This is a genomic window from Ruminococcus sp. (assembly GCF_024691275.1).
Classification (GTDB): Bacteria; Bacillota; Clostridia; order Oscillospirales; family Ruminococcaceae; genus Ruminococcus.
The window spans coordinates 1-44,362 of record NZ_JAILNU010000063.1; the positions used below are offsets into that span (position 1 = coordinate 1).

At 44.3% G+C, this 44,362-nt stretch carries 33 protein-coding genes, 1 tRNA gene and 1 CRISPR repeat array; of the genes, 23 read left to right on the forward strand and 11 right to left on the reverse strand.

Going from position 1 to position 44,362, the window contains the following annotated elements:
* Positions 1-509: 509 nt before the first annotated feature.
* Both K6G33_RS07530 and K6G33_RS07535 read right to left on the reverse strand, forming a co-directional pair.
* Positions 510-4,808, reverse strand: a complete 4,299-nt coding sequence (locus K6G33_RS07530; RefSeq protein ID WP_296777914.1) for a glycoside hydrolase family 2 TIM barrel-domain containing protein — start codon at positions 4,806-4,808, stop codon at positions 510-512.
* Positions 4,809-5,049: 241 nt separating this feature from the next.
* Positions 5,050-5,745, reverse strand: coding sequence for a GTP pyrophosphokinase family protein (locus K6G33_RS07535; protein ID WP_173450135.1), 696 nt, complete (start codon positions 5,743-5,745; stop codon positions 5,050-5,052).
* Positions 5,746-5,899: 154 nt separating this feature from the next.
* Between K6G33_RS07535 and K6G33_RS07540 the strand changes: the two genes are divergently transcribed.
* From K6G33_RS07540 to K6G33_RS07570, 7 genes are all read left to right on the forward strand, one after another.
* Complete coding sequence (locus K6G33_RS07540) at positions 5,900-6,535, forward strand: GyrI-like domain-containing protein (protein ID WP_296777916.1); 636 nt, start codon at positions 5,900-5,902, stop codon at positions 6,533-6,535.
* Between the two features lie 77 nt (positions 6,536-6,612).
* Positions 6,613-7,479 carry an AraC family transcriptional regulator gene (locus K6G33_RS07545; protein WP_296777919.1) on the forward strand — a complete coding sequence of 289 codons (867 nt, stop codon included), beginning with the start codon at positions 6,613-6,615 and terminating at the stop codon, positions 7,477-7,479.
* Positions 7,480-7,647: 168 nt separating this feature from the next.
* Positions 7,648-8,538 (forward strand): leucine-rich repeat domain-containing protein, encoded by an 891-nt coding sequence (locus K6G33_RS07550; RefSeq protein WP_296777920.1) that lies wholly within the window; start codon positions 7,648-7,650, stop codon positions 8,536-8,538.
* Positions 8,539-8,727: 189 nt separating this feature from the next.
* Positions 8,728-9,474, forward strand: coding sequence for a MerR family transcriptional regulator (locus K6G33_RS07555; protein WP_296777923.1), 747 nt, complete (start codon positions 8,728-8,730; stop codon positions 9,472-9,474).
* A 374-nt stretch (positions 9,475-9,848) separates the two neighbouring features.
* On the forward strand, positions 9,849-12,578 hold the full coding sequence (locus tag K6G33_RS07560; RefSeq protein ID WP_296777926.1) for a cellulose 1,4-beta-cellobiosidase: 2,730 nt from the start codon (positions 9,849-9,851) through the stop codon (positions 12,576-12,578).
* A gap of 257 nt (positions 12,579-12,835) precedes the next feature.
* Complete coding sequence (locus K6G33_RS07565) at positions 12,836-13,627, forward strand: class I SAM-dependent methyltransferase (protein WP_296777928.1); 792 nt, start codon at positions 12,836-12,838, stop codon at positions 13,625-13,627.
* 53 nt (positions 13,628-13,680) lie between these two features.
* Positions 13,681-14,142 carry a GNAT family N-acetyltransferase gene (locus K6G33_RS07570; RefSeq protein WP_296777931.1) on the forward strand — a complete coding sequence of 154 codons (462 nt, stop codon included), beginning with the start codon at positions 13,681-13,683 and terminating at the stop codon, positions 14,140-14,142.
* Positions 14,143-14,206: 64 nt separating this feature from the next.
* On the opposite strand, the gene K6G33_RS07575 is transcribed toward K6G33_RS07570, so the two are convergent.
* Complete coding sequence (locus K6G33_RS07575) at positions 14,207-15,796, reverse strand: DUF1653 domain-containing protein (protein ID WP_296777932.1); 1,590 nt, start codon at positions 15,794-15,796, stop codon at positions 14,207-14,209.
* 19 nt (positions 15,797-15,815) lie between these two features.
* Positions 15,816-16,418 (reverse strand): hydrolase, encoded by a 603-nt coding sequence (locus tag K6G33_RS07580; RefSeq protein ID WP_296777934.1) that lies wholly within the window; start codon positions 16,416-16,418, stop codon positions 15,816-15,818.
* A 363-nt stretch (positions 16,419-16,781) separates the two neighbouring features.
* Between K6G33_RS07580 and guaA the strand changes: the two genes are divergently transcribed.
* The 3 genes from guaA (at position 16,782) to K6G33_RS07595 (ending at position 22,369) form a co-directional block, all read left to right on the forward strand.
* Positions 16,782-18,335 (forward strand): glutamine-hydrolyzing GMP synthase, encoded by a 1,554-nt coding sequence (guaA, locus tag K6G33_RS07585; protein ID WP_296777935.1) that lies wholly within the window; start codon positions 16,782-16,784, stop codon positions 18,333-18,335.
* A gap of 140 nt (positions 18,336-18,475) precedes the next feature.
* Positions 18,476-19,807: a transposase gene (locus K6G33_RS07590; protein WP_296777936.1), complete on the forward strand. Its 1,332-nt coding sequence runs from the start codon at positions 18,476-18,478 to the stop codon at positions 19,805-19,807.
* 155 nt (positions 19,808-19,962) lie between these two features.
* Positions 19,963-21,341: direct repeats of the CRISPR family, unit length 33 nt; unit sequence GTTGCATTCCGTATGGTGCATATGAATGACGAG.
* 242 nt (positions 21,342-21,583) lie between these two features.
* Positions 21,584-22,369 (forward strand): AraC family transcriptional regulator, encoded by a 786-nt coding sequence (locus K6G33_RS07595; protein WP_296777972.1) that lies wholly within the window; start codon positions 21,584-21,586, stop codon positions 22,367-22,369.
* Between the two features lie 23 nt (positions 22,370-22,392).
* Here K6G33_RS07595 and K6G33_RS07600 read toward each other — a convergent pair whose 3' ends face one another.
* Positions 22,393-23,937: a hypothetical protein gene (locus K6G33_RS07600; RefSeq protein ID WP_296777938.1), complete on the reverse strand. Its 1,545-nt coding sequence runs from the start codon at positions 23,935-23,937 to the stop codon at positions 22,393-22,395.
* Between the two features lie 186 nt (positions 23,938-24,123).
* Here K6G33_RS07600 and K6G33_RS07605 point away from each other — a divergent pair, with 186 nt between their 5' ends.
* The 3 genes from K6G33_RS07605 to K6G33_RS07615 all read left to right on the forward strand — a co-directional run bounded on the left by K6G33_RS07605 (position 24,124) and on the right by K6G33_RS07615 (position 27,325).
* Complete coding sequence (locus K6G33_RS07605) at positions 24,124-24,876, forward strand: amidohydrolase family protein (RefSeq protein ID WP_296777940.1); 753 nt, start codon at positions 24,124-24,126, stop codon at positions 24,874-24,876.
* A 69-nt stretch (positions 24,877-24,945) separates the two neighbouring features.
* Positions 24,946-26,247 (forward strand): GH25 family lysozyme, encoded by a 1,302-nt coding sequence (locus K6G33_RS07610; RefSeq protein ID WP_296777943.1) that lies wholly within the window; start codon positions 24,946-24,948, stop codon positions 26,245-26,247.
* Between the two features lie 25 nt (positions 26,248-26,272).
* The gene (locus K6G33_RS07615; RefSeq protein ID WP_296777945.1) at positions 26,273-27,325 is read left to right on the forward strand and encodes a DUF4062 domain-containing protein; all 1,053 of its coding nucleotides are present in this window, start codon (positions 26,273-26,275) and stop codon (positions 27,323-27,325) included.
* Between the two features lie 39 nt (positions 27,326-27,364).
* Here the strand turns inward: K6G33_RS07615 and K6G33_RS07620 are convergent.
* Positions 27,365-27,437, reverse strand: a tRNA-Ala gene (locus K6G33_RS07620).
* A gap of 162 nt (positions 27,438-27,599) precedes the next feature.
* Here K6G33_RS07620 and K6G33_RS07625 point away from each other — a divergent pair.
* Together K6G33_RS07625 and K6G33_RS07630 are read left to right on the forward strand one after the other, a co-directional pair.
* Positions 27,600-29,333, forward strand: a complete 1,734-nt coding sequence (locus K6G33_RS07625; RefSeq protein WP_296777946.1) for a glycosyltransferase family 39 protein — start codon at positions 27,600-27,602, stop codon at positions 29,331-29,333.
* A gap of 44 nt (positions 29,334-29,377) precedes the next feature.
* The gene (locus K6G33_RS07630) at positions 29,378-30,472 is read left to right on the forward strand and encodes a metallophosphoesterase (protein WP_296777947.1); all 1,095 of its coding nucleotides are present in this window, start codon (positions 29,378-29,380) and stop codon (positions 30,470-30,472) included.
* 87 nt (positions 30,473-30,559) lie between these two features.
* On the opposite strand, the gene K6G33_RS07635 is transcribed toward K6G33_RS07630, so the two are convergent.
* Complete coding sequence (locus K6G33_RS07635; protein ID WP_296777949.1) at positions 30,560-31,171, reverse strand: metallophosphoesterase; 612 nt, start codon at positions 31,169-31,171, stop codon at positions 30,560-30,562.
* Positions 31,172-31,301: 130 nt separating this feature from the next.
* Positions 31,302-32,990, reverse strand: a complete 1,689-nt coding sequence (locus tag K6G33_RS07640; protein WP_296777950.1) for a GGDEF domain-containing phosphodiesterase — start codon at positions 32,988-32,990, stop codon at positions 31,302-31,304.
* A gap of 349 nt (positions 32,991-33,339) precedes the next feature.
* Between K6G33_RS07640 and aroB the strand changes: the two genes are divergently transcribed.
* The 6 genes from aroB (at position 33,340) to K6G33_RS07670 (ending at position 38,625) form a co-directional block, all read left to right on the forward strand.
* Positions 33,340-34,380, forward strand: a complete 1,041-nt coding sequence (aroB, locus tag K6G33_RS07645) for a 3-dehydroquinate synthase (protein WP_296777953.1) — start codon at positions 33,340-33,342, stop codon at positions 34,378-34,380.
* A 2-nt stretch (positions 34,381-34,382) separates the two neighbouring features.
* Complete coding sequence (gene aroA / locus K6G33_RS07650; protein WP_296777955.1) at positions 34,383-35,615, forward strand: 3-phosphoshikimate 1-carboxyvinyltransferase; 1,233 nt, start codon at positions 34,383-34,385, stop codon at positions 35,613-35,615.
* A complete protein-coding gene (gene aroC / locus K6G33_RS07655) occupies positions 35,596-36,675 on the forward strand; it encodes a chorismate synthase (RefSeq protein ID WP_296777956.1) in 1,080 nt (359 codons plus the stop codon). Before aroA ends, aroC begins: the two co-directional genes overlap by 20 nt.
* 11 nt (positions 36,676-36,686) lie before the next feature.
* Positions 36,687-37,280: a DUF4364 family protein gene (locus K6G33_RS07660; protein WP_296777958.1), complete on the forward strand. Its 594-nt coding sequence runs from the start codon at positions 36,687-36,689 to the stop codon at positions 37,278-37,280.
* A 91-nt stretch (positions 37,281-37,371) separates the two neighbouring features.
* A complete protein-coding gene (locus K6G33_RS07665; protein ID WP_296777959.1) occupies positions 37,372-37,737 on the forward strand; it encodes a hypothetical protein in 366 nt (121 codons plus the stop codon).
* Positions 37,738-37,767: 30 nt separating this feature from the next.
* A complete protein-coding gene (locus tag K6G33_RS07670) occupies positions 37,768-38,625 on the forward strand; it encodes a patatin family protein (protein WP_296777961.1) in 858 nt (285 codons plus the stop codon).
* 37 nt (positions 38,626-38,662) lie between these two features.
* Here K6G33_RS07670 and K6G33_RS07675 read toward each other — a convergent pair whose 3' ends face one another.
* Positions 38,663-39,235, reverse strand: a complete 573-nt coding sequence (locus tag K6G33_RS07675; protein ID WP_296777962.1) for a biotin transporter BioY — start codon at positions 39,233-39,235, stop codon at positions 38,663-38,665.
* Positions 39,236-39,510: 275 nt separating this feature from the next.
* Between K6G33_RS07675 and K6G33_RS07680 the strand changes: the two genes are divergently transcribed.
* Positions 39,511-41,889, forward strand: a complete 2,379-nt coding sequence (locus tag K6G33_RS07680) for a cation-translocating P-type ATPase (protein ID WP_296777964.1) — start codon at positions 39,511-39,513, stop codon at positions 41,887-41,889.
* Between the two features lie 35 nt (positions 41,890-41,924).
* On the opposite strand, the gene K6G33_RS07685 is transcribed toward K6G33_RS07680, so the two are convergent.
* Complete coding sequence (locus tag K6G33_RS07685; protein WP_296777966.1) at positions 41,925-42,176, reverse strand: heavy-metal-associated domain-containing protein; 252 nt, start codon at positions 42,174-42,176, stop codon at positions 41,925-41,927.
* A 241-nt stretch (positions 42,177-42,417) separates the two neighbouring features.
* Here K6G33_RS07685 and K6G33_RS07690 point away from each other — a divergent pair, with 241 nt between their 5' ends.
* The gene (locus K6G33_RS07690; RefSeq protein ID WP_296777967.1) at positions 42,418-43,746 is read left to right on the forward strand and encodes a peptidoglycan DD-metalloendopeptidase family protein; all 1,329 of its coding nucleotides are present in this window, start codon (positions 42,418-42,420) and stop codon (positions 43,744-43,746) included.
* 241 nt (positions 43,747-43,987) lie between these two features.
* Here K6G33_RS07690 and K6G33_RS07695 read toward each other — a convergent pair.
* Positions 43,988-44,362: hypothetical protein (locus K6G33_RS07695; protein ID WP_296777970.1), on the reverse strand; the 375-nt coding region annotated here is incomplete at its 5' end.

Sequence of the window (44,362 nt, forward strand, 5' to 3'; positions counted from 1 at the left end):
CTGTTCACAGCAGAAAATACAATAATTTCCCTATGCGTCCGCTTAACTGGAAATCTCCTTCTGATTACATCAAAGCTTTCCTCGAATACGGTCAAGTTTTTTGATTTAATTTGTCTCGCATCATTGACAAACCAACAAAAAATTTAATTTTATGTCTGTAATGATATAAAAGTGTACAGGTTTAAGCACGGTGCTTATACAGAAGTTTTTACGTGAGATATTGAGGCACTCCCTTTTAAGAAGATCTTCTCTGTATATTTCAAGAACGTTATTTCATTTTTTCTTATGATAAAGCCTGTTAATAAACTGCCCTTTGTATTAAACTACAAAGGGGCTTTATCATAGAAAATCAGCTAAAAGTCTTTGGAAGGGGGCAAACCGCGGTCATGGGAACCTTTCCTCAGAAAGGTTCCCATGACAAATTTGTGTAAAGTTTCTGTATGAGTACCCCGTTTAGTGCATGTACGCTTTTATCTTAGTATTCATCAATGAAATTTAAAGCTATCGGATCACGAATTCGGATCAAGCGATTTAATTTTGCCGAGAAGGAATTCCTGTATGCGGAGAGCGTCGTTTGCAGTTACTCCCTTTAATGAGGTATCAACATCGCCGTTAAGGAGTCCTATATCGGTGATATGGTGTTCGTCTGTGCCGTTGATGCCGTACTTATTGGGATTTGCAAGGCTTTGCATGATGATGACAACGTCAGCCATATCAACATCGGCATCGCAGTTAGCGTCGCCGTACATTGTTGGCTCCTGAGGTTCCTCAGGTTCTGCCTCGGCAATGTTGTCGAAGTCGAGCCAGAGCTGTACGTACTTGCTGTCGGGAGCGTATGCGGCGGAAGCAGTATTCTGTGATGCAAGCTCTGATGCTGTGAGAGCCTTGCTGTATACTCTCATCTCATAGAACTGAGCCTGTGAATTTCTGCCTGTTTCGGGGCAAGCTCCAAGTGTCAGCGGATAATCCGAATGAGCAACGCCTGCTGTTGTGCCTGTAGCTTTTTCACCGACGAAGCTTCCGTCAAGATATATCTTGAGCATATTGTTCTCAGCGTCATAGACAGCTGCCACCTGATGCATTTTGCCTAACCAGTCTGAACCGATCGAAGCTGTTGCGCCTCGCCATTCTCCGTCTGCATAGATGAAGAAGTGGAGAACTGAAGGTTCAGCTCTGAGACCGAATGCGTAGTCGCCTTTACTTATGAACATATTGAACTGCTGGCTGCCTGTAGGGATAAGGTTAGCTTCAACAGTGAAGGAGTTCTTTCCTTCAAGAGAGGATTCAAGTTTGCTGCATGAAGGGATATTTACCGAACCTGTAATATAGTTGCCAGAAGCAGAAGAGCCGAGCTTAGCAGAAGAACCTACAGGAACCGTGAGAGAATTGCTGCTCTTGTCCTGGATAACAGTTCCGTTTGAGCGGAGTTTAGCAGCGAGATCGGTCTTGTCCTTGCTGCTGCTTGATGAAGCAACGGGGATTATGGTATACGACCAGTTGTACTGACGGTTTGACGGCAGGCGATACTGTTCGAGAGTACCCTGTCCGCAGGTGCCGCTGCCTGTTCCCATTGAACCATAGTCAACACTGAGGATAGTCTCGCTTCTTGGTTTGAGCTTGTAAGGGTGATCTGCTCCCTGTAGATCCTCAGGAGTAAAGTGGAGCGCACTTGCTTCGACAGTACCTTCGGAAGCAATGAGGAGACCTGATTTTTTATTTGTGTCGCTTACTGATATCCACTTGACATCGGTAAGATTTCCGCAGTCATCGGATTTCAGGAAAGGATAGAACATATCGGATACCGTGCTTTCCCAGACACCCGATCTGCCGTTGGTCTTACGGTCGTTGAATGTCTCGACCGGGCCGTTTCCGTACCAGCTGAGCTGTTCTGCTCCATCAGGGAGCTTCATAAGTGAGCCTACACGGATAAAGTTTCCGAGACCAGCACCGACTGCGTTAACGTTGAATTCTACCTTAACGCTTCCGTCACAGTGTATGGTATATGTGATATCGACCTTTGCATTGCCTGCGTTCGGAAGAGTGAGGTGAGAAATGACTATCTGATCGCCGCTTTCGCCCTCTTTGACATCTATGGAGTCACATTTTGAACCGTTCATTGCCTTGCGCCACTTTGAATCGAATGTGCCGTTTGAGCCCCAGCCCGTATCGTTTTCAACATTGCCGCGCCAGAAATTAGGTGCGGGACCGTCCTTGATGAGCAGTTCGCCGTTGTAAGCGTAAGAGCTCATAAGACCTGTTGACTTGCTGATTGAGAAGTTGAATCCGCTTCCTGTAGGAACATAGAAATCGGGAGTATCGATCACAGTAACGCTGCTGCTGCCCGTATCATACTTAACGACCTTGCCTGTTGAAGTGAGCTTGATCTGTCCGTAGGCTATCTCTGAGCCAGCGGGAAGGACATCTGTACCTTTCTTAGTAGTAACAGACATATCAAGGCAGAATTCATCGCCTGCAAGAGCATTTTTAGGCATCTTGAACGGTACCTTGACTGTATTCTTTGAGAGGGGAGCGCATGAAGCATCAGTGATGGTTCCGCCGTCAATTTCGATACCGTTTTTCAGAAGCTTCCATGACAGGTTGTAGCTGCTGAGATCGACGAAATTGTTTTCGTTGTATACGCTTACAAGCTGATCGTTGAGCTGAGCAGAATCAGCGGAGAACCAGAAGCTCTGGTACTGGTATTTTACTTCGGCAAGCTCGGGCTGCGGAGTTCTGTCAGGTTTGATAAGACCGTTCTCGCAGAAGCTGTTATCATTGGGGTAATCGCCCCAGTCGCCGCCGTAGCCGTAATATTTGCCCTTTGCTTCATCTTTGTAAAGGTTTTGTTTTGCGTATGATTCTGAGTAGTAATCCCAGCCGCCGTTAGGAACAGCAACAGCTCTTGACTGGTCGACCCAGTCCCAGATGAAGCCGCCCAGCATATTCTCGCCTCTGCGGATAACGTCCCAGTATTCCTTGAGAGCGCCGACAGAATTGCCCATAGCGTGATCGTATTCGCACATTACATAAGGTATCTTTCCCTTGCCTGCGTTACTTCCGATAGCGTTGGAGCCGGGATACATATTGCTTCCCATATCAACGCCCATGCCGCTGCCCTGACCTTCACTGTGTACAGGACGGGTGGAGTCATTGTTCTTGAAGTACCATATCATATCGCGGAACATACCGCCTGCATCGGTCGGTGTTCCGGTATAGCCCATTTCGTTGCCTATCGACCATGCGATAATGGAAGGATTGTTTTTCAGGCGCTTGAAGGCAGTTTCTGTTCTGTCCATAGCGAGTTCGTAGAACAGTGCCTTTGTGTTATTGTTTTTACCGTCCTGAAGCGCATGGCACTCCATATTTGTCTCGCCCATAACGTACATACCGTACTTGTTTGCGAGCCAGTAGAGATACGAGTCGTTGCTGTAATGAGAGGTTCTTATCGCGTTGACGTTATTTTTCTTCATAAGGGAGATGTCTTCGAGGATAGTTTCCTGAGGGACAGCCTTTCCATAGAACGGGTCGGTGTCGTGACGGTTAACGCCTTTGAGGAGGAGGCGCTTGCCGTTGATAGTGATAGGCTGCCAGCTGCTTGTGGTAACTCTGTAAGAGTTGTCAACAGCTGTACGTGTGAAACCTATCTCGCGGAATCCGAGCTGAGATGAGAGGATCTCCTGCTCGTTGCCCTTGTCATCGAGGAGTTTGAGAACGAGAGCATATATATTAGGTGTTTCAGCCGACCATAGCTTTGGTGATTTTACGTTAGTCTTGATGGTGAACTCGCCGTTTTTGCCCGCCGAGAGTTCGCTGAGCTTTACGGAAGCGCCGCTGAGGATATTATTACCTGCTTCGTCGTAAGCTTCAGCAGCGACGCTCCAGCCGTTTCTCACATTACCTGAGAGGTTGCGGATATCAAGATCGATCTGGAGAGCGGCATTGGTGTAACTGTCATCGAGGTCTGTCGTTACTTTATAGTCTCTTATCTGCATTTCGGGAGCACTTACGAGGAAAACATCGCGGAAGATACCGCCGTCATAGATCATATCCTGATCCTCGAACCATGTTCCGTCGCAGAACTTGTGGACTTCAACGGCGAGTGTATTCTCACCGTCTTTGAGAAGGTCGGTAATGTCGAAGCGGTGAGGGCTGAATGTGTCCTCGCTGTAGCCCACTGCTGAGCCGTTGACATAGACGTAGTAAGCTGATTCAACGCCGTCGAACTCTATGTATACACGTCTGCCTGACTGACGCATGGTACTGTCGACAGTGAATTTCTTGCGGTAAAGACCTACGGGGTTATAGTTTGTGGGAGCCTGCGGAGCAGGTACGTAGCTGTCGTACTTTGACTGCCACGGCTGATTGATGTTGGTATAGATCGAGTGATCGAATCCCTGAGCAGTCCAGCTCTTTGGGAGCTGAACGGTTTTCCAGCCATGATCGGCAGAGGGCTGAAAATCGGTCTTGAAGCAGCCTGCATTGATGTGTGACTGAGCATCGGTGGAGTTCTGAACAACTACCAGATCCCAGTTTTCGTCTTTTCCTGTCAGCATCTGGAGATATTCGGAATCCGAACGTGCATTGTAGTCCCATACAGCATTCACAGCTGCCTCGGTGCTGTGGAATGGTACAGGGTTGCAGGAAGCGGCTTCGCGGTTTACCGCAAAAACGTCCTCCGCACCGTTTTTGCCTGTCCACTCATTGCCTGTAAACTGAGCGGCGGCAACTTTGGCAGTGTTGGGGATAGTCGTTCCCATGGACATAGCTGCTGTCATAACGGCAATAGCTGTTGAAACAAATCGTTTCATAAGTATTCCTCCTTTTTTTATTATTCCCCTAATATTTTTGCTTTGACAATTAATGCTGGTTATTGTACTTTGTTTATAATAATCGTTCGTTAATCGTCATCTTATATGTATAATATAACATATTAATCGTGCGATTGCAACAATATTTTTAAATATAGTGAAAATTTTATATGAATCAGTAAATTCTGTGCGCTTTTTTACCAAAAAGGACCACTCTCATATCATGAGAGTGGTCCTGCGGTCAGTCACTTTCTATTATATTTTTGATATCCTGCATACGGCTGTCCCATTCAGCGCTTTGATCCGCACATTTTTTCAGATCATCTGTAAGCAGATCAAGCTTATACGGGGGGAGGTCTTTTTTGTAGCGGAGCTTATGTTCGAGGCTTGCCCAGAAGTCCATGGCAATAGTTCTCAGCTGTACCTCTGCCTTCACGAGCCTTTTTTCGTTTTCTAGGAAAATAGGGACTTCTACAATAAGATGCAGGCTTCTGTAGCCGTTGGGCTTGGGATCTTTGATATAGTCCTTTTTCTCGATGAGGAAGATGTCGTCCTGCTTCAGAAAGCAGTCGGCAAGACGATAGATGTCCTGCACGAATGAGCATACAACGCGGATACCTGCGATGTCGCTTATATTCTTTTCGATAGCTTCCACATTTCGCGGGATATGCTTTGTTATGATCTTGCGGAATATACTTCCGTAGCTTTTTATTCTTGACTGTATGAACTCAATGGGGTTGCTCTCGCCGTTTATTGAGAACTGCTCATTGAGTACGCGGAATTTAGTCTCGATCTCCATTATAGCGCACTTGTAGTACGTGAAAAACTGCTGCATGGGGATCATATTGTTTTCGACGGAGCGAAGGAACTCTGTTTCTGTCATTTCTGTCTCGGAGAGTTCCATTATATTATGAATTACATCGTTCTGAGTGTTCATATATTCATTTCCTCACTAACGGATATGTGATATCTAACATTATAACATTAAAGTGCCGAAAGGTCAATCGCTTCCGAGAAGTTTCATTTGTTTGACACAGAATCGGCAGTATGTTATACTTAATGAGATAATATATCCTGAAAGGAGCAGCGTAATGGCATTCGATTACAAAAAAGAGTACAAGGAATTCTACCTGCCGAAAAGCAAGCCTGAAATAGTGACAGTCCCGCCAATGGTGTTCGTTGCAGTCCGCGGAAGCGGCGACCCCAATGAGGAGGACGGCGAATATAAAAAGGCTATCGAGGTATTGTACGGTATTTCCTACACATTAAAAATGAGCAAAAAGACCGATCACCGCATTGAAGGCTGGTTTGACTACGTTGTTCCGCCGCTGGAGGGCTTCTGGAAGCAGGAAGGCACAGTCGGGATAGACTACAGCCGCAAGAGCGATCTCAAATGGACGGCAGTGATAAGGCTTCCTGAATTTGTCACGAAAGCTGACTTTGACTGGGCTGTTGAGCAGGCTTCGGCAAAGAAAAAGCTTGACTGCTCGAAGGCTGAGTACCTGACATATGAGGAAGGTCTGTGCGTTCAGTGTATGCATATCGGCTCCTATGACGATGAGCCGGCAACAGTTGAGCTTATAGACGGATATGCGCAGGAAATGGGCTTTGATACAGATATAACAGATGAGCGTCCCCATCACGAGATATACCTGTCCGACCCGCGCAGGACTGCTCCCGAAAAGCTGAAAACTGTCATACGCCACCCTGTCAGGAAACGCACCTGACATGAGAAAGCATAAAAAGTCGGGAAAACAATGCCGCTGTATGGTAGAATAAGATCACACCAAGAGGAGGAATGACTATGAACTGGGCTGAGAGCATACAGAACGCTATCGACTACATCGAGGAGAATATAACCGAGGAGCTGAGATATGATGATATTGCTGCGCGCGCGGCTTGCTCGGGGTTCTATTTTCAGCGTATCTTCGGAGCGCTCTGCGGTATGACTCTCGGGGAATATATCCGATGCAGGCGGCTGTCGCTTGCAGGCTGCGAACTTGCATCGTCAGGGCAAAAGGTCATAGATACAGCAATGAAGTACGGCTACAATTCGCCTGATAGCTTCACACGCGCTTTTACAGCATTTCACGGTGTCACACCGTCTGAGGCAAGGCAGAAAAAAGCAGTGCTCAGGTCGTTTTCTCCTCTCAGGGTACAACTTATTCTGAAAGGCGGTAATACTATGGATTACAAGATCATCGAAAAAGAAGCATTTACAGTTCTGGAAAAGGTAGAGCAGCATACGGTAGCGTATAAGCAGAACCTTAACACTATTCCCGAATTCTGGGGCAGAGCATACAAGGAAGGCATCATTGAGACATTGCTGAAAAACGCATCAGACAACAGCTATGTTTTCGGTATATGCTACGGCAGCGGTCATAAAGATGTTGAGCATTTTGATTACAGCATCGCAGTGAAATGCGATACTGATACAGTTGCACCCGAGGGATATCGCGTGAACACTATCCCTGCAAGAAAATGGGTGGTATCCGAGTGTACAGGTCCTATGCCCGACGCTATACAGCAGCTCTGGCATGAGATATGCTCGGATTTCTTCCCCACATCAGGCTATAAACCGACTTATGAATTCGATATCGAAGCTTACCCCGTAGGTGATATGACTTCAGCGGATTACAAGAGTCAGATATGGATACCAATTGAGAAATAAAAATGCGTGTTACTGTTAAAAGAATGACGAGCAGTGCCTTGAAAAAGGCACTGCTATTTGTGTTTTTTGACAAAAATGTTTATCGGCAGGAAAAATACTTGACATATTACAGCAGATGTGCTAAACTAATGATGTCGCAACAGAAACACTATGATGAGAATTATTATAATGAAATTTACTATTAAATCAAAAAAGATCATATCATCTGTTATGGCATTAACTATGTTGACAGCTGCTACAGCTGCTGCTGACACAAGCTTTGTCAAGAACATTTTACCAACAAACACACTTACTGCTGATGCAGCTGTTTCAGGCGACTGGTATTACGAAGTTATTGATGGATGCAGATGCAAGGTAACAGGCTATAAGGGTACAAGCACAACTGTACATATCCCTGTGTCTATCGCAAACCACACTGTTGTTGCTATCGGCAGAAATACAAGAAACGGACAGAATATCGGCGCATTCGAGAACAATAATACTATCAAGAATGTATATATCCCAAGAGGCATCGGCGAGGTACCTGCTGATGCATTCAGAAACTGCTGCTCACTCAAGTCAGTAGTTGTTCCTGAGGCTCTTAACCGCATCGGTACGTATGCTTTCGAGAACTGCTCAAACCTTGAGTCTGTAACAGGTTTCACAAACCTCCACTACATTGATGAAGGCGCTTTCAAGAACAGCGGTATCAAGTCATTCCAGAACTATTCAAGCTTTGCTACAGGAGACCACTTCATCGGTATCAAGGCATTTCAGAACTGCCACAGCCTTTCTACAGTAAAGCTCTACGGCGACTGGTCTATTTCCCGCGAGGCATTCGACGGCTGCACAAGCCTTTACAATATCGAGTATTCCAGTATGGCAACTATTGACAGTGCTTTCGGTACAGGTGCATTCAAGGGTGCATCAACCCTTACATACCTCAACGGTGCACAGATCTTTGCATATAAGGCTGGACAGAAGTACATTTTCCAGAAGTATGTACCATATGTAGGCAGATATGCTTGGAAGCTCCGTGAAGACAATGTAAAGCTCTATATGGACTATTTAAACGGCTGATTATAGGCATACTATAAATAAAGCATCAACGCACTTCGCATATGCGGAGTGCGTTTTTCTAATATCCTTGTGCAGTTCCTACATTTTGCGTAAGTCATTTTTGTGCAGTCATACAAAGATGAAGAATGGCACTTGACCCTTACGCAGCGTCATGGTCTATACTGATATCACACGAGAGGAGGGTTACATATGATGACAGTAAAACAGGTCAGTGAACTTACGGGAGTGAGTATACGCACTCTCAGATACTACGACAGCATAGGGCTTCTGAAGCCTTCGGAGCACACCGATGCAGGCTACAGACTGTATGACGATACAGACCTTGAAAAGCTTCAGCAGATAATGCTTTTTCGGGAGCTTGAATTCCCGCTGAAAGACATTGTCGGTATCATAAACAGTCCTGACTTTGACAGAGAAAAGGCGCTGGAGCAGCAAATAGAGCTGCTTGAACTGAAAAGGCAGCACCTTGATGATCTTATAACCTTCGCTCGGGGAATAAAACTTTTAGGAGTGAATTACATTATGAATAAGAGCAGAAATGATTTTTCGGTATTTGACAAGAGCAAGCTTGAAGACTATACCAGACGCGCAAAGGAACAGTGGGAAAACACTTCTGAGTATAAAGAGTATGTCGATAAAGCGAGCAGGCGAACAGAGAAAGAAGATGAGCGGCTTGCACAGCTGACAATGGAGCTTTTTACACAGTTCGGCGCAATGCGTGACCGTGACCCGTCAGACGGTGAGGTGCAGGAGCAGGTGAAGAAATTGCAGAAATTCTTCTGCGAGAACTTCTACAACTGCACCAATGAGATCCTCAGCGGTCTCGGAAAGATGTATGCAGGCGGGGGAGAGTTCACGGAGAATATCGACAAGGCAGGCGGAGCAGGAACTGCGGAGTTCGTGAATAGGGCGATAGAGGTTTACTGCGGTAAATGAGCCTGCAAACGCGAATATTTGAATAAAACGGAGCATAATTGCTCCGTTTTTGTTTTGTAGAAGCGGCGTTCCGCCGCCAGTTATTCCCTTTGTAAATAAAAAACAATGTGCAGGGGCGAACATTGGTCGTCCGAAAAAGCATTTTTCGTCGCCCACATACGCACTGCATGGTTGACGGCTAAAAAGGATATGACATATCGTTTCATAGTTTATTAACTTTTACTGCATTATTTTATATATCAGCATCAAATGTGCACAAAAAAGTAGGAAAAAGATACAATAAATCATTGCTGAATTATTAATGAGATGTTATAATACTATGGATAGGGACACTATGTCCGAAATCGTGAAATAAATATACAGGGGGAATCTTAATGAAAACAGGATTCAAAAAAATCGCTGCGGCGGCTGCCTCTCTCACAGTTGCCCTTACATCGAACCTCACTGCAGGCATGAACCTGACTGCTGATGCTGCTTACGGAGTAGGCGGCAACAGCTCGGCTATCATGGAGTACCTTGACCGCGGCGTTTACGCTATCAAGTCGGGAAACGGTATGTTTGTCAGCTGGCGATTCAATGCCAATGACAAGGATGACGCAGAGTTCCGGCTCTTCCGCGACGACCAGCTCATCTACACCAGCAAGGCGGGCGAGGCTACCAATTACTGGGATGCAAGCGGCAATTCAAGCTCAAAGTACCGCGTTGACACTATCGTGAACGGCAATGTTGTAGGCTCTGAGGACTGCCGCTTCACATCGGGTACGAACTACTTTGATATACCGCTTGATGTTCCTAAGGGCGGCAGCATCAACGGCATTTCTTACACATACTCTCCTAACGACTGCTGCGCAGGCGACGTTGACGGCGATGGACAGTATGAGATATTCGTAAAATGGGATCCTTCCAACTCGCAGGATAACTCAAAGGCAGGCGCGGAGTTCTTCACAGGAAATGTCTACATAGACTGCTATACCCTTTACGGCAAGAAGCTCTGGCGTATCGACTTAGGCAGAAATATCCGTGCAGGACAGCACTATACACAAATGGCAGTTGCGGACTTCGACTGCGACGGCAAGGCTGAGCTTGTAACAAAGACCTGCGACGGAACTGTTGACGGCAAGGGAAAAGTCATAGGCGACGGCAATGCAAACTATGTTGACGGCGGCGGAACTGTTCTCAAAGGTCCTGAGTATATGACTCTCTTCGAGGGTGCAACAGGTGCAGCTCTTGATACTATTGAATTTCCTGTTCTCAGAGGCGATGCAACAAGCGCAAATGCCAAGAAGACATGGGGCGACAACTACGGAAACCGCTGTGAGCGCTACAACTGCGCTATAGCTTATCTTGACGGAGTTCATCCTTCTGTTGTCTACGGCAGAGGATATTATACAAGACTCACACTTTCCGCTGTTGACGTTAAGGACGGCAAGCTTGTAAAGAAGTGGATATATGATACGGGCTTTAACAAGAACGACCCCGCTTACGGCTGTGGAAACCACAACGTAATGGTTGCGGACTTCGATAATGACGGCAGACAGGAAGTGTGCATGGGCGCAAGCTGCTTCGACGATAACGGAAAACTTCTCTGGTCTACAAAACAGATGCACGGAGATGCTATGCACATTGGAGACCTTGATCCAAACCGAGAGGGTATAGAGGTCTTTATCTGCCATGAGGACGGAAAATACGGTATCTCTCTTGTTGACGGTAAGAACGGAAGTATCATCTGGCACTACGACGGTGACAAGGACACAGGTCGATGCTGTGCTGACAATATCGTTGCAGGCAACAGCGGTGCTGAATTCTGGGGCTCAAGACCTGCTAACGCGGTATTCGACGTTTCAGGTAAGCAAATAGGCAATAAATGGCCTGCTACAAACTTCCTTATCTACTGGGACGGCGATCTGGAGCGTGAGCTTCTTGACAACATCTATATTACAGACGGTGCGGCAATAAACAATTATCCGACAATTTTCACAGCAACAGGCTGTGCTTCAAATAACGGAACAAAGGCAGTTCCTTGTCTTACAGCTGATCTCTTTGGCGACTGGCGTGAGGAGCTCGTTCTCAGAACTGAGGACAACACAAAGCTCCGCGTATGGTGTACAAATACCGAGACCAAGTACCGCATAACAACTCTCATGCACGATATGCAGTACCGTATGCAGTGCGGCTGTCAGCAGTCCGCTTACAATCAGCCTCCGCACACAAGCTTCTATCTCGGCACAGAGGCGGAGCTTCCTGCAAGACCTAACGTTAAGCTGAACAATACATCTCCAGAGCCTGTGAACGGCAAGCTGGTCAAGAACTTCCTCGTTAAGGACAGTGCAAATTCAGGCGCATGGAGCCTTAAAGAGTCCAACACTGTCGGCGGAGCTATCTACGGCGACAGAGACTTCACATACACAGAGCTTGCGTCAGAGCTTCAGAACTGCGAGTACATTATGACTGCCTGCAACTCAAAGAATACAGACAGTGATCTTGCTGAGTTCACAACAGCTGACAAGGCTGAAGTATACGTGCTTGTTGACACAAGAGAAGAAGCAGCAGGACTTGTTCCGTCATGGCTCAGCGGCTACACAAGAACAGAGCTTACTGCTAAGTCCAGCAATGACGTTGATTTTGTGGCATACAAGAAGGAATTTGAAGCAGGACAGAAGGTAGTTCTCGGCACAAACGGAATGACGGGAAATGTTATCAACTACACAGTATTCCTGAAAGCTCCCGAGGTTGTAACAACTACAACGACAACAACGACTACCACCACAACAACTACAACAACAACTACTACAACCACCACTACCACTTCTGCTACGACAACTACAACAGTTACAACTGCTCCAAGCGAGCCTACAGTAACTTTGTGGGGAGACGCAAACTGCGACGGCGGAGTTGACATGGCAGACGTTGTTATCATCATGCAGAGTCTTGCAAATCCTAACAGATACGGCTTAAACGGAACAGACGAGAACTGCATCAAGGCTCAGGGATCATACAATGCGGACGTTGACACAAGCATTAAGGGCATCACAGCAAACGATGCTCTCCGTATACAGGAGTTCCTCCTCGGTAAAGTAAGCAGTCTTGATCCAAATGCAGATTGATCTCACTTGAAAATTGCATAGAAATAATACAAGCCCGTGAGAGTGATATAAGCTCTCACGGGCTTTTTCTGTTTACGCGTAAAGATTTGTTAATAAAACGAAAACTTTTAATTATCCATTGACAAAACAACTCAAAACTGATATGATAAATTATAAGTTGTTGAATCCGTAAGTTAAATAGAAATTACGGAGATGGGGAGCCGCTTTGAGAGCGGCATTGATGTGATGTATTTCAAAATCAAAGAGGTGATTAAATAATGGAGATCGCAAGGAATGATATTGACGGCGGAAAAGCCTTCGATTGGGGTAGAACATCGGCTGTTTATGCGAAATACCGCGACATTTACCCGCGAGAGATGTATGAACAGCTCATTAAGCTCGGTATCGGAGTGAAGGGTCAGAGGGTACTCGACCTTGGTACGGGCACAGGTGTTATCCCGCGGAATATGTACAGGTACGGAGCTGAATGGACAGGTGTTGATATCTCGGAAAAACAGATCGCACAGGCAAGGCTCCTTGCCAAAAACAATAACATGGATATAACGTTCCTTATTTCGCCTGTGGAGGACATTGATATGTCACAGGGCGGATTTGATGTAATTACTGCCTGCCAGTGTTTCTGGTATTTTGACCACAATAAGCTTGTACCAAAGCTGCATGATATGCTGAAAGACGACGGAAAACTTGCTGTGATACAAATGGGCTGGCTGCCTGACGAGGACAGGATAGCAGGGCTCAGTGAGAAGCTTGTGCTTGAATACAGCCCTGAATGGACGGGAGCAGGCTGGACGCGTCAGCCAGTGTATATTTCCAATGAGGTACTTGAATATTTTGACATTGAAGAGCGTGTTGGCTTTGATATAAAACTGCCGTTTACAAGAGAAAGCTGGAACGGCAGAATGAAGTCGTGCAGAGGTATCGGAGCATCACTGTCTGATTCGGAGATCGCTGCATGGGAACGTGAGCATCGTGCTCTGCTTATACTCACAGCTCCCGAGGAGTTTGAGATCCTGCATCATGTTGCAATAGCTGTGCTAAAAAAGAAGTAAACCGAAAACGGTCCGCAGTGACCGTTTTCTTTTACGGGAGGGAGAGTATACCAATGAAGATCTGTAAGATAGGTGCAGACGAGTTTGAAGCGGTAAAAAGTATCACTCATTGCACAATAAAAGAAATATATCCGCATTACTACCCGAAAGGAGCAGTTGATTTCTTCCTGAAGCATCACTCTGATGAGAATATACTGCGTGATATAAACGGCGGCAGTGTTTATCTGCTTAAAGATGAAAATGACGCAGCCTGCGGAACTGTCACAGTTGACAAAAATCATATCACACGGCTGTTTGTACTGCCCGAGTGTCAGGGCAGGGGATACGGCGGCGAGCTTATACGCTTTGCGGAGGAGCTTATAGCAAATAACTATGATCATATCGAGATAGACGCATCATTTTCTGCAAAGTCCATATACCTCGGAAAAGGCTACAGTTTTGTTGAATATAACAGTATAGCCACTGACAACGGGGACTTCCTGTGCTATGATGTGATGAAAAAAGAACTCAGATAAAGAAGCGCCGATAAATGTATCGGCGCTGAATTATTATTTATTGTTTTCCGGTTTTTCGATCTGTTCAGTCAAGCTTTGTAAATCGCCTGGCTTCACCAGCTCTTCCTACGAACATGGACTTCGGCCGAGCCCATACTTCACCGTCCTTCAATGACTTGTATACAACAAGTTCTTCCATAGTTTCGCTGTGACGAGCAACTGCGAGGAGCTCGTACTCATTGCCCTTGAAGTGGCGGTATTTAGCACCGACTTCTATCTCTGTCTCCTTGTCGGCTTCAATTTCCTTTGCTTCGGGCTCTGTATTGACGATATCGTCCGCAACGATTATCATTGCGGCATACGGAGTCATGCGGATATGAACATTTCCGTTTTCCACAGGTATCGGAGAAGCAGTGAATACATCGACCAGACCTGAGAGGTGTGTTCTGAAGTTGAGATCGTATTCATAATCACCCAGATTGAGAGCAACATAAACAGTCTGTTCGCCGAGAGTTTTCTTGAACAGTATCTGCTGATTAGTTATAACTATGCGCTCGTAGGTGCCTGTTCTGAGAGCTGGATAAGCGCGGTATATCCGACCGAGCTTTACGATGTGCTTGTAAAGCGAGAGGTTGCCGTGATCGAGAAGATCATTCAGGTGAAGACACGGACGCAGATTGTCGTCGGAGTTGTTTTCCTTCCTGCCCTCGATGCCGAATTCGCTTCCGTAGTAAATTGAAGGGATACCTGGCATAGTGTACATCAAGGTGTATACCAGCGGCAGGTGAGCATTATTGTGGAGAGTAGTTGCAAGACGGTTTACATCGTGGTTGTCCACAAAGTTATAAAGAGCTATATTGCGGTAGATGCCTCCGTTAGCACCGGACTGGCGGTTGATGGAGTAATCTATTTCAAAGTAGTTCTTGTCATTGTGTGAGGACCACAGACCCTTATAGCATTCGTAGTTAGTAACGCTGTCCAGCATCTCGGGATTAGCCCAGCGGTTGTAGTCGCCGTGGATAATCTCGCCCATGAGCCAGAAGTCAGGCTTTTTGCCCTTGCAAAAGCTTCTTATCCTCTTGAAGAAATCGAAGTCGATGCAGTCGGCAGCATCAAAGCGTATTCCGTCAATATCGAAGGATTCGATCCAGTAATTTATAGCATCAATGAGATGATCGCAAACTCCCACATTGCGGAGGTTGAGCTTAACGAGATTATAGTGACCGTTCCAGCCCTCATACCAGAAGGGATCTCCGCAGGGGCTCGGGCCGCCGAAATTGAGATTCTGGAACCAGCCGCAGTACTGCGAGGACTGTCCGTTTTTCTGAACATCGACGAACTGCGGGAATTTTCTTCCTACGTGGTTGAAAACTCCGTCGAGTATAACTCTTATTCCATTCTCATGAAGTCTGTCACAGATATAGCGGAAAGAATTGTTATCACCAAGTCGCCTGTCTATCTTTTTATAGTCGATGGTGTCGTAGCCGTGTTCAACGGACTCGAAAACAGGTCCGAAATAAACAGCGTCAACGTTCATTTCCTTCAGATGAGGTATCCATTCAAGTACCTTGTCAAGACGGTAAATAACATCTTCACTGCCATCGTTGAACTTTGGCGCACCGCAGAAGCCGAGCGGATAAATGTGATAGATTATGGCGTTATCATACCAGTTCATAATAAAAAACTCCTTACATTCACTTATTTGAGCCTTCAAGATAGTAGGAAGCTTCCATATCGGCAACGTTCAGTGCCAGAGCGAGCGGGTACATTTCCAGTGCCCTGCCGATAGAACCTCTTTCCTCAGTTCCACCATATGAAAAACCCATGTGATATCTGATAGCGAAAGCTTCTTCACGGGACAGACGGTTCTCACCGTAGAAAAATCCCGAGAGTATGTAAACGGACTTTTCGCCGTGCCCGTATGGCAGAGCATCATTTATCGAGTAATAAGGTACTTTTTCCCACTGTCCGGTCTCATCGTTCTTCTTATTGCGCATTTCTACGGTATAGAAGTCTATTTTGCAGACATCGTGCAGGAGAGAAACGAGAGCGATAGTCTCCTCAGAGTAATCCATTCCGTAGAGTTCCTTAGTACGAGGACGTGAGAGGTAGTCCTTCAGGCAGTGGTAAACATTTACACTGTGCTGAACGAGACCGCCTTTGTATGAACCGTGGAAGCGTGTGCTGCTCGGAGCGGTAAAAAAATCGCTCTTCTCAAGATATTCGAGAAGTTTGTCTGCTCCTTCGCGTTTAATATTTTCTTTATATATTGAGATAAATTCTTCTTTAGCTGTCATAATGATACTCCTTAACTTACATTCCTTTAATATTATACCACAAATTGTTATTAAATTCAATAGGCAAAGATGATTATTTTATGAATTATAACTATAATTGGAAGTACAAATCAAATAAGGGAAAAAAATAGTGTAAGACTCTTGAAATTTTCTCTGAAATATGGCATAATTAAAACATGATTTTCTTTGCGGACAAGCACAAAGAAGATCGTGTTTTAAGCCATTAGCCGTCAGCCGTTAGCCATTAGTGAATGTATCAACGGATAAAGCGGCAGAGCCGCTTCCTAAAGGATAAGGGCTAAAGGCTAATAGCTCCAAAAATATGGTGTCCGCTGCCATAAAGCGGAAGTTAAGGAGGGACTTATGTCTAACCAGCTTTGTATCGTCCTTGATTTCGGCGGTCAGTATAATCAGCTCATTGCCCGCAGAGTGCGTGAGTGCGGTGTATACTGCGAGATCAAGAGATTTGACACACCTATCAGTGAGATCAAGGCAATGAACCCGACTGCGATAATATTCACAGGCGGTCCGAACAGTGTTTATGATCCTTCATCGCCCCATATCTCAGAGGAGATATTCAGTATTGGCGTACCGATACTCGGAATATGCTACGGCTGCCAGCTCGTTGCATATACTCTCGGCGGCAAGGTCGAGAGCTGTGAAAAGAGCGAGTACGGCAAGATCGAGGTAACTCAGAATACAGACAGCCTTTTGTTCAGGGACATTCCTGAAAACAGCGTTGTGTGGATGAGCCATACCGATTTTGTAAGCCAGCTCCCTGATGGATTCCGTGTGACAGCAAAGTCTGAAGACTGTCCGTGTGCAGCTTTTGAAGCTCCTGAGAAGAAAATATATGCTGTACAGTTCCACCCTGAGGTAACTCACAGTGAGTTCGGCAAGCAGATACTCCATAACTTCCTTTATAATGTCTGCGGCTGTACAGGCGACTGGGTAATGGACGATTTCATTGAGAATACAGTAGCTAAGCTCCGCGAGCAGATAGGCGATAAAAAGGTAATACTCGGACTATCGGGAGGCGTTGATTCCTCCGTTGCAGCAGGACTTCTCAGCCGTGCAGTCGGCAAGCAGCTCACCTGTGTATTTGTCGATCAGGGACTTATGCGAAAGGACGAGGGAGACTTCGTTGAAGAAACATTTACAAAACTTTTCGATATGAACTTTGTCCGCGTAAACTGCAAGGAAAAGTTCCTCGCAGCTCTCAAGGGCGTTACAGACCCTGAGCAGAAGCGTAAGATTATAGGTACCGAGTTCTATAATGTTTTCTGGGATAAGATAAGAGAACAGGGCACGGACGGATTCTTTGCGCAGGGTACTATCTATCCTGACCGTATCGAGTCGGGCAGAGGCAATCAGGCAGGTCACGGCAGCACAGCTGTTATAAAGACACACCACAACATGGTTAAGATGCCTGAGGATATAAAGTTCGCAGGAACCATCGAGCCGCTCGGCGACCTCTTCAAGGACGAGGTAAGAAAAGTGGGCGAGAAGCTTGGTATCCCTCATGATCTTGTATGGAGACAGCCGTTCCCGGGTCCGGGTCTCGGAGTTCGTATAATCGGCGAGATAACTGAGGAAAAGATAAAGATATTACAGGAAGCAGACGCTGTATTCCGCGATGAGATACGCAAGAGCGGTATCGAGGAGCAGCTCAAGCAGTTCTTTGCAGTTCTTCCTGATGTACGTACTGTAGGCGTTATGGGCGACCACCGTACATACGACCACCTTATAGCTATCCGCGCAGTAACTACAGACGACTTCATGACAGCTGACTGGGCAAGGATACCTTATGATGTTCTTGCAAAGGTGTCGAACCGACTCTGCAATGAAGTTGAGCACGTTAACAGAGTAGTGTATGATATTACTTCTAAGCCGCCGGGAACGGTGGAGTGGGAATAATCGCCGAAGCGCTGCCGGTGGCAGAAGCAGCGAGGCGATTATTGCGCAGCGGTCGAAATATCCGAGCGTAGGCGAAGGAGATTTCGGGCACCGCAAGTGGGTGTAGCACCTGCGAGAAAAGCAGCAAAGGGGGGATATGCATGAAAAAGAAAAAAGAGGTAAATAAGGTTGTAAGGTTGGCTCTTTATATAGATCAGTATGACAAAGACGGAAAACAGGTCGATTATAAGGAAATAAACCAACTTCTTTGGGAGCTTCAGAAGCAAACTCGTGAGATAAAAAACAAGACCATTCAGTATTGCTGGGAATATTATAATTTTAGAAGCGATTATTATAAAAAGTTTAATAGCTATCCAAAAGAAAAGGATATTTTAAATTATTCTTTAGCTGGTTTTATAATGGATAAGTTAAAAACAGGTAATGATCTGTATTCACAAAATTGTACTACTACCGTTCGCGGAGCATGCAAAGAGTTTGAAGATTCACGTGAAAAATTCTTAAAAGGTGAAAGTTCAATAATAACCTATAAACCAAATCAACCTATTGACATTCATAATGAAAGGATTGATTTGAAAAAAATAGATAAAGATTTTTACTTGTCATTAAATATGGTAAACACAAAATCTGATTATTACAAAAAATATAAAGATACTAAAGTCAGATTTAAGGTTAATGTAAAGGATGATTCAACGCAAACTATTCTTGAACGTTGTATTGATCAGATCTATAAAATCGGAGAGAGTAAGCTGATTTATAATCGAAAGAAAAAACTGTGGTTTTTGAATATGGTATATAAGTTTGAACCACAGGTGATAGATAATCTTGACCCTGATAAAATACTTGGTGTTGATCTTGGAGTGGCTTTGCCGATATGTGCTTCTGTATACGGCGATTTGAACAGGTTTACGATAAATGGCGGTGAGATCGAAGAGTTCCGTCGGCGCGTAGAAGCACGAAAGAAGTCTTTGCTGAAACAGGGAAGATATTGTGGTGACGGCAGGATCGGTCATGGTATCAAGACACGTAACAAGTCTGTTTATGCTATTGAAGATAAGATAGCGCGATTCCGCGATACTGCAAACCATAAGTATAGCCGTGCTCTTATTGATTATGCTGTCAAAAATGGCTGCGGAACTATCCAAATGGAAGAATTAAGCGGTATAACCAGTGATGCTAACCGTTTTTTGAAGAATTGGACATATTATGATCTGCAAACTAAAATTAAAAATAAGGCTGAAGAAAAAGGTATAAACGTTGTTTTTATTAAGCCACGATATACAAGTAAACGATGCAGCAAATGTGGATATATTAATGCTGATAACAGAAAATATCAGGCACATTTTCTGTGTTTGAAATGCGGTTTTAAAGAAAATGCTGATTATAATGCGAGTCAGAATCTCAGTATTCGGGATATTGACAAAATAATAGAAAATGAAATAAACCAGAGTGCGAAAAGTAAGCAAACAGAATAATGTTGTTATATTCGCACATTTGCACGGGCGACTCGGCGTCCGAAAATCGAGAAAGTATACATAAGCCCGAATTTAATTCGACAGTAGATACACTCGATAAGGTATAAAGTACACATTTTAATTCCGTGTAATAGTTCATGTGTAGCAATTTTGCAGTTGCATTCCGTATGGTGCATATGAATGACGAGTGGTCAAACGTATTATTCGTCGTCTACCAGAACAGTTGCATTCCGTATGGTGCATATGAATGACGAGTTGGTTCTGCCTATCATGTTGGCATTTGTCTCGAGTTGCATTCCGTATGGTGCATATGAATGACGAGTGCTACTGGTATAATGGGGTTGATGTATCGCAGAGGTTGCATTCCGTATGGTGCATATGAATGACGAGACTATCTAAGCCGCAACCGATTTTAAAAATCGGCTGTTGCATTCCGTATGGTGCATATGAATGACGAGTAAAACCGCAGTACTTATGAATAACACTCTTAAAGTTGCATTCCGTATGGTGCATATGAATGACGAGATACCGCCTACCTTAAAGCCAAATTTGTCGCCGTGTTGCATTCCGTATGGTGCATATGAATGACGAGGCACACTTACTATATCAGACAGAGAGATGATAGTGTTGCATTCCGTATGGTGCATATGAATGACGAGTTATTGCCAAGAATCCTGATGGTGAAAAAGAAATAGTTGCATTCCGTATGGTGCATATGAATGACGAGTTACAGTTGATACCGTTATCCTCATAGACCATTAGTTGCATTCCGTATGGTGCATATGAATGACGAGTGGATTGCTGCGAGAGGATTTGAAGATGATGCAAGTTGCATTCCGTATGGTGCATATGAATGACGAGTGCTCTTTGAGTGGGTCAACAACGTCCATATGCAGGTTGCATTCCGTATGGTGCATATGAATGACGAGTGGAGAGCATCACCAACAGCGGCACGATCTGCACGTTGCATTCCGTATGGTGCATATGAATGACGAGACATCGAAATTAAACAGATAATCATACTTTTTTCGTTGCATTCCGTATGGTGCATATGAATGACGAGTTAGCAAGTGTGACCATTTAGATTTTTTATAACCGTTGCATTCCGTATGGTGCATATGAATGACGAGTTTGAATGGATAGCTTCATGGGCTTGTTGCATGAGTTGCATTCCGTATGGTGCATATGAATGACGAGTTCAATCAAATTTGTTAAATCAGTGTTAGAGATAGTTGCATTCCGTATGGTGCATATGAATGACGAGATGTTTTTATTTGATTATTGGGAAAAAAATGTCCCGTTGCATTCCGTATGGTGCATATGAATGACGAGTAAAAGAGCATCAACCCAATACCGATAACTTGCAGTTGCATTCCGTATGGTGCATATGAATGACGAGTTACTAACTTTAACAGCACTCAGGAAGAAGATTTGTTGCATTCCGTATGGTGCATATGAATGACGAGTTGTGCAAAGATATCTTTGATTCGCTGCCGTTCTGTTGCATTCCGTATGGTGCATATGAATGACGTATTCCGTCAACTAAAAAGAGTATATAAAAAAGCTAACTGAACAATAGCGCTCGGTTAGCTTTTTTGATATTATAACGAACGGTGACAAGAAATTAATAAACGCGAAAGGATTTGTGAAAAATATTACTATCGGGTAATTAGTATTTTATATATTACTTTCGTGCTGAAAAACATTGACACTTTTATGCTGCTCGTGTTATAATATGTGCATAATTTAAAAATTTGGAGGGTAAAAACCTTGAAAATGTTCGAGATCGGCTACAATCACAGGCACGATCGCAGCTTTTGCATAGATAGGCCCGACGGCTCAGACAGCTGGCTGATGCTTATCGTAAAAACGCCTGCTCATTTCAGAATAGGCGGAAAAGATGTTAGAACTTCGGCTCACTCATTTATCATCTACCGCCCCGACACACCACAGTATTACTATCCTGCCAGCAATGAATATTTTGATGACTGGATGCACTTCATTCCAAACGAATCAGAACAGAATATGATGAAGGAACTCAATATCCCTCTGGATACTCCTGTTGATATCGCAGACATCACAGATATGTCTTCGATGATACGCAGTATGTGCTTCGAGCATTATTCTGCCGATCCGTACAGAGAGAAAGCAATAGACCTTTATTTTCAGCTCCTGATGTATAAGGTCTCCGAAAAACTGCGCAAGAAGGAGCTTATGGCAAATCGTCCCGAGGGAATATACTCCGAGAAGCTCCTCTGGATAAGGCAGTCTATATACCGCTGGCCAGGCAGAGACTACTCCATAGACGATATGGCGAAGGAGCTTTCGCTGAGCCGTTCGCGTTTTCAGCATCTCTACACCGAGACCTTCGGCGTAAGCGTCAATAAAGATGTTATTACGAGCCGTCTGAACAAAGCGGCAGAGCTCTTAAAGACGACTGATATGTCTGTCAAGAATGTGGGAGTGAATGTAGGATACGGTAATACTTCGTATTTTGTGAAGCTGTTCGGAAGCTTCTACGGAGTCACACCATTACAGTTCAGACAATCTGAAGATAAATAAAAAAAGCGCCATTGGCGCTTTTTTTATTTATCAAGCTGTTTTATAGTCACAGCGGCAGCGATCAGTAGTATTACTATCGTGACGGAAGCCCACTTGAAGTTGAAGGATATGGCGATGAAGGCAAGAACGGCAACGATAATTGCAGTGAATGTGAAAATGCGCCTTTTCAGGAGCAGCTTCCGCAGACGCTCGGCGGCTTTTCGTGTTTTTTCTTCCTTTGTGTGACGCAGCCGCAGTTCGTTCAGTTCCTTTTTTTCTTCGGAGACAATGATCTCCTGTTCGTACTGAAAAACTGCGTCGCGGACAGCGCTGACAAGGCGCTCGTAAATGGTAGTTATTTTGAGCTTGTCATCTCCCTCGGCATATTCAACAGCATTTTTTATGGAGCTGCCGAACAGTGTATCAAGGTTCTTGCGGAATGAATCTTCGTCGCTTACATCTGTTCCGAAATTCTTGTTATATTCTGATGCAAAGCCATTCACGACTTCTTCGAGGAGGAGCTCGCTGCTGTTTCGGCAGCTATTACACGCAAGAAAGTGAGTGAAATGTGCTTGCCAGCACTGCGGAGAAGCATCTGTAATGAGAGCGCTGTATTCCTTTGCGGCTTCAAAATCCTCTTCTGCGAGAAAACCGTCCATTCGGCTCAGGAGCTTATCAGGATTTACTCTGCTTTGAGGGGCTGGGTGCGAGATTTTGGTATCATGCTCATTTTTTTTGATACAGCGAATGAGCTCGGTCAGGAAACCTATTCGTGAGATATCATGTACAGGAAATGCAGAAAGCTCTCGTGGGATACTGTCCGCAGGAATATCTCTAATGCATAAAATTAATTGCTTCTGACTGTCCTTATGAGCTGCGGAGATGCATTTTTCATATTCTCTTCTGAACTGTGCCGCTGCAAAATTATGCGGTTCGGTGCAGACAGCAAGGAGCGATGATGAATTTGAAGCTGCCGCATTCGCATACAGTTCACGCTGATGTTCGGATAGGTCGCTGAGAGTTTTTGGCGAAAAGAAAACGCTCAGTCCTTCCTTGCAAAGCTGGTCATATATTTCAGCAGCAGCGCCGTTTGCTTCTTCATGAGGACAGCATATAAATACATCATATTTTTCTTCTGTTCCTATGCGGTCTATTTTTTCATGTCGGAGCATTTCTATTGCCGCAGCTTCACGGCGGTAGAAACGAGCCTGTTCATCTGTTGCGAATTCAAGTGAATGAGTGTATTCTGAGCTTGAAGTAACATCAGAGTCATAAGTCCTTGTGATGAAAGGTATTTTCAGTCCTGACAGCGGATCATCGGTGTATTTGACACCGCAGCGGCAAAGGACTATACCCCAGTAACCGTCTGCTTCATCGGGAACGTTTGCGCAGAGTTCGAGGAAAATCTTCTCTGCTTCTTCCGCGTCATTTTTAAAAAGTAGAATGCAGGCTTTATTATAGAGTTCCGCTTGTTCATTGGAGTACTTTGTGGGGACAGTCTGGCGCGAGCCGCAGTGTTCGCACTCACACACTCCCGTATCTTCCGTGCAGACCATGATGTTTCCGCACATTTTGCAGATATAATCCATTTACCGTTCACCGCCTTTGCGTTATCTCATATAATTATATCATACGCTTATCAAAATAGCAAGAAATGAGGCAAAAATGAGCGGTATTTTATTTTGAACGATCGTCAGAGCTGGACATTATTATTCTGATGTGATATACTGATAAAAAAGTATTATTAAGTCTTGTTTGATGAATGGAGTATTATCATGATAATTGATTCGCATATGCATCTTCCGTATGAATACAGCAGCATCGAAGCCAAGAAAGCAGCGCTTCTTGCGGAGATGAGAAAAAACGGCGTGGATAAGGGGATAGTCATTTCCGATTCAGAGCTTGAGAGCTGCATCGGCTCAACAGAGGAATGTGCTGAGCTGTTCTGCGGCGACGATATGATAAAAGTGGTAGCAGGAATAAGTCCGCTCATAAGCTTTGATACGCAGTTGGAACTGTGCAGGAAGCTGCTGATGAGCAGACAGATAATCGGACTGAAAATATATACAGGTCACGAGAAATTTTTCTGTACTGACGAAAGGCTTATGCCTGTATATGAACTTGCAGCAGAGTTTGATGTTCCTGTGCTTTTTCACACCGGCTGGGACGATAATCAATATGCAATGCCCGCTGTCATGAGAGAGCTGGCGCAAAAAAGACAGTGTAACAGATTTGTGTACTGTCACTGTTTTTACCCCGATACCGATAGGTGCTTCGCTGAGCTTGGAGAATGCGAAAATGTATACTTTGACATATCTTCGACAGCTGACAATGAAGATATCCTGCCGCAGATAAAAGTCTCTTTTGAACGAGGAATAAGCGCAGCTCCTGAACGATTCATATTCGGTTCTGATTTCGGGAGCTGTTCCCAGAGGGCACATATTGAATTTGCGAATAGTCTTGAGCTTACTGACAAACAGCGTGAACTCCTTATGCACGGGAATGCAGAAAAGGTATACGATTTGTAAAAAATGTTGCTTTTGGGCAGAAAATGTGGTATAATTATCAAAAATCACGTTACAAAGAAAGGTATTAATATGAAGCTCAGATATATACTTCCACTTGCAGCTCTTTGTTTTTTGACAGGCTGCGGCGGCAAGAAGGTGCCCTCAGGGATAGAGAAGGCATCGGATGCAGTTACGACTACCGCGGCTGTATCTTCAACGTCGAAAACTACAGCAAAAGTCACAACGACAAAAGCGACAACAACTACCCAAAAAGCAGATCCTCCCACAGACCTTGTGCTGAAATGCCGTGATACTGTGGAGGTCTATGATGAGATAAAACTCAGTGATTTTATTACCGAAAAAAATGTTGAGCTGAAAGACGGTTCGGTAATGCTCAATACCTCGGATACAGGCGTATTCGAGGCAGAGATACCGTACATATACAACGGCAGCGAGTTCACGCAGAAGCTTCAGTATTCCGTAGTTGATACCACTGATCCGCTTATCCTGAATTCGGGCTGGGAGCCAAATCATAAAGTCGGAACGAACTTTGATCTTAACGATTACGTAGGATTTGCAGACAATTATGACAGTACACCAAGCCTGAGCTATACAGGTGAAGTTGACCCGAATAAAGTCGGCTCATATCCTATTACAGCCACAGTTACAGACAGTTCGAGAAACTCCGTCACATGGGATCTTACGATAAATGTCGTCGAGGAAGTGCCAAGACCAGTTGATGATAATCTCCGTGTGAACTACAGCGATTTTATCAAGCGCTATGAAGGCGGAAATATCAGATTCGGAATAGATGTCTCCACATGGCAGGGCGACGTGGACTTCAATGCAGTCCGTGATGCAGGGTGCAGCTTCGTAATGATACGTATAGGGTATTATTACAGCGAAGTTACCATGGACGACCAATTCATGGCAAATATAGAAAAAGCATCAGCAGCAGGACTTGATGTGGGATTATACTTCTACACTACCGACAATACCATAGACGGAGCGCGTGAACACGCTCGCTGGATAGTTCAGCAGCTCGACGGAAAGAAATTACAAATGCCTATAGCATTTGACTGGGAGGAATTTGCCAACTTCCAGCAGTACGGCATGAGCATACATGACCTTAACGAGGTGTATTTAGCTTTTGCCGACGAGATAGAGAAGAACGGCTACTCGTCAATACTTTACAGCAGCAAGAACTTCCTCAACAACTTCTGGACAGAGAGCACTAAGGCAGCTCACCCTGTATGGCTGGCACATTTTGTTGATGAGACCAACTATGACGGTGAATATGCGATATGGCAGGCGAGTGCATACGGTCATATCCCGGGTATCTACGGAGATGTTGACATGGATATCCAGTATCTTGACAAGAAACTGAACTAAGAGATCAAAAATCAGGAGGAATATTATGAAACCACGTATTTTTGTAAGCTCAACATTTTACGACCTTAAATATGTCAGAGAAAATTTATCAGAATTTATCAGGAATCATGATTTTGAACCCATAATGTTTGAAGACGGCGATGTGGGATACAATCCCGGAAAACCGCTTGACAAGTCATGCTATGATGCGATGAAGAATTCAGATATGGCAGTTCTCATCATCGGCGGACAGTACGGCAGCGCAGCGACCGATCAGGAAACAGATAAAATAGACGAGTACATATCAATCACGCAGAACGAGTTCCGAACCGCAGTCAATAACGGTCTTGCCATATTTGCGTTTGTGGATTCAAAGGTGAAGACTGAGTACGATGTGTATATGAATAATTTTGATAAATTCAAATCTGATCCGGAATGTATCGCTTTCAGAGCAACTAAAGATATCAGGGTATTCAAGTTCATAAAGAGCGTCTACGATATGGGTATAATTTCCGTTACCGAGTTTAACAAGATCACGGATATAACCGACTTTCTGTCAAAGCAGTGGTCGGATATGTTCAAGAGGTATCTTGAGCAGAAAAAAGAGCGTAAGGAAATAGAGACTATCAAGCAGTCTGTCGCAAAGCTTGAAAGCCTTGTTGACAAAATGTCAATGATGCTCGACGAAGTAGGCAAAAAGGTCATAGATAAGAAAGATTATGACGAAATAAAGGTTAAGCAGAATTTCGCTGAATTGAAAGAGATATTCACTAAAAAAATGAGAGTGACTGACGATAACTTTACAAACACTAAGAAAAGATCAGAGGATCTTTTTAATATGTTCAGTAAACTGTCGAAAGAGGCAGCAGAATTGGAACTGAATTTTGATAAAGATTTAGATTCAATACTACTTGATGAAAACATTGACAGCATTGATTTTTTTACAATTCCATATGACTATGAGTTTAGCATAATGTATACGGGAGAAGTGGAAATTGAATTATTGTACAGAATCTGTGCTTTGCTGAAAGATGAAAAGGTAAGAGAACTTTTAGAAAAAGAATATACGAGCATCATTAAAACGAGATCAAACGAGTAACAAAAATACCGCCTGTTCAAGGCGGTATTTTATATAAAGTGGACTTGAATGGGATCGAACCCTCGGCCTCTGCGTTGCGAACGCAGCGCTCTCCCAACTGAGCTACAAGCCCATATGCAGCTGAGTACATTATAGCACTCATTACAGGTCACGTCTATTGAAAAAACGAAAGTTTACAATTTGTTCATAATTGTGTTTCGCTTTTTCCATTGTACAAACTTACGTAATTGTGTTATAATGTAATATATTTATGAATTTTCGTAAGGAGAAGAAAATGTTATCTTTATCAGGCAGCAGTCCTGCAAAAAGAATCCAGGGACTGCTATTATCTCACCCATATATATCGGCATTTTTAGCTTGTATTATATTAACGCCTTTTTGCTTCGGCTCGCTGAAGTATATCCCTGAATATACGCCCTATGCAGCTTGGGCAGTTCTTTCACTGGCATTATTCGGCTTAATAAGCAGGACCATAAAGAAGTTCAGGCTGCCGCGCATCACAGCGGTATCTCTTGCAATATCCGCGTCGGCTGTATTGTTTATCCTCATAGAAAAATACAAAGCATCAGACCGCAAAATAGTGTGGATATTTTTTTACGGTTTGTCAATGATGTCAGTGCTCTACGGCGCGTTTTACACAAACGAGCTGAGACGGCGCATGAGTTCGGCACTTATCATTGCAGTCGGATTCTGGTTGAAGCTATGCTATGTCTTGTGTACGAATGTGAATATGCGTCAGCATGACGAGGGCTGGTTCAGCGATACCGAGGTGGCAACAGGACACCTTGGGTATATCTCGTATCTTTTCACGAATCACCATTTGTATCAGGACGATTACTGTTCTATGATGCAGTACTGTCACCCTCCGCTGCATCATACGATATGTGCGGTATGGATGCACATAATGGAAGACATCTTCCGCATTGAGCGTGATACAGCGCTGGAAACAATGCAGATGCTGACACTTTTTTATTCTGTCAGCATAGTGATATCGGCGTATTATATTTTCCGTCATTTCAAGCTTGAGGGAAAAGCACTTTACATACCGCTTATGATAACATCTATGCACCCGTGCTTCACATATCTTGCGGCGCTGATAAACAACGATGCACTTGCGTGGGCGTTCACTATGGGAGCATTCCTGTTCACTCTCAGGTGGTACAAAGAACCTTCGATGAAGAACATCATGAAAATATCGCTGTGCATAGGACTTGGAATGATGTCGAAGCTGTCGGCGGCGCTCATTGCTCTGCCTGTTGCACAGGTTTTCCTTATAGTTTTTGTGCGGAAATTCAAAAAATCATGGAAAGAGCTGACAAAGCAGTTTGCAGCCTTTGGAGCGGTATGCGTACCGCTGGGTATGTGGTTCCCGTTAAGAGGATTTATAAGGTGGAAGATACCGCTCACCTATGTTCAGGAGCTTCCTGCGGGAATGGATCAGGAGATAAAAGGAGTATCCTTTTTCAGCAGGATAACAAACTTCGACTTAGAGCAGGTACGTAATGTATTTGAAAACTGGGCATACCGCAACGAAGAGGGCGAGCTTGTCGGCATGAACGAGAGCAATCCGCTCATAGCCATACTCAAAAATTCGGTTTTCGGAGAATTCATCAACGGAACATATTTTGAAGGTGCATCGCTGACGATGTGCAGGATATTTTTCTGGACAGGTGCTGCCATAGCATTTGCTGCATTTGCCGCAATGATCGTCACATTTGTGAGGGATCGCTCCATTGACGAAGTACACAAGCTTTTCACGGGAATATTCTATGCTGTGCTTGTAGGGAATCTTTATTCAATGTCGGCGAATTATCCGCTGGTATGCACTATGAATTTCAGGTACCTGATGCCCACAGTCGTTACAGGAGCGCTTTTCATCGGACTTGCTCTCAGGAGAAATTGCAGGTTCCGACGTGTATACAGTTCGGCAGCGGCAGTATCGGTATCAGCCTTTTCGCTGATGTCTGCGGCGATATATATTATTGTATGCCAGAAAAGTGTGCTTTGATATTATGAGTCATACTTTAACGCAATTACTTAGGGGGAAGATTCATGTGGTTGATAATATTGGGATTAGTTATGGCAGCGACGGCTTTAGGAGCAGTTTATGCGATAGTCTGCGTCGGACGTTTCGGGATCTATAAAAAGATATCGGGCGGTAAAAATTGGCTGAAGCATCTTTTTTCGTTTGTAACGATAGTGCTGGTATTTACAGTGCTGGTGTTTACAATGTCGAGTGTAAATGCGGTGATAGTATTCCTTGACACGATAGTGTTCTTCCTTATATTCGGTCTTATCATGCGGATAATCAAACGTGCATCGGGCAAGGATCTGGCGGTTTATTGGCAGGGCTGGCTGACTATAGCTGCGTCCGTGGTATACCATATTATCGGATATTATTTATGCTTCAACATTTGGCAGACGGACTACAGTTTAGTTACCGATAAGCAGGCAAACCTGAGAATAGCACTGTTTGCCGACAGTCATCTTGGCACCACGTTCGACGGTGAGGGCTTTGCTGAGCAGATGAAGCGAATCGAGGAGCAGTCGCCTGATATAGTTCTGATCGCAGGAGATTTTGTTGATGATTCTTCAAACAGGGACGACCTTATCCGTGCTTGTGAAGCACTTGGAAAAATGAATGTAAAGTACGGCGTGTGGTACTGCTATGGCAACCATGATGAAGGCTACTTTAATAGCAGGGACTTCACGGCAGAGGAGCTTGAAGCAGCACTCACAGAAAACGGCATACACGTTCTTGCGGATGAATGCGAGCTTGTTGATAACAGCTTTTACGTAGTAGGAAGGAAAAACGGTGGGGATAATGACCGAAAGGATATGGCAGAGCTTCTCGAAGGAGCAGACACGAGCAAATACATAATCGTCATGGATCATATCCCTAATGATTATGATGAAGAGGCGGCTTCGGCAGCTGATCTCGTGGTATCAGGACATACTCACGGCGGCCAGCTTTTTCCTATAACCTATGTTGGAGAATGGTTCGATATCAACGATGCAACATACGGATATGAGCGCAGGAATGATACGGATTTTGTTGTTACGTCAGGTATTTCCGACTGGGAAATTTATTTCAAGACCGCAACAAAGTCAGAGTATGTCATAATTGATGTCTCACAGAAAAAGTGAACTCATATGTATGGTATAATAACAGCAGATCCCCGGGACATTGCCTCGGGGATCTGCTGTTATATGCTGGTGCGCAGTATTTTTCGGTCAGTATTTAAGGTCGATATGCTCAAAGCTGATACCACTTTCATTCGCCTCGATGAGAAGGTAAGAAGCTCCTTCCAATCCTGAAGCCGAAACTGATACAACATTTTCGTTCACGAAATTTCTGTGAGAATGACCGACTGCAAGGAGGTCATATTTCATGATATCATTTCTTCTGCAAGCTTCATCGAATACACCGTTATTTAGAGATGACAGCGGCAGGAAAGGGTATGCTGAGTCAGTATCCAGAAACAGAAAGTGTGAAAAACGCATTTTATGTCCACAGCATTCAGCTTCGTAAACCAGCGGCATCTGTTTGATGAACTGCATCTGTTCGACAGTGACCTTTTTTCTTATCTCGTCATAATAGCTCCTGAGATGTTCCACATCAGGGTCGATATCAACGCCATGCTGGAGGTACAGTTCGCAGTTTCCCTTTAAGCAGATGATATCGTTGTTCTTTAACAGATCCAGACATTCTGTTTCCTCGTTTCCGCGTTGGAGGATATCTCCCAGAAAGACTGTAAGGTCGGGAACTTTTTCTTTTATCTGTTCGAGGACGGCGTTTAATGCTTTAAGATTTCCGTGAATATCAGAGAATACAAAAATTTTCATAACGATTCCTTTCATTTATGCAAGTATTTTTATAAAAAAAAAGTATTATATCATAAACAAAGTTATTTGTCAATAAAAGCCATAGCATTTCCTTGTACAGGAAACACTATGGCTTAAAGCAGCTGTAAATTTATTTGCTGTAAACATAATCCTCATCAAGTCTTTTCTCAAATTCCTCGATAGGCAGAGGTTTGTCAAAGAAGAATCCCTGAGCAAGGTTGCAGTTGTTTTCACAGAGCAGTTCGACCTGAGCACTGGTCTCCACACCCTCAGCGATACATTCAAGTCCCATTTCCTGAGCCATAGCAACGATGTACTTGAAAATGAGGGCTTTTTGATGAGGGTCGTCCTCGTTTTCGGTAGGGAGCAGGCTTTTGTCCAGCTTCAGCACGTCCCACGGTATCTCCTTGATGAGGTTGAGTGAAGAATAACCAATGCCGAAGTCATCGACAGAGGTCGATATACCGTGCTTCTGCAAGCCGCTGATAGTACGTTTCAGGTCAGTGAACTCCACATCGGTGGTGGTCTCTGTAAGTTCAATTTCTATGTATTCATGAGGAATATTATGACGGTCAACGATATCGAGGATATGCTTGAGCAGATCCATATCAGAAAGATGCCTGCGTGAAAGGTTAACGGATATGCGCACAGCCTTGCGGCCGCTGTCCAGCCATCTTCTTATGTCGCGGCATACCGCATCGAGCATATAGAAATCAAGCTTGCAGATATCTCGCCCCTGTTCCAGAACGGGTATAAAATCCCCTGGGGGAACGAGCCGACCGTTATGCAGCCAGCGGCAAAGAGCCTCAGCACCTGCCAACTTCAGACCGTCGACAGCGACCTTTGGCTGATAGTACACAAGGAACTCTCTTTCTTCAAGAGCCTTTGGGAAGCAGGCTGAGATATCGTTGTTCTTTTTGCTTATTGCCAGCAGCTGATCGTCGAAGTATACAACGTCCTGTGTACACGAATTTTTTGCAAGGCTGAAAGCCATGCTTACGCGGTCCATGATATCTGACGAGAGAACAAAGCTGTCCATATCAGGGATAACATAAACTCCGACAGTTGCCGAAATATTTATGCGCTCGTCTCTTGTTTCATCATAGACTATAGGCGTACCGCTTAGTATCTTCAGTAGTGCATCGAGCTTGTCCTGATATATCAGGACAATGAAGTTATCACCGCCGATACGGCATAGTACCTCTGCACTGTCTGTCAAGATATTATCAATACAGGCTATGAATTGTTTCATTACGCAGGTACCGTTTTCGCGTCCCAGCTGTTGGTTGACAACGGAAAACCTTTTTAAATTGAACCTGACCGCAGCAAAGCTGTCGACACGTTCTTCCTTGCACAGCATTCTCACATTTTTCATGAACTGTTTAAGGTTGTACATATCGAAATCGCTGTCAAAGTATGTCAGGCGGTTGGTGAGCTTGATAAGCCGAAGCTTACCGTTGAGAGTGCTGAAAAGGGCGATAAATATCTGTATCTTTTCAAGCTCGTTTTCAGACCATTCTTCGGCATCGGCTATGGGATAGATTTTGTATACGACGATAGAATCGTCGTTGGTGGTCATACGTCTGCTTACACAAAAAGTATCGCAGACCTGACCGCAGTCGTAGTAGCAGTACGGTGTATACAGACCAAGGTGCTCTGAAGCTTCATTGGTATAGGCAAGCATTTCGACCTTGCCTATTCTTAGCAGCACACACAGTTCCTCAAGAATAGCGGCGATCTCATCAGGAGTTGCCGCAGTAAGCGCCATTGTCTTTCTTATAAAGCGCTCGACAGCTCTCATATACTCATTAAAGATCATACATATCCCCTCCGAACAGACAATAAGCCTGTTACAGATTTTTTATATATTGACATTATATCATAATAAAATGTGTTAATGTTTGATATTTTATGAACATAGTGTGAATATTACAAGTGTTATCAAGAATGTTATTGCAACTTGTATCAACTGCACAAAGATAATGGCGATGAGTCAATATTTCAATTCAGCAATTAAAAGTTTTAGTGTGAAAAAGTGTTGACAGTATTAAAGGTATATGGTATAATTTTTTATGACCGCAGACAGTTCGTCGGCGGTCTGACTGTTTGTTAATTTTACCGCAGCTTGGTGCAAAAGCGGCGGAGTTCTTGATATAGGAGGTCTTTTTATGAAAAAGATACATCTGAATACAAGTCACCCTTACGATGTTCTTATCGAGAGAGGCGGCATAAAAAAGAGCGGTGAATATATCGCAAAGGTAACAGCTTCGAGAAAGGCTGCGATAATCACCGATGATATAGTTGAAAAGCTCCATTTGCAGACGGTCAGGGAGTCAATGGAAGCGGCAGGCTTTGAGTGTACAGTATTCTCTTTCCCGAACGGAGAGCAGTCGAAATGCCTTGCAACTCTCGGAAAAATATATGATTTCCTTTGTGAGAGCAATATCACGAGAAGTGATATCGTAGTAGCTCTCGGAGGCGGTGTTGTAGGCGATATCACAGGCTTTGCGGCAGCTTCTTATCTCAGGGGAGTTGAGTTCATACAGATACCGACTACGCTGCTTTCACAGGTGGATTCATCTGTCGGCGGAAAGACAGCTATAGATATTGCAGGCGGAAAGAATCTCGTAGGTGCCTTCAAGCAGCCTGCGCTTGTAATATGCGACAGCGATACGCTTAAAACTCTTCCCGAGAGCATACTTTCCGAGGGAATGGGTGAGTGCATAAAGTACGGCATGATACGCGACGAGAAGCTTTTTGAGCTTATGGAGTCACACAATATTGAAGATATTGATGATATTATGGACGAAATGGTATACACCTGCATAGATATCAAGCGTCAGGTAGTCGAGAATGATGAGTTTGACAGGGGAGAGCGAATGATCCTCAACTTTGGTCATACTCTTGGCCATGCGCTTGAGGGCTGGCACAATTATACCGATTATCCCCACGGAAACGGTGTCGCAGCAGGAATGTGCATGATAACTGACAAGCTTGCACCTCAGCTTTCGGAGAGACTGAAGAAGTGTGTTGCGGCATATAAGCTCCCCACAGGAAGCGATATCCCTATGAGTGAGCTTCTCCCGTTCTGTGTCAAGGACAAAAAGAACGAAGCTAAGAACATAAACTACATAATATGCAATGAAATAGGCAAGAGCGAGATCGTAAAGGTACCTTTTGCCGAATTCTGCCGACTTATGGAGGGCTGAGAATGGATATAGCTATCAGACCTTCGGTGCTGCGCGGAAAGCTCAGCGTTCCCGCTTCAAAGAGCTGCGCTCACCGCTCTATAATATGTGCGGCACTTGCTGACGGAGTTTCACACCTGAGCGGAGTTACCATGTCAAAGGACATCGAAGCTACTATCGGAGCAATGACGGCTCTCGGAGCTGAATTCACCGTTGACGGCGGAGATATAACAGTCAAAGGCGCAGGCGGAAGACCTGCGGGCGACAGCGTTATTGACTGCAACGAGAGCGGTTCGACCCTTCGTTTCATCATACCTGTTGCAGCAGCTCTCGGAAAAACTACCGAATTCCGCGGCAGGGGAAGACTTCCTCAGCGTCCTATAGATATCTTCACAAGGGAGCTTGGAAAGAACGGAGTTGTGTTTGATTATCACAATACCATGCCGTTCACTATTTCGGGCAGGCTTAAAAGCGGCATTTTTGAGATAGAGGGAGATGTTTCCTCGCAGTTCATAACAGGACTTCTCTTTGCGCTGCCGATGCTTGAAGGCGATTCCGAAATAGTCCTGACATCACACCTCGAATCCCGTCCGTATGTTGACATAACCATTGATACTCTGCGAAGATTCGGAGTTTCGGTAGACGAGTCGGAGAACGGCTTCAGGATTAAGGGCGGTCAGAAATATGCTCCCCACGACGAAAAGATCGAGGGAGACTACTCTCAGGCAGCATTTTTCTGTGTTGCAAATGCTCTGGGTTCACAGGTCGAGCTCCATAATCTTAACGAAAACAGTGTTCAAGGTGATAAGAAAATCCTTGAAATTATCAATAATATGTGCTATAATAACAATATCGGACATTATAACGCCGATTGCTCGGATATCCCTGACCTCGTGCCGATATTGGCTGTTCTGGGAGCTTTCGGCAGCGGCGATTCGGTAATATACAACGCTAAACGACTTAAAATAAAAGAAAGCGACCGCTTACAGACAACAGCTGCTTTGCTGAACGGTCTCGGCGGAAGTGTCACTGTGACTGATGACGGACTTATTATCCACCCTACAGGCGCAATGCACGGCGGAACGGTCGACAGTTTCGGTGACCACAGAATAGTCATGGCGGCAGCTATTGCTGCAACGCGCATCGACGGAGAAGTGGTCATAAAAGGCGCTGAAGCCGCTGAAAAATCTTACCCTGCTTTCTTTGACGACTACAAAATGCTCGGAGGTAAAGCTAATGTCATCATTCTGGAATAATCGGATATCTGTCTCTTTGTTCGGCGAAGCTCATGGTCCTGCTATCGGTGTTACCGTGGACAATCTGCCTTCGGGAGAGTTTATAGACGCTGAGGAGCTTTCACGCTTCATGGCAAGAAGATATTCCTGCGGCAGCGGAGTTGCCGTAGATTCCATGCCTCATATCTTATCCGGTATACTCAATGAACGTACTACAGGTGCGCCTCTTTGTGCTTTGTTGCAGAACAGGAACGCATCTGCTCCGCAGCACGAACCGAAGGATCCGCTTCTGCGTCCTGGTCATGCTGATTATACAGGTACTGTGAGATACAGAGGCTTCAATGATGTTCGTGACGGCGGTCACTTTTCCGACAGCGCTACCGATCCGCTCTGCTTTGCAGGAGCTGTCTGCGCTCAGATACTTGAAAGGCGCGGTATATACACAGGTGCGCATATACTTCAGATACATAATACTAAGGATAATCCCTTCGATCCTGTAAATATTACCCGTGACGGCGTTCTCAGCGTGAGAAACAAGGATTTCCCCGTTATCAACGACCGCAAGGGATGGGCTATGATCGAGGATATAAACAAGGCTGAGGAGGGCGGCGAGTCCTTGGGCGGTGTCATAGAGTGTGCCGCTGTAAATGTGCCTGCGGGTATCGGTTCGCCTATATTTGACGGACTTGAAAACAACATTGCACAGCTCATTTTCGGTATCCCCAATGTCAGGGGACTGGAGTTCGGTGCAGGCTTCCTTTCCGCAAAAATGGTTGGCAGTCAGCACAATGACGAGTTCTATGTGAACGATCACGGTCATGTGCTCACAAAGACGAACAATCACGGCGGTATAATCGGCGGTATCTCGTCGGGAATGCCTATTACTCTCAAAGTTGCGTTCAAGCCTTCTGAGTTTGTGGGCGGTCAGCAGGACGCAGTGAACTACCGCAAAATGATGACGGAGACCGTTGACAGCACAAAGCATATCCCATGCAGTGTTCCAGCGGCTGTTCCGTGTGTTGAGGCGGCTGTGAACATTGCTCTGCTTTCACATATGTTGGATTATCCTAATTTCTGTTAAGGTGACTTGTTATGCAGGATGAAAATATAATGAAAATGGCAGAACGTGCCGACATCGAGATAAAAGATGTCCCCACGCTCAATATACTCCTTTGCTACTTGCTGTATAAGATCGACAGACCGTTAAGTCCCGATCAGCTCTATGATATTGCTATCGGTACAGGTGTCATAAACTATTTCTACTATCAGGATTCTGTGGGATACCTGCTGAAAAACGGCCATATCACTGCCGAAAAGAACGAGAACGGCGAGGAGTGCTATGTTTTGCAGCCAAAGGGCAGAGAATGCGCTAAGCAGCTCAAAAATTATGCCCCGAAGTCCTACAGGGACAGGCTCGTACTTGCTGCACTCAGGTATTTTGCGCGTATCCAGTACGAAAAAGAGCTTAAAATAGAGTACGAACCTGTGGGGAACGGCTATTATACCCACGTCAGATGCATAGACTCGAATTTTGACCTCATGGATCTGAAGCTCTATGCCCCTGATCTTGCTCAGGCGCAGCTCATTGGCGAAAAGATACTTCTCAATCCTGCGGGATTCTACGGAAAGGTCATCGAAGTGGCTCTTTCAAACGAAGAACCCTCCTACGACTTGAGTGATAACTGACGATACAAGGAGCTGTTTTTGCAGCTCCTTTCTGATTAGTTCTTAGTGTATAGTTCCTTTGCTGATCGCAAAGTATAACGGGAGAAATGCAATGGATTTGAAGAAAGATGGATACTTTAAAATAAAAAATACTTTTAAAGAGTTGTTATATTTAGATTTTGAAGAATGCAAACGAGAGTTGGATTATAATAATATTGCAAGAAACTATGATGATTATATAGAGTGTCATTTAGATGAAGATGAATATTTGATCCAAACTATTTTATTGGACTATGCTCTTAAGGAGTATTGTAATACAATACCTGACTTTTTCTGTAGATCTGTTTTTATTCATATATTATTCTATGAAGATAAAGGTTCGCTTTTAAAACTGGACAGCATAGAAAAAGAGGATTTTTTGAATGTGTTAAATGAATTAAACGATATAATTGATAGTAAAATAAGATATAAATATTGATCACTAATAACTTGTAAAAGGAAGAACGAGATGAAATACGGACTTGTACTTGAGGGCGGCGCAATGCGCGGACTTTTTACCGCAGGCGTTATTGATGTCCTCATGGAAAATGATATAAAATTCGATTCAACTGTAGGAGTTTCAGCAGGTGCAGCTTTCGGCTGCAATTTCAAGTCGGGGCAGATACGCCGTGTTATCCGCTATAATACACGTTTCTGCAAGGACAAGCGATATTGCAGCAAACGCTCTCTTATCAAAACAGGAGATATGTTCGGGGCTGAGTTCTGTTACCACACTATCCCCGATAAGCTTGATGTATTTGACTTTCAGACATTCAACAGTTCGCCTATGGATTTCTGGGTAGTATGTACCGATGTGAATACAGGCAAGGCGGTATACCATAAATGCGGCCCTATCGACCACGACGAGCTGGAATGGATACGTGCTTCTGCTTCCATGCCATTAGCTGCCCGTATAGTAGAGGTGGGCGGCTACAGACTTATGGACGGCGGCGTGGCAGACTCGATCCCGCTGAAGTTCATGGAGAGCCGCAATTGCGAAAAGAACGTGGTCGTGCTCACTCAGCCGCGTGATTATGTAAAAAAGCCTGTGAGTATTTTGCCGCTCATTAAGATGAAATACCGGAGCTTTCCGAAATTTATCGGAGCGGTGGCTGAACGCCATAAAATGTACAACAGCGAGCTGAAATACATAAGAAGTGCCGAGGAAGAGGGAAGAGCGCTGGTCATTGCACCGCCTGAGACACTTCCTATAGGTCATATTGAGCATGATCCCGAGGTGCTGTTGGAGGTGTATCGCATCGGCAGGCGCGTCGCAAATGAGAATCTGGGAAAGATAAAGGAATTCCTCGGTATCAGCGAGGAATAAATGAAAATGACCTGTTCGCTTTGAACAGGTCTGTTTGTTATATTTTGATGTATTTTTTTACTCTGTCCGAGATGATAAGCGATAAAACGAGCTTTATCAGATCGAAAGGAACGAAGGGGATAACACAGATCTTCAGTGCGCTGTAGAATGATATTCCGTTGTCGCCTTTTGAGTATACGTACACGAACCAGAGTGTGCCGAACAGGTAACATACAGCAAGTCCAATGGTCATTAATATGACACGGACAACGAGTTTGCTGCTTATAAGTTTTGTGCCAAACCAGTAAATGAGGCATAGGATCAGATATCCGATAAGATAGCCGCCTGTTGGCCCTAAAATAACTCCTATACCGCTTTTGAAGCCTGCGAATACGGGAAGTCCGATGATACCGAGAAGAAGATACACGATAAATGAAAATGTGCCTTTTCTTCCACCGAGAATTCCGACGGCGCAGAATACTCCGAAGGTGTGCAAGGTTATGGGGACGGCTCCTATTGGTATTGATATCCATGCACATACTGTTATTATGGCTGCAAATAACGCAGTAAGTACAAGTTCTTTTGTGGTGAAACGGCTTTTACTGCCGTTCGATGATATGTTTTCGCTCATATTCAAAATCTCCTTTAATGACATTATATCACATGAAGCAAGTATTGTCAACCTTAAATTCGAAATAGGTTGACGATAATATTGCGTATACTATAAAGGATTTTTTGTGAATGTTGCTATTTTGAAATTTTTATGTTATAATCACGGAGTCCGCGCCGTCTTTTTTGCGGCGAAGTTCAAAGCAGCGGAAAGATTTTTTCGCGTATGTTGCTATTTTGAAATTTATGTGTTATAATAATATATAAATACAATTTTGAAAGGTGATTTCTCTAATAATGAAAACCAGTGAATTCCGTGATGTGGTGATCCCTGATCGTATCAAAGCTGATTTTAATGTGGGTCTCACCTCGGCTCAGGTCGAGGAAAGAGTTGAGGCAGGGCTGGACAACAAGCCTGTTGAGTCCCCGTCTAAAACGGTCAAGGAAATACTTATTGATAACCTCTGCACTTATTTTAACCTTATATTCGTCATTCTTTCAGTATTGCTCATAATTGTCGGCTCGTACCGTGATCTTTCCTTTATGCCTATAATCATTGCAAATGCTCTGACGGGTATTATACAGGAGCTTCGTTCAAAGTCGGTACTTGATAAGATAAAAGTGCTCAATGCACCTGTGACAACTGTTGTTCGTGACGGAGAAGTCAAAACGGTTCCCTCAAAGGATCTTGTACGCGATGATATTGTCGTATTCAAGGCGGGAAATCAGATAAGCGCTGATGCGATAGTTGTGGACGGAAATGTAGCGGTAAACGAATCCCTGCTCACAGGCGAATCGGACGAGATTACCAAGAAGCCCGGTGATAAACTTATGTCGGGAAGCTACATAGTTTCGGGATCATGTCGTGCAAGACTTGAAAAGGTCGGCAAGGAATCATACATCTCCAAGCTCACATTGCAGGCTAAAAAGTCCAGAAAGGGCGAGCAGTCCGAAATGATACGTTCGCTCAACAGGATCGTTAAGTTTGCAGGCTTTGCGATAATCCCTATCGGAAGCATACTTTTTTATCAGGCATACTATTTAAACCATGATTCAATTCGCGCAAGTGTTCAGTCCATGGTCGCTGCGGTTATAGGCATGATACCTGAGGGACTTTTCCTTCTTGCCAGCGTTACACTTGTTATAAGTACAATGAAGCTTGCTCTCGGAAAAGTACTTGTTCACGACATGAAGTGTATAGAGACTCTCGCCCGTGTAAATGTACTGTGTGTCGATAAGACCGGAACTATCACCGAAAATGAGATGTCCGTATCCGAGCTTGTTAAGGTGAGCGATGACTATACGGAAGAAAATGTGAGGGGACTGCTCAGTGATTTTGCGGCTTCTCAGGACGCAGACAATCAGACTATGGCGGCTGTGAAGAATTACTTCCACAGTCCTACGGGCAGAGGAGCTATCTCAACAACGGGCTTCTCTTCGGAATTCAAATACAGCAGTGTAACATTTGAATGCGGATCATTTATAATGGGTGCTCCCGAGTTCATTCTCAAGGGAGAGATAGCTCATTACAGCAATATTATAGATCAGTACAGCCGCAGGGGAAACCGTGTTATAGCTTTTGGAAAGTACGAGGGCGTACCGGATGGAAAGGCTCTCACAGCTCCTGTAAAGCCGTTATGCTTCATTATGATGTCAAATCCTATCCGTGAGAACGCTCCCGAAACATTCAAGTATTTTGCAGATCAGGGCGTTGACATAAAGGTTATATCAGGCGACAATCCTGTAACTGTCTCGGAGGTCGCTAAGCAGGCAGGTATCAGAAATGCTGCCGACTATGTTGACGCAACTACCCTGACAAATGATGCGGCTATAAAGGATGCTGTTATGCGTTATACAGTCTTCGGACGAGTTACTCCCGAACAGAAGCGCAAGTTCGTGAAGGCACTGAAAAAAGCAGGCAAGACCGTTGCAATGACAGGTGACGGTGTAAATGACGTTCTCGCACTCAAAGATGCCGACTGCTCGGTCGCAATGGCTTCGGGAAGTGACGCGGCAGCTCAGGCAGCTCAGCTTGTGCTGTTGGAGTCGGATTTCTCAAAGATGCCTGATGTTGTTGCTGAGGGCAGAAAGGTCGTAAATAATCTTGAACGTTCGGGAAGTCTGTTCATAGTAAAGAATATATTCTCGCTGATAATCTCGGTACTGTTCATATTCTTCGGACTTGCTTACCCACTGAAGCCTGCGCAGATATCACTGATAAGTATGTTTACGATCGGTCTTCCGGCGTTCTTCCTGTCACAGATGCCGAACCGTGAACTTATCAAAGGCAGATTTATCATGAATATCCTGCTGAAAGCGCTTCCTGCTGCTCTCACGGACGTACTTGTGGTCTGTGCGATGGTGTACTTCGGCAATATATTCAACGTAGCGCCTACCGATATCGCAACTGCTTCGACCATACTTATGAGTATCGTCGGCATGATGATAGTTTTGCAGATATGCAAGCCTATGGACGTTTACAAGATGTGGATGTGGATACTCTGCGGAGTCGGACTTGTTTGCTGTATGATATTCGTCAGCAAGCTCTTTGACATCACATCAATGTCAAACAGATGTATCCTTCTTTGCGTGAACTTCTCCATAATCGCTGAACCCTGTCTGCGTTATCTTACAATAGCAATGAAAAAGATACAGGATTTCTTCATAAAAGAATAAAAAGAAAGGCAGTTCCGAACGAACTGCCTTTTCTGTTACTTTCTGCCGAATAGTCCTTTTTTCACGTATGGCTCAGATGTGATCCCGAGAACCTTGTATCCGTCTTTTTCGATTGTTTCGGTCAGAAGAGCGCTGTCAAGAGCTTCTTCTGAGATGACTTCGGTCTGTCCCTTGCTGTGGGAGGATTCGACCTTTTTAACCTTGAAAGCGTTGCGTATAGCGTCATTTACGTGAGATTCGCACATTCCGCACATCATACCTTCAACTTTAATGACAGTCTTTATCATATTATCAGCTCCTAATTGTTAGATTATGCTGACATATATATTTTACCTCTTTTGGATTTTTTTGTCAAGCTTTTAGTACAGAAAGTTAATATGTTTGTTGGGGATACTATTAGTTTGCCTGATTGTGATAAAACGAGTAAAATTTTGTAAGTTTTTACGATTTTGACTTGACTTTTTGATTTGAAATATGGTAAAATATATATAACGTTTTGATTCTTAGTTTTGTAAAGGAGAAAACATTATGAAGAATTTATTCATGAGGGCATCTGCTATTCTTTTGTCCATAGCTTTTATCTTTACAGTTCAACTATACATACCTTCAAATATAGATGCTCATGCAGCAGTTTATGCTGTATGGCCTGCTGAACCGAAGTACAAAAATATCACGACATATTTTGATCCTGCAAGAAATTCAAATGATAATTCGGGATATCACAATGCCATTGATATCGAAGCTGCGGGAGGAAGCAATATTTATGCAGCCTGCGGCGGTGAGGTCATCTCGGCTGACTGGAAGGGCGACTACGGATATCTGGTAATTCTTTATCATGCCGATCTTGGTGTATATACCTTCTATGCTCATGCATCACAGGTGCTTACAAGTGCAGGTGCTAAGGTGAAGCAGGGGGATACAATTGCAAAGGTTGGAAGCACAGGCAATTCCTCTGGAAATCACATACATTTCGGTGTCTGTAATACTCTCGTGGGCGGATATCCTGCACGTACCTATTATGACCCGCTCACTTATTTTACATATTCCGACAACAACGGTGAGAACAATAACGGTGCACAGATCCCGAATGAAAAAACTCCGTCGTGCAGCTGTTCTGACAAGTATGCAGGAACATACACAACGAAAAATGTAGTTACTTACCTTAATATAAGAGCTGACCACAGCACAAATTCCGCTGTTGTGGGAACAATCCCCGCAAATGCTGTATTTACAGTCACAATGGGCGACGGCAAGTGGGCTCACGTAGAGTATAACGGAGTTAAAGGCTTTGCTTCCATGGATTATATGCAGCTTAAAGAGAAGAATCCTGAGATAAAGTCGGATATGAAGATAACCGGTGTAACAGCTCCCGAGGGCGAGCTTGAGCTTGGAAAGCCGTTCAGCATCAGAGGCGTAATAACCTCGGCTCTGCCCATAAAGAAGGTCTACGGAGGCGTTTATTTCCGAAACGGTGAGGCTACCAGCCAGTGCGTTGAAGCAGCTCCGAATACAGAAAAGTACGATCTGTCGACATTTTTTGACAATAATGTGATCTTTGGCGTTCTCAAGTCAGGGGAATACACATATAAGATAACAGCTGAGGATACAAGCGGCACGGTATATTACCTTGTTACAAGCGAGTTCACGATCGCGGAAGACAAGCCGCTTCTTGGTGACCTGAACGGCGACGGAGTCCTTAACGTCAGTGATGCAGTTATCCTTCAGAATTATCTCCTCAAACGCACAGATGATTTCAGCAGGGAACAGTTTATGCTCACAGATATGAACGGCGACGGAAGTGTTGATGTTTTTGATCTTGTAGAGCTTAAAAAAGCTATCCTCAATACGGCTGAATAAGAAGCAGTAATAAATGAAATGGGGGAGTATTTTTTAATTCATGCTTATCATAGAACTAAGCCTTTAGCTATTAACCAATGAGTTGCCTTAGTCTGAGGAATAACGGCTGCGGCTGTATTACACATTTCTTCTTACCTATTTCAATTTACAGTATATGAATGATATCCCGATTACGGTTCAGAAGCTGCTTTCGGGATATTTTTTTTGCAGTAAAAAAGCCGCAGCAGAATAAGCGGCGTACTCATATAGAAACTTTACACGAAATTATCGGGGGAAACCTTTCTGAGGAAAGGTTCCTCTGACCGAGGCGTTCCCCTTTGTCACTGCGTGACATCTCCCCGCACTGCGGGGAGTCAACCCCGTATCCCTTTCCAAAGACTTTTAACACGAATTTTTCTCTGATAGGGCGCTCCCTGCAAAACTTGCAGGGCTTTTTTATTGCTTTGAGCGCCCTATCTGCGAAAAATTCAAGCCGGAATATGTATGCTAAAATAAAACTGAGCCAGTTAGCCTCAAAATGATAATAAAAAAATGAGCCACTAAAATAAAAATCCTGTATAATAAGAGAAAGAGCTTGTGTACAGGAGGAACAAGGAGTGGCAATAGCAATGGAGAT

Coding starts and splice junctions, on each gene's coding strand:
- K6G33_RS07530 (WP_296777914.1), bottom strand. CDS start 4,808: ATGAAACGATTTGTTTCAACAGCTATTGCCGTTATGACAGCAGCTATG.
- K6G33_RS07535 (WP_173450135.1), bottom strand. CDS start 5,745: ATGAACACTCAGAACGATGTAATTCATAATATAATGGAACTCTCCGAG.
- K6G33_RS07540 (WP_296777916.1), top strand. CDS start 5,900: ATGGCATTCGATTACAAAAAAGAGTACAAGGAATTCTACCTGCCGAAA.
- K6G33_RS07545 (WP_296777919.1), top strand. CDS start 6,613: ATGAACTGGGCTGAGAGCATACAGAACGCTATCGACTACATCGAGGAG.
- K6G33_RS07550 (WP_296777920.1), top strand. CDS start 7,648: ATGAAATTTACTATTAAATCAAAAAAGATCATATCATCTGTTATGGCA.
- K6G33_RS07555 (WP_296777923.1), top strand. CDS start 8,728: ATGATGACAGTAAAACAGGTCAGTGAACTTACGGGAGTGAGTATACGC.
- K6G33_RS07560 (WP_296777926.1), top strand. CDS start 9,849: ATGAAAACAGGATTCAAAAAAATCGCTGCGGCGGCTGCCTCTCTCACA.
- K6G33_RS07565 (WP_296777928.1), top strand. CDS start 12,836: ATGGAGATCGCAAGGAATGATATTGACGGCGGAAAAGCCTTCGATTGG.
- K6G33_RS07570 (WP_296777931.1), top strand. CDS start 13,681: ATGAAGATCTGTAAGATAGGTGCAGACGAGTTTGAAGCGGTAAAAAGT.
- K6G33_RS07575 (WP_296777932.1), bottom strand. CDS start 15,796: ATGAACTGGTATGATAACGCCATAATCTATCACATTTATCCGCTCGGC.
- K6G33_RS07580 (WP_296777934.1), bottom strand. CDS start 16,418: ATGACAGCTAAAGAAGAATTTATCTCAATATATAAAGAAAATATTAAA.
- guaA (WP_296777935.1), top strand. CDS start 16,782: ATGTCTAACCAGCTTTGTATCGTCCTTGATTTCGGCGGTCAGTATAAT.
- K6G33_RS07590 (WP_296777936.1), top strand. CDS start 18,476: ATGAAAAAGAAAAAAGAGGTAAATAAGGTTGTAAGGTTGGCTCTTTAT.
- K6G33_RS07595 (WP_296777972.1), top strand. CDS start 21,584: ATGTTCGAGATCGGCTACAATCACAGGCACGATCGCAGCTTTTGCATA.
- K6G33_RS07600 (WP_296777938.1), bottom strand. CDS start 23,937: ATGGATTATATCTGCAAAATGTGCGGAAACATCATGGTCTGCACGGAA.
- K6G33_RS07605 (WP_296777940.1), top strand. CDS start 24,124: ATGATAATTGATTCGCATATGCATCTTCCGTATGAATACAGCAGCATC.
- K6G33_RS07610 (WP_296777943.1), top strand. CDS start 24,946: ATGAAGCTCAGATATATACTTCCACTTGCAGCTCTTTGTTTTTTGACA.
- K6G33_RS07615 (WP_296777945.1), top strand. CDS start 26,273: ATGAAACCACGTATTTTTGTAAGCTCAACATTTTACGACCTTAAATAT.
- K6G33_RS07625 (WP_296777946.1), top strand. CDS start 27,600: ATGTTATCTTTATCAGGCAGCAGTCCTGCAAAAAGAATCCAGGGACTG.
- K6G33_RS07630 (WP_296777947.1), top strand. CDS start 29,378: ATGTGGTTGATAATATTGGGATTAGTTATGGCAGCGACGGCTTTAGGA.
- K6G33_RS07635 (WP_296777949.1), bottom strand. CDS start 31,171: ATGAAAATTTTTGTATTCTCTGATATTCACGGAAATCTTAAAGCATTA.
- K6G33_RS07640 (WP_296777950.1), bottom strand. CDS start 32,990: ATGATCTTTAATGAGTATATGAGAGCTGTCGAGCGCTTTATAAGAAAG.
- aroB (WP_296777953.1), top strand. CDS start 33,340: ATGAAAAAGATACATCTGAATACAAGTCACCCTTACGATGTTCTTATC.
- aroA (WP_296777955.1), top strand. CDS start 34,383: ATGGATATAGCTATCAGACCTTCGGTGCTGCGCGGAAAGCTCAGCGTT.
- aroC (WP_296777956.1), top strand. CDS start 35,596: ATGTCATCATTCTGGAATAATCGGATATCTGTCTCTTTGTTCGGCGAA.
- K6G33_RS07660 (WP_296777958.1), top strand. CDS start 36,687: ATGCAGGATGAAAATATAATGAAAATGGCAGAACGTGCCGACATCGAG.
- K6G33_RS07665 (WP_296777959.1), top strand. CDS start 37,372: ATGGATTTGAAGAAAGATGGATACTTTAAAATAAAAAATACTTTTAAA.
- K6G33_RS07670 (WP_296777961.1), top strand. CDS start 37,768: ATGAAATACGGACTTGTACTTGAGGGCGGCGCAATGCGCGGACTTTTT.
- K6G33_RS07675 (WP_296777962.1), bottom strand. CDS start 39,235: ATGAGCGAAAACATATCATCGAACGGCAGTAAAAGCCGTTTCACCACA.
- K6G33_RS07680 (WP_296777964.1), top strand. CDS start 39,511: ATGAAAACCAGTGAATTCCGTGATGTGGTGATCCCTGATCGTATCAAA.
- K6G33_RS07685 (WP_296777966.1), bottom strand. CDS start 42,176: ATGATAAAGACTGTCATTAAAGTTGAAGGTATGATGTGCGGAATGTGC.
- K6G33_RS07690 (WP_296777967.1), top strand. CDS start 42,418: ATGAAGAATTTATTCATGAGGGCATCTGCTATTCTTTTGTCCATAGCT.